Source organism: Luteitalea sp. (assembly GCA_009377605.1).
Classification (GTDB): Bacteria; Acidobacteriota; Vicinamibacteria; order Vicinamibacterales; family Vicinamibacteraceae; genus WHTT01.
On the sequence record WHTT01000025.1, the window covers coordinates 1 to 57,671 of the forward strand.

Genomic DNA, 57,671 nt, shown 5'->3' on the forward strand with positions numbered 1-57,671 from the left:
ACGCCGCCGGCGCCCGTGCGCGCGAGGATGGCGCCCACGCCCGCATTACGCTCCGCAATGAGCTGGACCTTGGCCGCATGGAGCGAGAGTGGTTCGATGATCCGCCCGACCACGCCTTGGGGAGCAATGACCGCCATGTCCGTCTGCAGACCGTCCTCTCGCCCGCGGTCGATGATAACCGTCTGCGGCCATTGGATAGGATCGCCGGCGATGACCTGGGCGGCAAGCGTCCGCTGGACGACCCGCCGGCGCAGCCCGAGCAGCGATTCGAGGTGCGCTGCACGGCGGACACGCGCCCGCTCCTGGTGCACCTGTAGCTGCAGGACCTCGACCTGACGCCGCAAGCGTGTCGCTTCCTTTTCGGCGCCACGCAAGCCGACATAGCGCTCCCACACCCGGCTGACGCCGCCGTAGAGACGCGCGGCGCCGCGCTGCAGCTCTGCGAACGTGCCAAAGGTCACCGTGTCGAGGACGGGAATGCCGGAACGCGTGCTGACCTGGACCGAGATCAGGATGACGTGGCCAACCAGCAGCAGAACGAGCAACCACGTGTGTCGGTTGACGTCGACGCCCTGCGCGTGGTCACTGGTGATGGGCATTGTCGATTCTGAGTAGTGGTCAGTGGCCAGTGATCAGTGGTCAGCCGATCCGCCACCTTCCGGTGGTTTCATCCTTTGGCGGGGTAGTTCGCCACTAGTCAATCGAGATCTTCCGCAGCAGATTGAAATCCGACAGCATCTTGCCCGCTCCTAGCACGACAGACGACAGCGGATCTTCGGCCATCGCCAGCGGAAGCCCTGTCTCCTCACGCAAGCGCTTGTCCAGGTTCCTGAGGAGCGAGCCACCGCCAGTCAACACAATGCCGCGATCGACGATGTCGGCCGACAGCTCGGGCGGCGTACGCTCGAGCGCGACACGCACGGCATCGACGATCACGTTGACGGTCTCGGCGAGCGCCTCCCGGATCTCCTCATCCGTGATGGTAATGGTCTTGGGCACCCCTTCGATGAGATGCCGCCCCTTGATCTCCGTCGCCAGGCGCTCGTCCAGCGGATAGGCAGACCCGATCTCCATCTTGATCTGCTCGGCGGTACGCTCCCCAATCAAGAGGTTGTACGTCTTCTTGATGTAATCGATGATGGCCTCGTCCATCTCGTTGCCCGCCACGCGCACGGCCTTGCTGTACACGATGCCGGCGAGCGAGATCACGGCAATATCCGTCGTGCCGCCGCCGATGTCGACGATCATGTTGCCCGATGGCTCGGTGATCGGCATGCCGGCGCCGATGGCGGCCGCCATGGCCTCCTCGACCAGGTACACCTCGCTGGCCTTCGCGCGGTACGCGCTGTCCTTCACGGCACGTTTCTCGACCTGCGTGATCTCCGACGGCACGCCAATGACAATCCGCGGACGCACCCACACGTTGCGGTTGTGGGCCTTCTTGATGAAATAGGCCAGCATGCGTTCGGTCACTTCGAAGTCGGCGATGACGCCGTCCTTCATCGGCTTGATCGCCACGATGTTGCCGGGCGTTCGTCCGAGCATGTCCTTCGCTTCCCGGCCGACGGCTTCGATCCGGCCGTTGACCTTGTTGATGGCGACCATCGACGGCTCGCTGACGATGATGCCCTTGCCACGGACATAGACGCAGGTGTTGGCCGTTCCGAGGTCGATGGCCAGATCACTCGAGAAGAGCGAGAACAGCGAACGAGCACTCAACGACGCTTCTCCACGCGCGACGCGCGCGCGATCCTGGGCGAGGCCACATGGAGGTCGTTGCGGCCGTGCGCCTTGACCCAATACATCGCCTGGTCGGCGGCTCTGAGGAGCGCCCCCGCCGAAGCCGGGGGGTTCGACGCGGCCGCCACGCCGATCGAGATCGTCAACCGAAGCGGCTCGGCCTCCGACGCCAGGAACGTGTGGCCCGCCAGACGCTCGATGAGACGCGTGCCCAGCGCCACCGCGCTCGCTTCGGCCGTGTCCGGCAGCACGGCCGCAAACTCGTCACCGCCGTAGCGGGCGAACACGTCGCCGTCGCGGACCGCGCTGCGGAGCAGATCGGCCGTTTCGGCGAGCGCTTGGTCACCCAAGAGGTGCCCGTAGGTGTCGTTCACGCGCTTGAAGTGATCCAGATCCCCGAACAAGACCGCCACCGGACGTCCCGTCCGTTGCGATCGCGCCACCTCTTGCGCCAGCGCGCGACGCAGGTAGCGCGCATTGTACAGTCCCGTCAGCTCGTCGGTCACCGACAGGGCCTGGGCGCGTTCCAGGTGCATCGACACGTCGAGCGCATACACCATCGGTGAGAAGAGGAGCCCGAGCTCTCGGCTCAACGTGCGGCTGCAGCGGGGAGTCTCGACCGCCGGCGCGCTGTCCAGACCGACGAGCGTGGCCACCGCTCGCCGCCGGTCGACGAGGACGAATGCGACACCTGCGATCGCCGATCCAATCCCCATCGCGCGTCGCACGTCGCGCGCCGCCCAGAACGGATCGCCCGCCTGGAGCGTGCGACGTGCGATCGCCAACACCACCGGCCGCCGGGCCGGGGTCAAGCCGCGCGCGCCAAGCACTCGGATCGTCCCTGTGGGCTCTTGGACCGCCACCACCCAACAGGGGAGCGGCAGCCACCGAGTGAGCCACTCGACGATCGTATCGGCGACAGCGTTGGGCGCCGTAGGTGTCTGTACCTTGCGCACGAGACGTGCGTAGGATTCAACATGGTCGAGCCAGACCGCAAGTGCCGCCCTGGCTGTACGGAGACGGATACTGAGATCCACAAGATGGGCGACCGCCGTTTTAGATTCTTCGAGAACCTCAGGATACCCCGGAATCGAGTCGAAGGCCGTTGCGGGGTCCCGCTCGCGGTACGAGGTGGACGAAGAGGCCGGTATGGGGCACGCTCACGAGACGCGGCCCGACGGCCCGGACTCCGATTGAGGCAATTTATCACATCCCCGGAGGCACCGGGATGAGGGGGTCACCTTGGAAACTGGACAGGTCCCTCTTTGGTCCGCTGGTCCGAAAACGAGGCTGTCGCCGTCTTCTTCCCCTAGATCCCTAGATCCCTAGATCCCTAGCCCCCTAGATCCCTAGACCCCTAGATCCCTCGCTCCCTTTGCTCCCTCGCTCCCCGCCCCTTTTGCATTACGATTGTCCTTATGACGATGTTGGACCGGATGCGGCGGCACAAGGGGTGGCTCAAATGGAGCCTCGCGCTGGTTTGTCTGGCGTTCGTGGCGCTCTATTTCCCCGACTTTCTGTCGCAACAGCAGGATGCCGGCGCGGCGCCGAGCGCGGCGGTCGCCGAGGTCGATGGTCGCAAGATCACCGTGGCGGAGTTCACGCGCGCCTATTACCAGCGCCTCGATGCGTATCGCGCGTCGGCCGGCGAGTCGTTCGATCCAGCGCTGCTCAAGCAGCTCGGCGTCGACCGGCAGATCCTGAGCGTGCTCATCGACGAACAGGCCACGTTGGCCGAGGCCGAGCGGCTCGGCCTGACCGTCAGCGATGCCGAGGTGCGCGAGCGCATTCTTCGGTTGCCAGGGCTGCAGCAGAACGGACAATTCATCGGCGAGGAACGTTACCGACAGCTCCTGAGTGTGCAGCGACCACCGCTGACGCCCAGTGAGTTCGAGGCAGACGTTCACAAGCAGCTTCTTGCCGAGAGGCTGCGGAGCGCGCTGACCTCCTGGATGACCATGCCAGACGAGGAAGTGGACCGCGAGTACCAGCGCCGGAACGAGAAAGCCAAGCTCGAGGTCGTGTCGTTTGCTGCGGACACGTTCACGTCCGAGGCCGCGCCAAGCGCCAACGAGGTGGCCGCGTACTTCGAGAAGAACCGCGAGAAGTACCGGTTCGGCGTGAAGATGAAGATTCGCTTCCTTGCCATCGACATGCCAACGCTTGGCAAAGCCGTCACCGTGTCACCGCAAGATGCCCAGCAACACTATGACGACAACATCGAGCAGTACTCCACGCCCGAGCAGGTGCGCGCGAGCCACGTCCTGCTCGAGACCAACGAGAAAGACGAAGCCGAGGTTCAGAAGCAGGCCGAGGGTCTCCTCGCCCGGATCAAGGAAGGCGCAGACATCGCCGCGATCGCGAAGGAATACTCGGACGATCCCAGTAGTAAGGACAAGGGCGGCGACCTCGGATACTTCGGCCGGGGCGCAATGGTGAAGGAGTTCGAGGACGTGGCGTTCTCCCTGCAGCCGGGCCAGCTGAGCGACCTCGTCAAATCGCAGTACGGCTTCCACATCATCAAGGTGATGGACAAGAAGCCGGCGGAGACGCGGCCCTTCGCCGAGGTCCAAAATCAGATCGTCGAGCAGTTGAAGGGGCAACGTGCACAGGCACGCGCGAAAGAGCTGTCAACACAGATCGCGCCTGAGATCACGCAACCGTCCGATCTCGACACGGTCGCGCGCAAGCATGGCCTCCAGGTACGCGAGTCAAACTTCTTCGAGCGCGAGGAGCCGATCGAGGGGCTCGGGCCTGCGCCCGAGGTGAGCAAGGCCGCCTTCTCACTGCCGCAAGGTCAGGTCAGCGAGGCGTTGCAGGCGCCGCAGGGATATGTCTTCATCACGGTCCTCGACAACCAGCCAGCGCGCACACCAAAGTTGAGCGAGGTGGAAGCACGCGTCAAGGAGGACCTCACGCAGCAGCGGGCGCTCGACCTCGCACGAACCGAGGCAAAGAGCCTGATGGCGTCGTTCAAGGACGACTTCGCCCGGGCTGCGAAGAGCGCGGGGTTGAGTGTGGAGACGACCGACTTCACCCGCGGCGCGAGCGTCCCGACCGTTGGTGTCAATGCAGAGATCGACGAGCTCGCCTTCAGTCTCCCAGCAGGCGGCGTCAGCGATCCGATCGTCACCGATACCGGGGCGTCGATTGTTCACGTTGTCGAGCGCACGGAGATCAAGAAGGAGGATCTTGCGGCCGAGCGCGAGACGCTGCGCCAAGAGCTCCTCGAGCAGCAGCGCGGTCGCTTCATGACCAGTTACCTCACCAAGGTGAAGGAGCGGCTCGACATTCGGCAGAACGACGCCGTGCTACAGCAGGCGATAGCCTCGTAGCGGCGGTGCGGGGCGCGACGGGGTGACAAGGTGTCACCCCATCACCCACTCAGGGCCGCACGAACACGTAAGGCATCAGCGCGAGCGGATCGCCAAGGCGCAGCAGGCTGAGCGGTGTTTGGACGGCAGCGAGCGCGCGTCGCTCGTTCGGCGTGGCCATCGCTTCCAGCAAGAGGCTGCGTCCTTCCTCTGCGGCCGACAAGGGATCAGCAAGCCACTCGAAGAAGCCTTTTCTCGGCGGATACGTCACGAGCTCGACCGGTGCATCGTCACTGATGTTGGCCCGCTTGCGGGCAATGGCAATCGCGCGTGGCAGGCCTCCCAGCTCGTCGACGAGTCCCAGATCCTTGGCCTGCCGGCCTGTCCACACACGACCCTGCGCCAACGCATCGATCTGGTCCGGCGTGCGACGGCGCGCCTGTGCGACCTTCTCGACGAACTGGTCGTAGAAGGCTTGCATGTGCTCTTCGAGCTTGGCGCGCTCGTCCGGCGTGAAGCGCCGCGCCGGAGAGCCCATCTCGGCAAACCGTCCCTCGGCGACCGAGTCCACGCGCGCCCCTAGCTTCGACATGAGACCGGCCGTCACGAACTTTCCGCCGAAGATCCCAATGGAGCCGGTCAACGTGCCCGGCTGCGCGACGATGACGTGGGCGGGCATGGCGATGTAGTAGCCGCCGGAGGCAGCCAAGTCCGACATCGAGACGATGATCGGCTTCACGTCGCGCGTCAACATCAGCTCGCGCCAGATGGCATCGGACGCGATCGAGGATCCGCCCGGGCTGTCGATGCGCAGCACGACCGCCTCGATACTGCGGTCCTTACGGACTTCACGGATGTACTCGTTCAGCGTGTCGGCGCCCACGTACCCGCCTTGCCACGAATCGCCGCTTCTGCCCGGCGTGATCGTGCCAACCGCATAGATGAGTGCCACCCTGGACCCGCGTGTGTGGCCGAGCCGGTGATCGTCTACGGCGATGTAGTCCCCGACGTCGAGCAGCTGAGACGACTCACCGATCCCGCTCTTCGCCCCGACCTGATCCAGGTAAGCGAGGCCATCGACCAGGCCGTGCTCGAGGGCATCCTCCGGCAACATCGGACCGCCGTTCACGAGCGCTCGCACTTCGGCTTCGGACTTCTTGCGGCTCGCGGCAATGCCGCGCACGAGCTCGCGAAACGCGTCCGCGTTGAGCGAGGTGGCCATCTCGCGATGCGCCGGCGTGAAGCCCTCTTCGGTGAATGTGTTCACCGCCGTCTTGTAGTCGCCAATGTGCACGAGGTCGGGATAGATGCCGAGCTTGTCCAGCGTGCCTCGCAGGAACAGCTCGTAGCTGGCCAGGCCGGCGAGATCCAGCGTCCCTGACGGCATCAGATACACTCTGTCGCACGCCGAGGCGAGGTAGTACTCCTGATTACCGGCGTACTCGAGATGCGCGACGAGTGGCTTGCCCGAGCGCCGGAAATCGAGCAGCGCGTCGCGGAGCTCCTGCGTCTTGCCCCACAGGGCTGCTGCGCCTGCGGACGAGACCACGACACCCTTGATGCGCCGGTCGCTCTTCGCGCGGCGCAGTGCACCGATGAGGCCATTCAGTGTGGGCTGTTCGCGCCAGAACGCCGGCAATCCCGACGGCTGGTGCTCCGGCAGATCTGCGCTGAGTCGCAGAACCAGTGTGGCGTTCGACGGGATCGGACGGGGCCCGCCGACGAACGTGTAGACGAACGCCAAGCCTGCAGCCGACGTCAGAACGGCGACAACGATGAGGATGAGAACCAGCCAAAGGCCGCGACGTGCCGCCACGGAGTCCGCCTTTCGATCAGAAACCCTCGAGATGCGGGATTAAGCTGAGAGCTCACTTGCAGTGACACTCGTCGCGTCGGGCCCGCAGTTCCAGGCTCAAGGGGTTGTGCTACGGGAGCCAACGAGTGGCAACACAAGTGAGCTCTGCGCTTAGAATTGGTAACCCTCGCCAACATTCGAGTATAGCATTGAGCTGTTTGGGGTTCTCGATCGCTCGCGGTGCTTGAGGTATACTTTGTGGTTCGCGCTCGCGAGAGCCCTGGTGCCATGCGGAAGTGGCGGAACTGGCAGACGCGCAGGTCTCAGGAACCTGTCGAGGAAACTCGGTGGGGGTTCAAATCCCCCCTTCCGCACCATATCTAATCTCCTCAAAATAAGAAACTTAGTGATACGCCATTTGTTGCGTACTCACTTTGTCCCAAACTTGCGATATACAGGTCCATCACGCTCGGCAATTGACTGGTTCGTGGACGATGCTGTGCGCGAAGGTTGGTCGACCTGTTCGATTACCGAACTTGCGGCGATCAGCGTCTGCGCGCAGCCCCCAATATCGCAGTCCCCCGCGACGACGGCGGAAGCGTTGCTCCTGCTGCTTATTCCTGTCCATTCCACCTCATTCCGGACAGGCTCTTTGGAGGTAGGAGGACGCAGGAGGGCTCCGCTAGCCGGTTAGGGAGCCTACCCACCAGCGGAGCGCCGCACGCACGCACGTGCGCGACAGCGCGCCACGGAACTCACGTAATTCTGGTTGGGGGTTCACGGGGGCGGTTGGCTGGGGATGGCCACTTCGGTGTACGACCCCTGGTGTGGCGGCATTCACGGCCGCGACAACCCGTTCGACGTGCCACCGTAGGATTGGCCAGCGGGGATTGCCGAGCACCACCATTGCAATCGTTCGCCCGCTGAGATTCTGCTGATGGCGGATGTTCTTGTCAGGAGTTACGAGAACCTCGAAGCCCGCCGCCTCGGCGGCATCGAGCAATTCCCCGTTGCCGAGCGTGTCCCAGCCCTGTGCCTTCGTTTCCTTGACCGTGTGTGCGGTCAGGGACTGTGCGAGCCCTCGGGGTGTGCCGTGATCAAAGAGCACCAGCATTTACGCGCCGCCGGCAGGCACCTCTTCCAGGCTGCGCGTCACAAAATCGATGACCGCGTTGACCTGCTCACGGGTCACGTCAAACTGCTCCATCACTTCATCCACCGTCATGCCTGCTTCGAGATTCTCGAAGATGATGGACACCGGCATGCGCGTGCCGCGCAGCACCCAGGCGCCACTCACCTTCCCTGGGATGCTCTCCACTTCAGGGCATTGCGACCAATCGAGCGCCGCCATCGTCAAACCTCCTGACTTCAGCGTAAAGGATTCTCGACCGTCTGTCACGCCTCCGCCGGTGTCGGCCTGCAGGGAAGCGCCGAGCCATCATTCTGTTGGACCCCGTGGATCGGGTGGGACGATGAATTCGAGGCATTCGTCGCGAGCATCGTCTCCACGTTCCTGCAACGTTACGACCCGAAGCGCGAACGGTGCTGGATCGCTGAACGGGACGGCGTGCGGGTTGGCTCGGTCTTCCTCGTGCGGCACTCGAAGACTGTGGCAAAATTGCACCTCTTGCTGGTCGATCCCAGCGCACGCGGATTGGGCATTGGCACGCGGCTCGTAAGCGAATGCGTGCGCTTCACACGCCACGCCGGCTATCGGAAGATCACGCTCTGGACGCAAGCGTCACTGCACGCCGCCCCGGCACATCTACAAACAAGCCGGTTTCCGCCTGACAGGAAAACAACCGCACCACAGCTTCGGTCACGACCTGATCGGCGAGACGTGGGAGCTGACTCTCTAATGTCTCTACCTCAACGCGCTCACTGAAGCGGCCGCACCTCTGCCGGAACACCGATTGGGCATTCTAGTGCCGCACGGTCCCAGCCTCCGGTCTCGGCTGCGGCTGCATACGTCGTGGAGAGGAAGTCGAGCAACAAGGCGTCGGGGTCCGCGGCAGCAGCGACCGCATCGTAAGGCAGGATGAACTCTCCCATCGTCGTGTCGAAATAGGCACCCGCAGGGACCGGCTTGTCGCGAAAGCCGCCGGGTTCGGGATAGGCATAGGAGTAGAAGGCCGCACGTGGGAAGGTCTCATTGCCCGGCCAGAATCCGGCACTGCTCACTTCGTGCGAATACGCTTCCCGCGTCACTTCATCCGGTAGCCCCGGCACGCCACCTGGATGCAGCGGGGCGGGCCGTCCGGAGAAACGGGTGAGCGCGAGATCGAAGCTGCCCCAGAAGAAATGGACCGCGCTGACCTTGCCCAGGAAACCGGTGCGGAAGAGCTTGAAGATCCGATCAACTTGGACCAGCGCGCGCCAGAAGCGATGGACTGCGGCGGCGTCATAGGCAGCGTGAGTCCGGTCCTGTGAAAACGGGATCGGGTTGGCGATCTCGTTCGGCATCTCGTTGATCGCCACGGCTATGCCTATGCTGTTCAAGAGATCGAGAACCGCACGATGGAAGGCCGCAACCGTTTGTGGCGCGAGCGGGAGCGATCCTTCCTGGCCAGTGCTCGTGCGGACCGCGAGCCGGTGGCTGATGAAATCGAGCTCGATTTCGAAGATCTCGTTGCCCATCGGAATCGGCGACGTGCCGAGCCCACGGGCGGTCACATACAGTGGAATGTGCCAGCCATGGTTGACCCAGGGGGTCAGCCTCAGGCGGACTTTGCCCACGATCTGAGTCCAGAGCTGCAAGGTGGCGGCTGTTTCTCGCCACGCAGGATACGGGAGATCGGGCCACACGGCGACGTCGTCCATAGAACCTCTCTCGCCAGCGGCTGACTGACGAATGCCAACGCGTGTAGTTGGTCGCGTTGCGCCAGATAGTTGCGTCTGGAAGCCGACACCTCGGATTATATCCTTCGTTCCAGTCTCGACTGACTGGGACACGACTACGCAAGCATGAGGAAATTCCGGGCAGAATAGACGCGCCAGACGGACGGCAAGCTCGTGCTGTCGAACAGTCACGAGATATGCGAGCACGCCGTAAATGCCAATCATGGCGACGGCCAGCGCCACACTGGCCAGCAGCACAAGCACCCATGTTCTGATCTGCGCGGGAGCCCAGTTGTGCCTGTAGCATATACGTCTATGACCGGTCCCAAGGCAAGTTCGGCACCGTCCTTGCGCACGCGTGGGAAAGCGTGAGACGTGCGCAAGCGTGTCGCGTTTTCGAACGGTTCTAACGGCACCGTGCCGATGCCATTCACTGAGTGCTATGATTCGCCAGCGGGTCACCGTGAATGGCGCGAGAGAAGACACCTCCCCCGGCTCTGGAAGCCAAGCCACTGGACCTGGACTCCCACGTTCGCCCTTTCCTGAAGTGGGCAGGCGGTAAGCGACAGCTGCTGCCGCAAATTCGCCGGTTCTACCCAGAGTCCTTCGGCGCGTACTACGAACCGTTCGTCGGCAGTGGGGCCGTCTTCTTCGATCTCTACACTCGCGGACTGCTCGCCGGCCGGCAGGCTGTCTTGATGGACAACAACGCGGACCTCGTCGGCTGTTACCTGATGGTCCGTGATCAGGTTGACGCGGTCATCCAGCATCTGAGAGAGCTGGCCCTCGCCTATCGGGCAGATCCGCGAGCCCACTACTACAGCGTCCGCGATGAGCAGTTCAATCCCGAGCGGCACCAAATCTTCAATGGAGACGCCCCGAAGAGCTCCCGCTACACGCCGGCGTTGGCAGCCAAGCTGATTTATCTCAATCGAACGGGGTTCAATGGTCTGTTCCGCGTGAACTCGCAAGGACAGTTCAATGTGCCGCTCGGCCGCTATACGAACCCGCGGATCTGCGATCGAACGAATCTCCAACAGGTGGCACGTGCCCTGGCTGAGACGCGAGCCGATATCTGCCAAGCGCCCTTCCAGACAGTGCTCGACCGCGCGCAGCCTGGGGACTTTGCGTACTTCGATCCACCGTACGCACCCTTGAGCCGAACGGCATTGTTCACATCCTACACGGCAGACCGATTTTCCCTGCCCGATCAACAACGCCTCCAACAGGTCACGATCGAGCTGGCGCGTCGAGGCTGCTGGGTGCTGCTCAGCAACTCGACGGCGTCGGAGATCGCCGATCTGTACGACGGCAATCGCGAGGCCAAGGCGGCCGGCCTGTCTGCTTACCAAATCCCGGCGAGGCGCGCGATCAACTCAGACGCGACCGGTCGTGGTCAGATTCTCGAATACCTGATCACGAACCTCCCGCGACACGACGAAACCGAAGGTCATCCCCAGTCAGCGGCCAACTTCTCGTCCAATGGGCTATCATGAAGCAAATGATAGGTCGTCACTCCGCGTCTCACGACGCGGCGCTTGGCCCGCGCACACGACGCGCTCGCTGAAGCGCAAAGGCTACTCCCCCATGATGAAAGCGCTGTTGATCCTATTGGTGGTGGCCGGTCCGCTGATGCCCATGGCTGCTGATCGGACGAGCCTCGAAACCATCTCCTCACCGTCCGACCCCGGCGCCCCCGCGGCTCGCGTAACCACGGGAAACGGCCTCGTCGAGGGAATCACCGAAGCGAGCGGCATTCGTGTGTTCAAAGGAATTCCATATGCCGCACCGCCCGTCGGCGAGCTCCGGTGGAAGCCACCGCAACCGGTCAGCGACTGGGAGGGCGTGCGCGCCGCGGACCGCTTCGCGGCTCAGTGCATGCAGCAGCGTGTGTACGACGACATGGTCTTCCGGAACGATGGGGTGAGCGAGGACTGCCTGTATCTGAACGTATGGACGCCGGAGACTTCGACCGACACGCAGTTGCCGGTCCTCGTGTACTTCTATGGAGGCGGCTTCGTGGCCGGCGACGGTTCGGAGCCGCGCTACGACGGCGAGAGCATGGCGCAAAAGGACATCGTCGTCGTGACCATGAGTTACCGCCTGGGCATCTTCGGCTTTTTCGCGCACCCCGAGCTGACGAAGGCATCCCCGCACCAGGCGTCCGGCAACTACGCCCTGATGGACCAGGCCCAGGCCCTCCGCTGGGTGCAGCAGAACATCGCCGCGTTCGGAGGCGACCCCAAGAGGGTGACGATTGCCGGCGAGTCGGCCGGGTCGTTCGCGGTCAGCGCCCAGATGGCGTCGCCCACGTCGAAGGACCTAATCGCGGGCGCCATCGGCGAGAGCGGCTCGCTGCTCGGAGAGCGGCAACCCGCCTCACTCGCCGAAGGAGAGCAGAAAGGCGTGACGTTCGCCCAGGCCGTGGGCGCCACGTCGCTGGAGGCGCTCCGTGCTCTGTCGTCGATGGAGCTGCTCGCAGCCGCCGGCCGCTCCGGGATGCCACGCTTCGGCCCAATTGTCGACAGCTACTTCTTTCCGAAGGCGCCGGCCGAGATCTATGCCGCTGGTGAACAGGCGCACGTTCCGCTGTTGGTCGGCTGGAACTCCGAGGAGAGGAACTACGAGGCGCTGCTGGGAGACAACGGCCCCACAGCAGAGAGCTTTGCCGTGGCAGTGCGCGATCTCTACGACGATGGCGCCGACGAGGTCCTAGAGCAGTACCCAGCGTCGACGAACGAGGAGGCCGTGCAGTCGGCAACGGATCTCGCCGGCGATCGGTTCATTGGCTATAGCACCTGGAAGTGGTTCGACCTGCACCGACAGACGGGTGACGCGGATGTGTATCGGTACTTCTATGCTCACCCACGGCCACCGATGAAGCCGGAGATGGGCAAAGCCATTCCGGGAGGCGCAGACGGCGTGAAAGAAGGCGAGGATGCGGAGGCCAACCGCCCGCCGCCCCGTGGAGCCGTGCACTCCGCCGAGATCGAATACGCGATGGGCAACCTCGCGACCAACGCCGCTTACGCATGGACGCCAGACGATTACAAGGTCTCGGAGATCATGCAGGGATACTTTGCGAACTTCGTGAAGACCGGCAACCCGAACGGCCCCGGTCTGCCGAACTGGCCCGCGGCCGGAAATACGCGCGACGGCCAGATCATGCTCATGCGACTGACTGTGAGCTCCGCGGCCGAGCCTGCCTCGCACCAGGGACGCTATCTGCTCCTGGAGCGACTCTCCACAAAATAGTCCTTCGCGCCAGACGCCACCCGTACGCTGGCCCGCTCGCCGGACAAGAAACGCTCGAACGCCGCTCGCTGCGGATCAGCAAACTCCTTCATGTGACCGAGCAACAGAGCGCGATATCGTGCAATGGTCTCCGCATAGCGGGCGTCGTCGACAAGATTGTGCAACGCATCCGGATCGCGCTGGTAGTCGTAGAGCTCCTCCGGCGTGCGGTGGACGAAATGCTCGATGCGAGCCGCGATGGCGGCATCAGTGGCGGCCGCCTCTCGCATCGCTGCAAAGGTGAGGCCGCTCATCGCCTCGTTGCGAAACTCGCTGCGCCCGTCTGCCCACACGTTGAACATGTAGCCGAGCCGGCCATCGGTCACTGCCCGCATCGGGTACGCGGTACCCGATGCGATCTCATCAACCTGCGTGAACACGTGCTCGCGGCCAGCTTGTGACTCGCCGGCGAACAGCGGCAGGAACGAGCGGCCATCGGTTCCCCTGAGATTCTGGACTCCTACTGCATCGAGAATCGTCGGCGCGAGGTCGATGCCGCTGACGAAGTGGTGGGTGTCAGTGCTCCCACCTGACACGACGCCCGGCCACCGGACAATCCAGGGTGTGCGCGTCGAGTGCCGCCAAACGTTGGTCTTGGCGAAGGGGAATGGCATCCCATGGTCCGAGAGCCACATCACCAGCGTGGTGTCGGCCATCCCTGACGCGTCGAGGGCACGGAGCAGGGCGCCGGTCGTCTCGTCCGCCCTGTGGACGGAGGTGTAGTACTCCGCGAGCTCGTGGCGGATCGGTGGAAGGTCGGGAAGGAAGCCGGGCACTGGCACCGCGCTCGGCGCGTACGCGACAGCGGCGGCCGGAAAGCCACCGCCATACTGCGAGCCCGTGTTGGTCGCGTCGCGCGCCTTGAATGCCACCTCCTGCTCACTCGCGGCGAAGGGCCGGTGTGGATCCTGCGTATTGGCCATCAGGAAGAACGGCTGCCCGGCCGCCCTGGCGTGTTCGAAGAAGCTCTCGGCGCGCCTGTAATAGAGCTGCGGGCTGCGGCCGTTCTTCAATTCTCGAGCCGGGATCAACTCGTCCCAAGCAGCGGCGCGGGAGGGAACCACGTGTCCCGTCTTTGCCATGAGTCCCGTGTAGTAGCCGGCGTCAGCCAACGTCTCCACGAGCGTCGGCACCTCCGCATCGATGGCCTCGAAGCCCAACGCGCCGCTGTTCTGCGGATAGCGCCCGGTCATCCAAACGGCGCGGGTCGGATGGCAGATGGCGACCGTGACGTGCGCCCGTTCGAAGAGCATGCCCTCGCTCGCCAAGCGGTCGATGTTGGGAGAGATCCCCGGAATCGGGTTGCCCGTCACACCGAGCGAGTCCCAGTTCATATCGTCCACCGTGATCAACAGAACATTGGGGCGTCGCTGCTTGGCCTCGACGTTGCCAGAGCGGCTCGGAACCGCTCGTGCGCAGGAGAGAGCCCCGATGAGGACGGTGATTGCTAGAGTTGAACAGACACTCTTCGAAAAATGCATCGTCGTTCGATTGCTTCTCGTTGTTGCCAGACCTACGTTGTCTCAGCGAGCCGCTGCACTCACCTCGGCTACCGCGAGACCCTCCGGGAGTCTGCATCCGCAGGAACGGCGAATCATCAGCTCCGTTTCGAAGAGCGTCTCGCGCCCGGGCTCGTCCTCGCCCGTCGCCCGCCACGCAAGCCGCTCGAGAAGCTGCCGGGCGGCACGCTGGCCCATCTGATAGGCGGGCTGCACGGCGGCGGTGAAGAACGGCAGCACCACTTCGAGTTGGGGAACGCCGTCGAACGTCACCAGCGCCAGATCATCAGGGACACGCAGCCCGCGCTTCTGGGCCGCCGCCATCACGCCGATCGCCAGCAGCGGATTCCCGGCAAAGATCGCGGTCGACCGCGGACGGACCGCCAAGAGGTCTCGGCCCATCGCCTCACCGGCGGAAAACGAGAAGAGACCGTGCCGCTCGAGTGCCGGGTCGACTGCAACACCAGCGGCGGCGAGAGCGCGACGATATCCTTCCCTGCGGTCTCGCGCGGTCGAGATCACGAGGGCGCCATTCACCAGACCGATCCTGCGGTGCCCGTGCTCGAGAAGATGGTCGACCACCGAGCGCGCTCCCTCGACGCTGTCGGCACGCACGATGTCCATGCCGGCTTTGCGCCACGCGAGCCCGCGCAGCGTGCGATCGATCAAGCAGACTGGTCGCTCGCGATGCCATTGCAGGATGCCCTCTCGACGGCCGATTGGTGTCAGGACGAGCCCGTCAACCTGTTTCGAGTGCAGCACTTCGAGGTAAAGCGCCTCACGCGCAGGCGCTCGATCCGAGTTGCACAGGATGACCGAGTAGCCCGCCTCGTGCGCGGCATCCTCGACACCGCGCGCCACGAGCGTAAAGAACGGGTTGGTCACATCGGTGACGACGAGGCCGAGCGTGCGCGTCGAACGACCTTTGAGGCCGCGGGCCAGGACATTCGGCACGTACTTGAGGTCTCGGATCGCGGCGTCGATTCGCGCCCGGGTCGCAGCGCTGACCGGCGCATGACCGGTCAGGGTGCGAGAGACGGTGATGCTGGCGACGCCGGCGCGGCGCGCGACGTCATGGATAGTGGCCATCGACAGGCTTCCCGGAGGTCCGCAAGGGTAGACACCGATGTCATGATATCGATGTCATCTCATGGCGCGACGTGACCATACGCCACCCGCGATTCGGTGTCAAGCAAGGCAAGTCTCACATCTATCTATTGCGCTGCTGCCACTCCGCTTCGAACCGCTCACGCGTCACGAACGACTTCTGTGTGCCGGCGCTCATCGTCGACAGCGCGGCGTAAAGGTTGGCGCGCGCGATGGCGTCGCGTTCAGACAAGCCTTCGCCCAGGAAGGTGGCGAAGCTGCCGACGAACGCATCGCCTGCGCCGGTCGTGTCTCTCGCGACGACGTTGTATGCGGGTAAGAGCTCTGACTGCCCATCGCGCGCCAGTAGCGCGCCTTGAGCGCCCAGCGTAATGATAACCGTCCCGAGTCCCTCCGACACCAGATGCGCCGCACACGCCCTGGCCTCCTCTACCGAACCAACGCTCAGCCCCGTGAGCGTTTCAGCCTCGGTTTCGTTCGGAATGACATAGTCAACTCCGGCGAGCTCGGACAGATCGATGCGCTGGCCCGGTGCCGGGTTGACGATGCAGGGGATGCCGTGACGGCGTGCGAAGCGGATGGTGTGGTAGACAACGTCGAGCGGGATTTCGAACTGCAACACGATACAAGCCGCCTGGGACAGCATCGGCGCCGCCGCGTCGACGTCAGCCGCCGTGAGGTGATCGTTGGCGCCTTTGACGACGAGAATGCGATTCTGACCGTTCGGCTCGACGAAGATCGGTGCGACGCCGCTGGAAACGCCGGGAACGCGGCGCACATGTGACGTGTCGATCCCGTACGACACCAGATTCTCGACGGTGCCCGGCCCGAAGAGATCGTCCCCTACCCGTGCGACCATCGAGACGTCGGCGCCACAGAGGCGGGCCGCGACCGCCTGGTTGGCGCCCTTGCCGCCCCACCCCAGGTCGAAGCGATCGCCGAAGAGCGTTTCGCCCGGCTTGGGAAAGCGGTCCCCGAATGTCGTCAGATCGACGTTCGCACTCCCGACCACTGCAATCCGTGTCCGCCTTCGCATACCTTGCTTTCAGGCCCACACTCTGACGAAGCAGGTCGAGCACGAATAGAGAAACGAGAAGAACAAGGGGCCCCGGACATTCTCAGCGGTACGGAAGCGGGCTTTCTCATCTCTTGTTGCCTGGCCGTTGGCGATCAGGACAAAGACCTTCGAGCTTCATAAGCCTCGACACCTTGGATAACGCCCTTGATGTAGCCATAGCCGTAAGCGAAGGCTTGTCGGCCACCAGGGTCATCCGCATGGCTGGGCATGTGGTCCGGCATCAGCATGTAGGGGTAACCCACTTCGTTCAAGGTGAGGGCGACCTGGAACATGTCCATATCGCCTTCATCTGGATAGACCTCCTGGAAATCGTTCCGTCTGCCACGGATGTTTCGGAAGTGAATGTTGAACAGCTTCTTTCTCTCGCCGAAGTACCGGATCACGTCGTGAATCTCCCGTGCGGGCTCCTGCAGCATTTCAGCAGTCGTGCCGAGACAAAGGTTTAGCCCGTGATACGGACTCTCCTGGATGGAAACGAGCTTCTTCAGCCCGTCAACCGTACCGAGGACCCGGTCGACTCCTTGAAAACCTTCCTCGGGCACACCCGGGTCGTGCGGGTGACAGGCAGCGCGAATCTTGAGCTCGTTACAGACTGGGATGACCCGTTCCAAGAAGTAGGTGATCCGCTCCCAGAAGATATCGGCGGTGACCCGTTCCGCTCGCGTCAATGGAGGATCCGCCACAGCGTCCGCCAGGCGCCACGTGCTGTAGGTGGAGCCGCCTCGTCCCGGCGTCGGTTGCGTTCTCAGGACGCCTAGGATGCTCATGTTGTACTTCCAGGCTGGCACACCGACCTTCGCGCACGCTTCGGTCATACGGTTGACGTGCTCGATGTCCCGGTCACGCTCGGGCGACTTCCCGAGCATGATGGCTCCACGCCTTTCCTTGTCGATGTGGCTCGAGGGTAGGAAAGGCAGGGCAACCATCGACAAGGTGATGCCATGCTTCTCACACAGCTCGCGGGTCTGCTCGACGTCTTCCACGGTCCAGTAGCCCCGTTCGCCTGGGTCTGGAGGATAGCCGCAGATGTGATCCACGCCGTGACGTTTGAAGTACTGCAACATCTCCGCAGTGGTTCCCGACCGCTGTGTTCCCACGTGCATCTGGACGCGGCTCGACGACTGCGCCGTGGCCACGCGCGGCACCTGAGAGCTGTCAGAGCAGCGCAGGCTCAGGCCGGCCGCTCCGACACTCACCCCTCCTCCCAGCGAGATGAACCGTCGGCGGTTCAAACGACACCTCCGATCAACCAGGGCTCGGTGCACCGAGCGTGCCTCCCGAAGGCCCCGCGTTCGCCAAGTTCCCCACCAATACGGCGCCGGCAACAAGAGAGCCCGCGACACGCATACTCATCTCCTCAGTACGCCACGAGTCTACCAACAACGAGCCCGATTAGATCACCGGCGTCACCATCACGTCATCTCCTTCTGTGGCGAGTGCCGACCCGATGTCGGTGATGATGTTCCCAGACGAAGCCACGGTCAACCCGTCTCCTCCGCCTTGTGAGTAGTACAGACCAAAGCCGCGCGGTGTGCCTGCTCCGCGGACTGCGTTTCCCGTGACGCTCACGACACCGTGGTTGTAGTTCACTCCAGAGATTCCAATGTAGCGGTAGATTGAGCCGCCGTTGTCTTCGTCGCCGGTAAACACCTTGTTGTTGGCGATGGTGGACGCTTTGTCTCCCTGGATCGTCGCCTCGATCCCATACCAGATTCCACCCTGCGCCGTTTCGCCGAAGCCCTCGATGTAGTTGTCGGAGATCGATGTGCCATACAGCCGGTGCGCGTGGATCGCGTGCTCGGGCACACCGTACAGGTGGTTCCGCTCGATCACCCAGCGCGAGGGGCCTTCAGGCCCCTCGTTCAGAAGTACAGCTTGACGCCGAGCTGCAGGCGTCGCTGGTTCCACTTGCTGGACCAGGTTGACCCGGCACCGCGACAGATCGGACGACATCGCGTCTCCACAGCGCCGAGGGTTCATCCCGCGGGACGAGTCCTCAGGCACCGGACCCTCACTCGATGGCGAGGGGCCTATCAGTTATGCGATCGAAGGAAGCCTATCTAAAGAACAGCTGAAGGGGGGCTTTTTGTGACAGCTCTAGTCTCTCGCCGCGAACTCCGGCGGAATAGCCGTGATCGGCTGGATCTGGATGTCGCGATAGAAGATCTCCGCGCCCTCTGATTGGAGAATGATCGGGCCGGAGGTGACGGGCGTCGGCAGGTCGCCATCAATCTGCACCGGGCCATGCAGACGCATGACTACCTTGCCGTTCACGATGTGAATGGCCGTGTCACCGAACGCCACCAACTCGACGGTGTTCCATTCACCGGTCGGCTTCTCGTTGTCCGGCTGCTTGATGCATCGGCCGGGCGCACCTTGGCTCTGAGAGAAGAAGGTCCACTCGCCAGTCGGATCGTAGTCGTACAGCGCGGGCGTCGTGTCTGGACGCCGCTTGGCGCGAACAGCAATCGCTGATCCGACGGCGTAGAGATCCCCGACGTCGTGCTCTTGGATCTGGAGCTCGACCGAGCGTGCCCACGTGCGGCCATCGGCACCGGGGGCGGCATGCACGTGGTAGAGCAAACCGCTGTCGCGCCGAGTTTCGGCCTGCTCGCGCGGGGGCCACTTCTTCTCACCCCATTTGAACTGCAGCTTCAAGTGGTAGTTCTCGAACGAGCGCGTGGTGCGGAGCTCGCCGAACACCTCGCCGGAGATCCGGATTGCTGGCTGGCCGTCGACGTCGCTGACCACGGTAAACACGTTCAGCGGATCTCGTCCCGATCCAATCGGCTCCGTATATTTCCCGTCTTGGTCGCGCGTCAACCCCGGGACCTCCGAGCTTGGCTCTGGCTCTCGCATCCACGTGGTCCAGCCGTCGAGATCACGGCCGTTCCAGAGCGACGTCCAGCCGCTCTGGGCGCGCATCGGCATGACGCCCAGCACAACGGCGACGAGGACCAGTCGTGGAAAGAGCATGCGCCATTATCGTTGAAGCGTCGGGGAAAAGGAACCGGGTACCTTTTCGGGAGCGAAAAGGTACCCGGTTCCTTTTCTACTCGTACCGGAGGGCAACGGTTGGGTCGACACTCGTGGCGCGACGCGCGGGAATGCCGGCAGCCGCCAGTGCGACGAGCCAGAGCGCCGCGACGGCGAGAGCATAGGTGAGCACGTCCCACGGCTGTAGGCCGTACAAGAACGACTGTACCAGCTGGCTCGCGGCGGCTGCTGACGCCAGACCAATCACCGTGCCGACTACGAGCATGACGGCGACCTCACGGACAACGAGCGCCCGTACATCGCCCGCGTCCGCACCGAGCGCCATCCGAATCCCGATCTCCCGGGTGCGCCGCGCCACGTTGTACGCCAACACGCCATAGACGCCAATCGCCGCCAACAGCACAGCCAATCCCGCGACCGTACCGGTGAGAAACGATAGAATTCGTTCCGCAAACAGACTCTCCTCGATCTGCGCCTGCATCGTCTTTGCCTCGCCAATCGCCAAGCTTGAATCGAGTGCCGCTAAATGATGCCGGATCAGTGGCAAGGTACTTTCCGGAGGAATTGTCGTTCGCAAATAGAACGACAGAGAGTCCCACTCGTCGCTTTGCCGCAGCGGCCTGTAAAACGTTGGGGTCGTATCCTCTCGCATCCGCGAGAACTTGGCGTTCTCTACGACGCCGACAATCGTCGTGGGCAGTGCCTCATCGCTGCCGCTGCCCAGATGGCGCCCAAGTGGATCCTGATTCGGCAGAAACTGCTGAACGAATGCCTCGTTGACAATGGCAACCGGCGGTGCGGCCGTGTTGTCGGCGCGCGTGAACTCGCGTCCGGCAATGAGTGGTGTGCCCATGGTGCGAAAGTAATCGGCGCCGACGCGGTTGTAGTTCGACTTGGCGCTGCCCCCGCTTGGCGGAGTATAGCCTTCCACGCTGATGCGCATGCGGCTCGTGCTACCCGTGATCACCGCTGCCCACGCCGAAGAGACGAGCACCACTCCCGGAATGCGCGATAATCTGCTCGTGAGCTGCTCGTGCAGTTGCGCGATGCGTTCGTCGGTATAACCGTGCAGCTTCGGCCCTAACGAGAACGTCATCAGGTGGTCAGCTCGAATGCCAGGGTCGATGCGCGCGACGTTGACCAGCGTACCGGCAAAGAGTCCCGCCGAGATCAAAAGCAGCAACGACACGGCTACTTGTGCCACGATGAGCGTCTTCTGAAAGACGTTTCCACGGCCTGTCGACGAAATCTGGCCCGCCTGGTCCTTCAGACACGAGGTCAGGTCGGTCTTGGAGGCCTGCAGCGCTGGAAAGAGTCCAAACAGGATACCGGTCAAGACCGACAGCCCAAGGCAGAAAAACAAGACGCGGTGGTCGAGGCTGGTGAGCTCCAAGTCCTGGATGCCCGTCCATGGAGGAAGACTCACCAGAATCGCGCGCTGTGTCCAATAGGCGACGCTGATCCCGAGCGCACCTCCGGCAACGGCGAGCAGGCAGGATTCCGTGAGGAACTGGCGAACGAGCTGCGTGCGCGACGCGCCCATGGCGGTGCGCACTGCGACTTCCCGCACTCGGGCCGTGGCACGGGCGAGCTGGAGGTTTGCCACGTTGGCGCACGCAATCAGCAGCACCAGAACGGTCATACCCATCAGCAGCAGCAATGGCGTTCCCCATTCGTCGTCCAGCGTGCCGCGGCCGTACTGGCCCGGCTCCAGCGTGATCCTCCTTGCTCGAAACCGTTCGAGAAAGTCGCCGCCCGGATTGCTCAGAAGCTGGATGTCCTGCTCCACCTGCGCGCGGTACGGGACGTTGATCTCCAGCTCGGCACGCTCGCGCGCGTCGCGGCGCGCGCCAGCAGCAGGTTCGCGATGGTTCGCGCAGGCGATCAGCAGCACGGCGCCCGTAGCCGCGAGCAGCAGGGTCAGCGGTGTTCGCACCTCGCCACGCAGGCTGCTTAGACCACGGCGTCCCGGGTCCACACCCAGCGTTTTCGCCTTGAACTTCGCCAGCTCCTTCTCGCTCATGTCCGCTTGGAGGGCAGCTTCGACGTGGTTGATGATCCCGCGATATACGGTGTTCATCGCTGTCCGCGCCTGCTCCATGCTGACCGCCGAGTGGAGGCGGGCAAACAGGTAGAACGAGTAGTTGAGGCGATTGTCGAACTCGTCCCAGCCGGGGTTCACGTACCCGAGCATGGTGATCGGCACGTACACGTCAGGCTGGTACTCGAGCGTCGTCCCCTCGAAGCCGGGTGGGGCGATCCCGACGATGGTCATCCGTCGGCCGTTGACGACGATCGTGTCGTTGACCGCGTTGGGATTGGCCCCGAACCGCTGCCGCCAGTACGCGTGGCTCAAGACGAGGACGTCGGACTCGCCCACCGCGCGATCGTCTCCTGGTCCGATCAGGCGTCCGAGCGCGGGCTGGACGCCCAACACCGGGAAGTAGTTGCCAGAGACCACCAAACCGCCGCCGCTCAGCGTCTCGCCCCGATATGACAGGTTGGCATCAAACCACCTGTACGCGCCGATCCCTGACAAGACCTTTTCCACCCCAGCGCGGCCACTACCGCGTCCCTCGGCAAGCTCGGGACGCCCTGAGCCTGTCGAAGGGCGCTGGGGACCCGGGCTTTGGAGTCGCTCGAGATCCTGGAACATCGGATAGCTGAAGACGGAGTCGCAGTCGCCGAATGGGCCGGTGGTGCATCCACCCGACCGCGGCCCAGGATTGGTCAGGTTGACCAGTCGGTTTGGGTCGGGCACCGGCAGCGCGCGCAGCAGCATGTGGTTGAACAGGGAGAAGATGGCGGCATTGGCGCCAATGCCAAGGGCAAGCGACACGATGGCGACGGACGTGAGGCCAAGGTTCTTCCGCAATAGGCGCGCGGCGTACCGCACGTCTTGCGCGATCTCGTCGAGCGGCCGGAATCCACGGCGATCGCGATACCGCTCCTTCGTCTGCTCGATGCCGCCGAGCATCAGGACGGCCTGACGCCGCGCCTCGTCTGGTGTCATGCCGGCGCGGATCTTGTCGTCGACGTGCAGTTGGAGATGACTCTCGAGCTCAGCGGCCAAGTCCGCATCGAGACGCCGCCTCGCGAGCAGACTCCGCACGCGTAACATCAGCGCGCGCAGCCGCCTCAGGATCGTTCCGTGCCCGGAGCCAGGAACCTCGCGAGGATCGTAGTCGTCTGGTCCCACGCCCGCGCCTCCTTCTCGACCTGTTTTCGCCCCGCACGCGTCAAGCGGTAGTACTTCGCCTTGCGATTGTTCTCCGACACCCCCCACTCGGACGTGATGTAGCCCTCCTGCTCCAGCTTGAGGAGAGCGGGATACAGCGTGCCGTAGTTGATCGAAAGCAGATCTCCGCTGGTCTGTTCGATGCGGCGGGCAATGCCGTATCCGTGAATTGGTCCGAGTGTCTCGAGCGTCTTCAGCACCATCAACGCGAGTGTGCCCTGCCAGACATCAGTCTTCTCGGCCATATTTTCTCCTATGGTCTAGCAATATGACTGTAGCGCACTTGCTATTGGATAGCAATAGGGATCCCTCAGACCGAGGCAGTGGAAGGATTCTGCGGGCGTCAACGCTCGAGGCTCACCTGTCGGACTCGCGCGCGCTCGACCGTCTGACGACGACGCTCGTTGGATTGTGCGGGCTGATCGCACTCGCCATGGCGACCATCGGCGTGTACGGCATCATGACCGATGCGGTGCAGCGACGAACCCGCGAGATCGGCCTGCGCGTCGCGCTCGGCGCGGGCCGTGCACATGTCGCGCGGCTGGTGTTCACCGAAGCAATATATCTGGCAGTGGCTGGACTGCTGGTCGGCGCCGCGGCGGCAGTCACCATTACCCATGTGGCCCGTTCAGTGATCGGCGCCACGGCCTCACTCGACATCGCCATGTTGGCTGCCGCATCGGGCGCGTTAGCAGCGGTCATCGCCGTCGCCGCCATCCTGCCGCTGCGCCGCGCACTTCGCGTGAGCCCGAACATTGCGCTCCGCGCCGAATAGATCAGGAGCAGGTGACGATAGCCCGCGAGAGAGGTCGGTTACTTCTCCGGTCCGCGCATGAACTGGCGCTCTCGACCCGCCTGGCGCAGCACGAATCCGGTCGCGTTCCCCGCGACATCTATGGAAAAGACGAGCTCCGCTGCCACTTCTTTAGGGAAGAACGTTGTCTTCGACTCAGGGTAAATCTGGAGCTTGGGCTGGTTGCCAAGCCTGGACATGAGACCGGCGTCCTCCAACGTGATCGTCATCGTTGGCCCTCCGTCAGACTGATAGACGCCGGCGTATTTCGCGAGTGTCTCGCTGTCGAGCGGGATCTCCTTGCGCTCGGAGTGCAGCGTCACTTGCTCGCCGAATGCTAGCTTTGCGAGCTCGTCGGCCATCGCGCCTGTCGCGCTGGTGTTGACGTTGGAGAGCACTGTTACGCACATCTGTTCGTCGGGGAAGTATCGCAGGTCCGTGTTGAATCCCTCGATGCCGCCGCCGTGCGCGACGAACGTGTGCCCCGACGACTTCCCTGTGACGAGCCCGTATCCGTAGCTCTCGAGGTTGGCCGTGATCATCTTCTTCAGTGAGGCGTCTGACAGAACTTCGCCGCCGAACAAGCCCCGCACCCAGCGGCAGAGATCAGTTGTCGTGGAATACAGACCGCCCGCGGCGTGCGGCACCGACATGTTGATGTAGTCGGCGTTCTGAGGGTTCCCGTCTGGACCACGGGTGTAGCCCGCCGCCCGGTGCGTCACAATGGCGCGATTGTGATCGTAGCCGCTATTCTTCATCTCGAGCGGTCCGAAGATGCGGCTGCGCAAGAGCTCCTCGTAGCTCTGCCCAGATATCTTCTCCACGAGGAAACCCAATAAGAGATATCCCGAGTTGCTGTACTGAAACCTCGTGCCCGGTTCGAACTCCAGCGGCTTGTCTCGAAACACCTTCACGATATCCGCTGCGCTCATTTCGGTCAGCTTCAGCTCGCGGTACTCGGGAAAGGACGTGAAGCTGGGAATGCCGGACGTGTGGCTCAGCAGGTGATGGATCCTGATTCCCTTCCACGCCTCCGGAGCGTCCGCCACGTGTACGCTGACCGGATCCTGCACGCGCAGCTTCCCATCTTCCTCCAGCAACAGCACCGCTGCCGCCGTGAATTGCTTCGTGATCGAACCGATTCGGAACTTGGTCTCGGCGCGATTGGGAACGTCGTGCTCTGCGTTGGCCCAACCGACGCTCTTTGCGAAGATCGTCTCCTGCCCGCGTTGGACCAAGACGCTTCCTGAGAACTGGTCCGCCTCCACGCGGCTGGCGACCACTGCGTCCATCCTCGCTGCGTCAGGCTCCGCGCCGACGGCACAGGCCGCCATCAACATGAGAATGGGCAGTAATCTCACGTGAGCTCCCGCGTGTTACTCGGATAACGACGCTTCCGTTCCAGAATGCGTACGAGCTGACGCCGTGTCCTTCGGCGCCGCGTGCGGCGGCGCGGTGAGCCATGCACCTCGCTCGCTCAGGAACTGGTCGTAGTCCGCAATGACGGCGTGCGGCGGTGGATCCGTCTGCGCCAGGATCTCTCGCGGATAGCTCGTGCTGACGCCGATTGTCGTCATACCGGCCGCGCGGGCGGCGACGATGCCGGCTGGTGCATCCTCGAATGCGAGACAATGCTCGGGGAGAGCCTCAATCAGGCGCGCCGCTTCCAGGAATACGTCAGGAAACGGCTTTCCCCGGGGCAATTCGTCGCTCCGGGCGACCAGTCCGAGCCTGTGGTCGAGACCGAGCTCCGCCAAGGTGTGCTCGACGTTGGCTTTGGGTGCCGACGTGGCAAAGGCGATCCGCACCCCGCGTGCTTCGAGAAGGTCCAGCAGTCGGTCGAGCCCGGCCAACGATGACAGGCGGCCCTTCGACAACTCGCGATAGAGCGACTCCTTCTGCTCCGAGAGCGCTTCCGATTCTTCCAGCGTCATATCGTCGCGAGAGAAGAGGCGTGGAAAGATGTCGCGATTGCGTTTCCCGTCCATCCACTTGCGTGTCTCCGGCGTCAACTGGGGCAGCCCATGAACAGCGGCAAACGTGTTGAAGGCCTCCTCGTGGAAGGGCATGTTGTTGAGTAGTGTGCCGTCAATGTCGAAGACGGCTCCTTGGATGTCGTGCGTCATCGGTCCATTGTACCTGCTTGGCGGCAACTGCCCGCCGGGGCCGATGGAGACGCAAGCTCCGAGAACAGTCTCCACCAGGCGCTGTCGGCCTTCGCGCCTTCAGTCGATAATAGGCGGATGACTGGTCCGTTCATCGCAATGGCGCTCTTGTGCCAGCGTCTCGATCGCCAACCCGACGGCACAGTCGACGTTCGCGGTATCGTCGACGGTGTCGAGGTCGAGCTCCCCACCGATGTAACCACCGCTGAGCCTGTCGTGATATCACTCCTCGCGGTCGTGTCGCTGCGCGCGGGAACGACCCGAGGGTCCAAGGAGGTCACGGTCCAAGGTCAGTACCCGTCTGGCGCCACCGGCCCTGCCGTCTCGCGCCGCATGCAGTTTTCGAACAGCTTCCCGAACGCAACGCTCACGGTACCGCTCGAGCTCGAGATCGACCAAGCAGGAATCTATTGGTTCGATGTATCGGCAGATGGCCAGCTGCTGACCCGCATCAGTCTGCTCGTGCAGCGCAAAGCGTAGGCAAGGAAACGAGTCGCCATGTCCAGGTATGCACGTGTGTTGCTCATGCTCGTTCTGCTGGGTGCGACCTTTGTGGTCGAGGCACAGGAGCCCCGCCCGCGGGCGCGCGACCTTGGCATCCGGCCGGGAGTGTTCGAGACAGGTCGACTCAATACCATCACGGATGTCGAGGGCGTACGCGTTGGACATGCGACGCTCATTCGAGGGGAGCGCGTTCGCACAGGTGTGACCGCCATCCTGCCGCACGGCGGCAATCTCTTCCAGGACAAGGTCGCCGGCGCCGTGTTCGTTGGGAACGCGTTCGGCAAGCTCGCGGGTGCGCTGCAGGTGGCCGAGCTGGGCACGATCGAGACGCCGATCGTCCTCACGAGCACGCTGAGCGTCGGCACCGCATCGGAAGCCGTCGTGGAGTGGACGCTGCAGCAATCTGGCAATCACGATGTGCGCTCCGTCAACCCGCTGGTCGGCGAGACGAACGACGGCAGGTTGAACGATATCCGGGGACGCCATGTCGGCGGTGCCGATGTCCTGCACGCTATCGAGGAGGCGTCCGCGGGCGCGGTGGCGGAGGGCGCGGTCGGCGCTGGAACAGGCACGTCCGCGTTTGGCTGGAAGGGCGGCATCGGCACGGCATCGCGTGTGCTGCCACGCGATTACGGCGGCTTTACCGTCGGCGTCCTGGTGCAGACAAACTACGGTGGGTTTCTCACCATCGATGGCGTGCCGGTCTGGCGCACGCTCGGGCAGCCGCCTTTCCCGGTGGCGGGCGCTCCGGATGGCGACCGGCGCTCCGACGATGGATCGTGCATGATCGTCGCCAGCACCGATGCGCCTCTGGACGCGGCGGCACTGGAACGCCTCGCGGCGCGCGCGATCTACGCACTCGCACGAACCGGCTCCTCGTACACGAACGGCAGCGGCGATTTCGCGATAGCCTTCTCGACCGCTCGCGACGCCCGCTGGCGTCACGGCGACCGGGGGGCACGACCGCGCGCGCTACTCCCGTCCGATGCGCTCTCGCCGTTGTTCCAAGCGGTCATCGAAGCCACGGAGGAGGCGGTCTACAACTCGCTGTTCGCCGCAACGACCACGACCGGCAACGGCCACACGGTAGAAGCCCTGCCGATTGACGAGCTCCGCCGGCTACTCCAATCGAAGTAACCTCATTCGTCGGTCGGCTCTCCGGGAAGCAGGAACTCCGTCTCCAACGTCTGCGCTCCTTGCTCGGTACATACCGCAAACCTCGAGCGATACAGAGAGACGCCGGCGAACTCACCCTTCTTGCTCACCACGTAGAAATTGAGCTGGAAGCTGGGCTGGCCGCGCGAGTTGAGGAGCCGCTTCTCGACCGTGTTGGCCTGGACGCGCTTCAACGCCTCGAGCGCCGCATCCTTCGGGTGGCGCCCTGCGCGCATTTGCTCCACCACGAGGAACGAGCACAGGTTGTACAGGTTCGCTTCACCCCGGCCGGTGGATCCAGCGGCCCCAACATCGTTGTCGACGTACAATCCCGCGCCAAGAATCGGTGAGTCGCCCACTCGTCCCGGTATCTTCCACGCCAAACCGCTCGTTGTCGTGACACCGCAGACCTCACCGCTCGCGCTGACGCCGTCGCAGTTGATCGTGCCCCAGATGTGTTCCGGGTCCAACAGGCCCTCGCGTGCCATTTGCAAGGTGGCGCGGTACCCCGCCTGAGCGCGCTGCTCGGGATCGAGATAGTGCTCCGGGTCTGTGCGCCGCTTCCACTCCCGCCACAGCGCGCGCGAATGCGGCGTGTTGAGATCCTCCTCGACCTCGAATCCAAACCGGCGTGCGAGCTCCTGTGCGCCTCTTCCGACAATGAGATGGTGGTCGGTGTGGTTCATGACGAGGCGCGCGACCTGTGCCGGCGTGCGCACGCCCTCGAGCGCCGCAACGCCGCCGGCACGCCGCAGCGGTCCGTGCATGCAGCACGAGTCGAGCTGGATCACGCCGTCGGCGTTCGGAAGACCACCAAAGCCCACGCTCGAATCTTCAGGATCGAGCTCGACAATGCTGACCCCTTCGATCAAGGCGTCGAGGACGTCCTTGCCCGCCGTGAGCTGGGTGAACGCCGTTTGGACGGCGGTCATGGGCCCGCCGTTCTTGTAGCGGTTCCCATTCGCCGATCCGACGACGACAGGCTTGGCTGGTGCTGGAATCAGCACGGCCGGCGCCGCCTGCGTCGTTGAGGTCACCGCAGCCACGCCTGTCGCCGCTACGCTCGTCTGAACGAACTCTCGCCGGGTGATGCGCTTACCCATTCACACGCTCCTCGCCGTTCCCGTTTCCCAATTCCCGAATCCGATTCCTGCATTGACGGGGGCAAGAACCGCTGACTAGCATAGTGCGATTTGGCTGCACCGAGCATCGAACGTGAGATCCCCATCGAAGCCGTGCGAGAGGCGGCCGCGGCCATTTATGCAGTGGCGGTGCGGACACCGCTCATTCCGTTGGATCTGCCCGGTGCTGGCACCGAAGCCGATCGGCCTCGCGTCTACGTAAAGCTCGAGACCCTCCAGCCGATTGGCGCGTTCAAGATCCGGGGCGCCTACAACGCTGTCCGTCGCTTGCCGCCTGGGACGCTCGCTCGCGGCGTGTGGACGGTCAGTGCGGGGAACGCGGCCCAAGGCGTTGCGCTCGCGGCGCGGCGCATGGGCGCACCATGCGCGGTCATGATGATTGACACGGCGCCGGAGGCCAAGCGGTGGGCGATCGAGCAGCTGGGCGCGACGATCGTGCCGGTGTCGTACGATGAAGCGTGGCGCGCCGTCGAGCAGCACGGCTCGGACCGCATGTCTGGAGCGATGGTCCACCCGTTCGACGACGATCATGTTATTGCCGGCAACGGCACGATTGCCTTGGAGATCGTGGAGGATCTTCCCGAAGTGACATCGGTCATTGCCGCGGTTGGCGGCGGTGGTCTCGTGGCGGGCATTGCGGCCGGGCTGCGCGCGTTGCGGCCGGATGTCCAGGTCTATGGTGCAGAGCCGGAGACCGCAGCGCCGCTGGCGGTCTCGATCGCGTCGAACCGGCCGAGCGTTTTTCCCAATTGGAAAGCCTCGTTCGTCGATGGCGCGGGCGGCAAGTCCGTGCTGCGATCGATGTGGCCGCTCGTCTCGCCGCCGCGGATCAAGGGCTCGATTGTCGTTACACTCGAGCAAGTGCGCGCGGCCATGCGTCTCGTGGCCGAGCGCACGCATGTGATTACGGAGGGCGCCGCGGCCTGCGCGGTCGCCGCGGCCATGAGCGGGAAGGCCGGTCCCGGCCCGGTGGTTGCGGTCCTCTCCGGCGGCAACATCGATCTAGCGCGGTTTACCTCGCTGGTGTCCGAGTAGGCCCGACCTTCAGGTCGGGCGTCGATAGTTGACAATTGCTATGGAACAGCACGACCCCGAGCTTCCTGAACTCCCTTCTCGCGTGGCAGGATTGCGCGAGCTCGCCAACGACCTTTGGTGGGTATGGCACGACCATGCGCGCGAAGTGTTTCGCGCGCTCGATTACCCCCTGTGGCGGGCGACCGCACACAACCCCGTCGAATTGCTGCGCCTGGTCTCGCCGGAGCGCTTGACGGAGGTGGCCAGCAATCGCGCCTTTCTGCGTCTCTACGACACGGCGTTGGAGCAGCTCCAAAACACCCAATGCGCCACTGACACCTGGTGGTCGCGCCGCACCCCAATCGGCCGCCAACGACCGATCGCCTATTTCTCGGCCGAGTTCGCGCTCCACCAATCGCTGCCCATCTATGCGGGCGGTCTCGGCGTGCTCGCGGGCGATCACTGCAAGGAGGCGTCCGACCTCGGGCTGCCGCTCATCGGCATCGGCTTCATGTACCCGCAGGGCTATTTCCACCAGCGCCTCTCCGCCGATGGCTGGCAGGAGGAGCACTATGTCCGCCTCGACTGGCAGGATGCGCCGATCGAGCGTGCCACGTTGGCGCAGGGCCAAGACTGCGTGGTTGCCGTGCCGCTCGGCAACCGCACCGTGCTGGCGCAGGTGTGGCACGTGCGACTCGGCTGCGTCGACCTGTATCTCCTCGACACGGACCTCGAGGAGAACGCCCCGTGGGACCGAGAGCTGTCCGCGCGACTCTACGGCGGCGATCGCGAAACGCGGATTCAGCAAGAGATCGTGCTTGGCATCGGGGGTGTGCGTGCCGTGCGGACGCTCGGCTACGACCCCATTCTGTGGCACCTCAACGAGGGCCACGCCGCGTTCGTCGCGCTGCAACGTATCCGTGACCTGGTCGAGCATGGCGCACGCTTCGATCAAGCGCTTCAACACGTACGGGAGACGACGACGTTCACAACGCACACGCCGGTCGCCGCCGGACACGATGCCTTTCCGTTCTCTCTGGTCGAAACGCACCTGGCGGGTTGTTGGGGCAGTCTCGGCGAGCTTCGCGAAGAGTTCCTCGCGCTCGGTGGCTACGACAATGGACAGGGTACGCAGTTCAACATGACGACGCTCGCCATGCGCACCTCCGGCGCGGTCAACGCCGTGAGCCGGCTGCACGGCGACGTGACACGCACCATGTGGAAACCGCTGCTCGACGAGCTGGGTCGCCAGGACACAATGACGTCGATCACCAACGGCATCCACGTGCCCTCGTGGCTGGCCGTGGACGTCGCGCGCCTCTTCGACACGTACCTCGACGCGCGCTGGCGCGACGCGCAAGACGACCCGCAGGTCTGGGATGAGGTGCTGGCGATTCCAGACGAAGAGCTCTGGCGTGTGCGTCAGCGGCTACGCCGATATCTCTTCGCCTTCGTGCGTGAGCGTATGCGAGACCGCTGGATACACCAGCACGTGAACAGCGCGCGCGTTCTGGCCGGTGGCACCCTGCTCGACTCCGAAGCGCTCACCATTGGCTTCGCTCGCCGCTTTGCCACGTACAAGCGAGCAGAGCTCATTTTTCACGACCCTGCGCGCCTGGCGCACATTCTCAACGAGCTCAAGCGCCCGGTGCAAATCATCTTTGCTGGTAAGGCGCATCCTGCCGATGAACCGGGCAAGCGGGCACTTCAAGCGGTGTATCACCGTGCCGTGGATCCGGCGTTCGGCGGCCGGGTTGCGTTTGTCGACGACTACGACCTGCACGTCGCGCACTTTCTCGTCCAGGGTTGCGACGTCTGGCTGAACAACCCGCGCAAGCCGCTGGAGGCGAGCGGCACGAGCGGCATGAAGGCCTCGGTCAACGGCGTGCTCAATGCCAGCATCGGTGACGGCTGGTGGCCCGAAGGCTATACGGGCGCCAACGGCTGGCTCATCGATCCGGGTACGACCAGCGAGGATCTGGCGGCACAGGACGCCGCCGACGCAGAGGCGCTCTATCGCCTGCTCGAAGAGGAGATCGTCCCCACCTTCTACGAGCGCGACGAGCAGGGCGTTCCGAGACGCTGGGTTCAAATGGTCAAAGAGGCCATCCGTACAATTGCGCCCCGCTTCTCGACGCGACGGATGCTCAAGGAATACGTGGAACGGATGTACCTTCCTGCGATAGAGACTGTGACGAGCAAGAGCGAGTAACCGGATCGTCGGCGCACTCAGTCTGTGACTCTGAAATGCGGGTTCTGAATTAGGCCGACTATGTTGCCGAACGGGTCGGCAACCGTTGCCACCTTGATGTCCCCGCCCACGTCCTTCACGGCCTGGCGCGGCTCGGCACCCTGGTCGAGCAGATGCCGATAGGCCTGTTCGATATCGGAAACTCCCCAAAACGCCACGGCGTTGTTACCGACGTTCATCTCAATCCGAGAAACATTGCAGCTCCTTGGGGGAGACGTGACTGGCGGCATCGGCGTCGCAGCACACATCTCCCGCGTGCTCGCGTTCGCCTACGTCCGCTGGCGCAAGAGTTGCGCCGGACTCGTGCCGGCACGAGTTGATGCTTACACGATATGGTACACGACGCATCTCTGCAGTGCGTAGATTATCTGGTTCCCGGGCCTCACGCCTCACCGAGGTCGCGGCGAATGGCCGCGAGCTGCTTGCGCTCCGCAGCCGACAGCTTTGGAAACTGCGGATCGAGGCTTTCGAGCGCTTCGAGTAGGATCCGCGCAACCACGAATCGCATGAACCACTTCTTGTCACCCGGCACGATGTACCAAGGCGCCACATCAGTGCTCGTGGCCGAGAGCATCTCCTCGTACGCACGCTCGTAATCGTGCCAGTGCTGGCGCTTCGCGACATCACCGGCCGAGAACTTCCATTGCTTGGCTGGATCGTCGAGACGCTTCAAGAAGCGTTTGAGCTGCTCTCCTTTCGACACGTGCAGAAAGCATTTGCGGATGAGCGTTCCGTTTCGCCAGAGATGGCGTTCCAGCGCGTTGATGTCCTCGAATCGCTCGTCCCAGATCTGCGAGGTGACACGCTCGGGCGGAAGCTTCTGGCCGGTCAGGAGATCCGGGTAGACCCGCACCACGATCACATCCTCATAATGGGAGCGGTTGAAGACGCCGATATGCCCGCGCCGCGGCATGGCGCGGTGGACGCGCCAGAGATAGTCGTGATCGAGCTCTTCAGCCGATGGTTCCTTGAACGACGTGACGGTGACACCTTGCGGGTTGAGACCACGCATGACGTGCTCGATCGTCCCGTCCTTTCCCGCCGCGTCCGATCCTTGCAGCAAGAGCAACACGGACCACCGGTCGGCTGCCCAGAGCCGCTCCTGGAGCTCGAACAGCTTCTTGAGAAGCCGGTCGAGCTCCTTTCCTGCCGCCTTGGGGCTCGTGAACGGCGTGGTGTCGTCCGTGTCCCACTGTGCGAGCGTGACGCGCGTTCCCGGTTTGACGCGAAAGCGATCGAGGCTCAATTTTTGCATTGAGGATTACCCTTCTCGTAGAATGACGTCGTATGCCTCGGAAGTCCGTATCGAGCGCGCGGTGTCCCCTGTGCGGCGCCAAAGAGGTGTCGGAGCCACGCGGAGAAGAGAAATACTGCCGTGACTGCTGGGACAAGAAGATCGCGGTTGAAGAGATCGTGGCGCGTGAGTTCGCGCTCAAGCGCTACATTCGCGCGCACAGCGCCGAGAAATACCTCATCTATCACTCGACCCTCAAGCGCCCCTGTGGACAGTTGGTTGTCGTCGACGACGGGTACGATCTGTTCCTCACGATGATCCTGTATCCGAGCTTCTCCTGGGAGGAGCCAGCGTATCACCTTGAAGGCGACCCTGAGGGACGGAGCTTCGGTGAGATCCTCGTCGATGTCGTCGCAGCAGAGGTCATCGAACCCTGGGGCGGCGGCAAATGGCACCTCGAGATCTTCCGTTCGCAGGCACCCGAGGCCGAGGAGTGGAATGGCGAACTGTGACGGTTATTGAGTAATCACTCGCTCCACCCACGTCCCAACCAGCGGCAACTTCCACCAATAGCCCCTCGAAGCCTTGTAGATGCACACCAGCCACACGAGGATGCTCAGGATCGCCACCGCTTGCGCCACGTAGACGCAGGCGCGCATCGCCGTATACGAAACGGTCAGCATCAGCAGCGACACGGCCGCGAGCACGACGGTGAGCAGGGCCAGGCCCCCCAAGCCGACGAGCGCCTGGAGGGCATGGAATCGAACATAGCGGTTATCGCGTTCCAGCACGAGCAAGACGAGCCCGGTGATCCACCATGCCGAGTAGGCGAGCACGGCCGCCAGTCGCGGATCGAGTCCCGTCGTCGTCGTGCGTGGCGCGATGCGCTCCGTCATTGGGAGGCCTTGTTTGCCTCCACTTGTTCGAAGCGCACGGCCCCGTCGGTCTTCACGACACGCGCCACGGCGAACGGGGTCGTCAACTGCTGGGTGCGTATGGCGTCCGACGCTGGAGCGACTTCTCGGTACGCGACGATGATCCCGTCGCCTTCACGACGAACGCTGTCCACGCGCACCGAGTATCCTCCCGTGGAGCGCCGGCCAAGGAACACAGCCACTAGCATCTCCTGCTCGAAGTCGACCTTGGGGAGCGGCTTGCCGGTCGGGAGTGACTCCCACAGCTTCTCCCACTCGGCCTGCGATCGAATGACGATCTGTTCCGGCTTGGTGCGGTTGCTCAACGGGCCGAATGCAAAGTTTGCGAACGCCACGGCATCGCTGTCCTCCTGCGCCTCCTGTCCGCCTCCAGCCGTGCTGGGCGGCGGCTCTGGCGGCGCCACGACGTCGAACGAGAGCTCGCGCAAGGCGGTTTCCTTGCCGATCGTCGGCACGGCGTCAATCTGCAATACATACTTCCCTGGCTCGACGTCGACCAGCGGAATCTCGACCTTGTGACCGTAGCCGCCGCCCTTCCCCTCGAGCTCTGTCGAGGCGCGCTGCTCCGTCGCCCGAAAGACCTCACGTCCATCCACGCTCTTCACCCGCGTGGTGATGGCAACGTTGTGCGCCCGCTCCAGCGGGTCGTACAGCTCCGCGTAGGCCGTTAGCGTGTCCCCCGCCACAAAGGTGCGCACCGGCGTAGGCGGTGTCTCGAGCATCTCCTTGATGTCGTCGTCCAACGCCGGCGTCAACGTGAGGGCCGCAGCGCGTGACGTGAGCAGGATGCCGCTCATCGCCAGCTTTTTCTTCCTGTAGTCGGGCACCTCGAGGTCGTAGAAGACCGAGCCGAGCGTCCCCTTCTGCGCCTCGCGCGCGGCGACGCGGAGCTGATACCGGCCCGGCTTCAGCTCCAGCTTGCGTACGAGACGGAACCCGGTGAGCTGCACGAGCTGGTGAGTTTCCGGTCGCAGCTTGGGATCGATCAGGACCCGGTCGCCGCCTTGCACCTTGGCCTCGTGGTCGATCGCGATGAGCGACACCTCGATCTGGTTCACCGCACGACCGTTCTCTTCCTTGAACGACAGCCCTTGCCCCGGAACTTGAATGGTCACCGCCACGTCGGCCTTCTCGTCAGTGCCCTTGAAGGGGGCAGCCGTGACGCCCAGCGTGAGGCCGGGCTGGGGCAGCGGGCTCCTGAGCAGCTCCTTCACCCCGGCAGAGGTGTCGGTTGGCGCCGGCGTCTCTGGCGGCTTCTCCTCACGACCCCGCGGCCTCAGGTATCCCTTGCGCGCCACCACCTTGACGCCCGGGCGCTTGACCCGCACCTCGATGCGGCGAAACCGGCCATCGCGGCGCTCGTACTTCGGGTAGTAGCCGAGCAGGTAGTAGTGGCTGTTGGCATGGACGATGCGGTCGTATGCCGTGGCGAAGTCGTTGGTGTTCACGACCGCGAGGCCGCCCGTCTCCTCGGCCAGGGTGCGCAGACTGTCCTGCGATCGCCGCGCCTCGGACGCAAGGGACTGCGTACCGATGCCATAGGCAGGATCCTCCGGGGGCGCCGTCATTTCAATGCTCTCACCGCCGAACATCGCGCCGAGCCCACGTGGATCGATGGTGTAGAAGGCGACGTTGTTCTGCGTCGCGGCGGCGATGGCGTCCTTCATGGCGTACAAGACGTCGGAGGCATTCCGCTGGATATCGCCCATGACGTCCAGCGTGTCGTAGTCGATCCCCTCGCTGAAGAAGAGAATGGCCTTGCGGCGCCCTTGCACATTGTTGAGGTATTGCGCGATGTTCTCCAGGCTGCCCATGGAAGTACGCGCGTTGTACGCCCGCTCGAAGTCCAACGGGTCCTGAATGCCCTTGCCGGCCCGATTAGAGCTGCTATCGGGTAGCTGCGTGCCTCGCTGCCGGTTGTAGGCATCCAACCGCTCGAGCGTCGCGGATCGGATCTTGCGTCCCATGAAGCGATTGACGGACTGCTCGAGCAGCAACTTGTTGCTGGTGAACTCCTGCGCTGCGTCGGTGCGCCCACCGGTGTAGACGACGGCGGCAATGTCGTTGGCACCGAGATGCTTCTCGATGAACTCGTTGGCGGCCTTCTTGACGAGCGACGACTGCAGCGCATGCGTGTGCACGTCGTCGAGCACCATCACGTAGATGCGCCCATCGAGGGGCTGCTGGTTCGAGGCGGTATCGCTCGGCAACGGCTTGCCGTCGAAGAGCGTCGTCTCCGTGCGGTCGACGGGAATGGCAACCTCGGTGAAGGTCGCTATCTTTTGCGGAATCTTCTCCTCGAAGATCTGAAAGTCACCCTGCGTGAGGCTCCTCACGAAGTTGCCCTTCTCGTCGGTCACGGACACGTCGACCTCGACGTAGTTGATCTCGGTCCTGAAGACCGCCGCGGAGGGCTGTTGCGCCGATGACTCCGAGGCAGTCGACGGCGCAGGGTTGGATTGGTCGTTCGCCGGCGTTTGGCGAGGCGGCGCAGACGGCTGTGCCTGGACCGCGCCCATGACAGCGGCCAAAATAGGGCCAAGCAAGGATCGTCGCATGGTTCGAGACCACGAACCGGGAAGATAACCCGGAAGGAAACAGGCAGCGCGCTGGCGCTGGGACATTATCAAGGTTCGAGGGTCGAGGTTCAAGGTTCGCGGGGACCCTCAAACCTCGAACCTTCGTTTATACTGCCGAAATGCCCTTGGATGTGGCCGCCGTGCAAGCCGCGCTTCGCGAGGAGGGGCTGGACGGCTGGCTGCTCTACGACTTTCGCGGGTCGAATCCCATTGCCCGCAAGCTCGCGGGCGTGAACGGCTCGGCCAAGCTGGCGACCCGCCGCTGGTACTATGTCGTGCCGGCTGTGGGCGACCCGCGCGGCCTCGTGCATCGCATCGAAGCACACGCGCTCGACGCGCTGCCCGGGCGCAAGCTGCAGTACGCAGATCGCGGCTCGCTCGACGCCGGGCTGTCCCAGGTGCTCGAGGGCTGCCGGCGGGTCGCGATGGAGTACTCAGCCGAATGTGCCATCCCGTACATTGCCCGCGTCGACGCTGGTACGGTTGAAGCCGTCCGGCGGCGCGGTATCGAGGTCATCTCATCCGGCGATCTCGTGCAACAGTTCGAGGTGCGATGGAGCGAACGGGGGCTCGAGACGCATCGGGCAGCGTCCGAGCGCCTCTACCGGATCAAGGATCGGGCTTTCGACGCGCTCCGCCGCGTTGCTGGCGGCCGCGACACGACGGAATACGCATTGCAGCAGGAAATGGCCGGGTGGTTTGCAGAGGAGGGGCTCGTCAGCGATTCGCCGCCGGTGGTGGCGGCAATGGCGAATGCAGGCGATCCACACTATCTCCCGACGGCCAACCAGCACCGGCCGATCCGTCGGAACGAGCTGGTGTTGCTCGACCTCTGGGGTACGCTGGACGAGCCTGGCGCTATCTTCGCCGATATCAGCTGGGTCGGGTTCACGGGACGGGACGTGCCGGAGGAGTACCGACACGCGTTCGCCAGCATCGTGCAGGCGCGCGATGCCGCCGTGGCAGCCGTGACCGACGCTGTCGCGGGTGGGCGCACCATCCGCGGTTTCGAGGCGGACCGCGCGGCACGCACCGTGCTCGAAGCCGCAGGTTACGCCGACCACATCCTGCACCGCACGGGTCACAGCCTTGGCGAGACGGTGCACGGCAACGGTGCCAATCTGGACGACTACGAGACACACGACGATCGTCGGCTGTTGGCGGGCACCGGCTTCACCGTCGAACCGGGTCTCTACTTCGACAGCTTCGGCGTCAGGACGGAGATCAACATGTACGTGAGCGACCGCGCCGCAACCGTCACGGGGCCTCGCCAAGCGGCCATCGTGGCGCTCGGGTAGGCAGGGGTGAGCAAAGTCGCTGTTCAAGTAGCACGTAGCGCAGGCCTTTAGGCCTGCCAATCGGGACGCGAATTCTCGGCAGGCAGGCCTAAAGGCCTGCGCTACGGATGTCAATGCAAGTGAGTTCTGGGCCTAGGGAGCGTAGTCATCATGCCGGCTCGCAGAACGACGTGGTTCTATTTGCTGCTCGTCGCGGTCGCCTCCACAGCGATCGGCATGGTGCTCGCCTCGCGTCTCGATCTGGCGTCCCATTCGGTGGCGAGCGGTCCGACCGCGCCGCCCCCCATGAACAGTGCGCCGCTCACCGGACCGGTGGACGCGCAAACGTTTCGCAATGTGGCGAGCGCGGTCAGCCCCATCGTCGTGAATATTCGCACGGAATCGACCCAGCGTCGCGGCTCCACCGAGCTCTTCGACGGAGACGACATGTTCCGCCGCTTCTTTGGCGGCGAACCGCGCGACCGCCCGCGCCGCAACGCGCCGCGCGAGCGTGTCGAGGGAGCGGGCTCCGGCTTCATCATCGACAAGGCGGGCTTCATCCTGACCAACAACCACGTCGTCGAGGGTGCACTGGGTATCGAGATTGGCTTCTTCGGCGGCGCACCGGATGATTACTATCCGGCGAAGGTCGTGGGACGCGATCCGCTGACCGACAGCGCGCTCATTCAGCTCACGCGGCTCCCCACCCGCGAGCTGCCGGTCGCGCGCTTCGGCGATTCGGATCTGATGCAGCCGGGTGACTGGGTGATGGCCATCGGGAACCCGTTCAACTTCGAACACTCCATCAGTGTCGGCGTCATCAGCGGCCTCGGCAGGCCCCTCGATGTGGCCGACGGCCGACGCGTCAACACGCTCCAGACCGACGCGGCCATCAACCCTGGCAATTCTGGCGGCCCGATGCTCAACATCCGCGGCGAGGTCGTTGGAGTGAACACCGCCATTCTGACGGCGCGCGCCAACAATTTGGGCATCGGCTTTGCCGTGCCCATCAATGTCATACGGGAGATCATCCCTCAGCTTCGGGAAGGCCGCGTCACGCGCGGCGTGATCGGCATTCGCATTCACCCGCTGCCGTCGGTGGGATTCGAGGACTTTGGCCTGACGCGCCATGTGGGCGCTCTTGTCGCCGCCGTCGATCCGGAAGGTCCGGCGAGCCGGGCCGGCCTCCAACCGGGCGACGTCATCGTCGAGTTCGGTGGCCGCGAAGTACGGGACGATGGGGAGCTCGTCGACCTCGTGACGCGTGCGCAGCCTGGGGCGCGGGTCGCGGTGAGGATACTTCGCCACCAGAAGCCGCAGACGATGCAGGTGGTGATTGGGGAGCTCAGGCACGACCAAGACGAGCGGCAACCTCGCCGCGAGACGACATCCTCTCGCGATCCGGAAAGCGGCGGTATCGGCGTGACACTGGACGAAGTGCCGCCCGAGCTCGTTCGCCGATTGCGCCTCCAGCGGGTCGCCCGTGGAGCGTTGATTGCCGATATCGAGCCGCAGAGCGCGGCCGAAGGCGCCCTCCTTCGCGGCGATGTGATCATCGAGATCAACGATCGGCGCGTCGCCAACGCCGCTGATGCCGCCAAGCAACTGGAAGCGGTCCCGCAGGATCGTCTGGCCAGACTGCTCGTGCTGCGCGATGGACAGCGCGTGTTCGTCCCGGTGCGAAAATGACACGTCCGGGCGTCGAGCGTGAGATCAAGCTGCGTTTTCCGTCGGTAGGCGAGGCTCGGCGTGCGGTGATCACCTCCGGGGCCACGCCCGTCGCTGCGAGGCGTCTTCAGGAGGATACATTGCTCGACACCTCCGAACGCCTGCTCGGTGAGCGCGGTTGCACGCTGAGAGTTCGTAGGGATGGGAAAGAGAGCCGCGTGACGTTCAAGGGCCCGGTTCAGCCTGCCGCGATGAAAGTGCGCGAGGAGATCGAAACCGCTGTGGGCGATGGCCCAACCATGCTCGAGCTGCTCGGTCGGCTCGGCTTCAGCCCCTCCGTCCGTTACCAGAAGTATCGCGAGGAATTCTCCGCGCCAGGCATCCTCGTGGCCATCGACGAGACGCCCGTGGGCGTGTTCGTCGAGCTGGAAGGGAGCGAGGAGGGCATTGCTGCGACGGCCTCGGCGCTCGGCCGCACCGAATCGGACTACATTCGCGAGTCCTACCTCACGCTGTTCCGGGCACACCGCGAAGCGCTCGGCCTCCGCGGTCCGGACATGTTGTTTCAACCGTGACAGTCTGGCCGCCACCCACGATGGTGCTGACGGCGGGCGTCGGTTCTCGCCTGCATCCACTCTCACACCTGAGGGCGAAGGCGGCGCTGCCGGTCGCGGGTGTGCCGCTCATCTGCCGCATCCTGGCACGGCTGCGGGCACACGGGATTCGAGACGTCGTTCTGAATCTGCATCATCGCCCCGAGACGGTCGCCGCGATCGTGGGCGATGGAAGCGACAGCGGCGTGCGTGTTCGCTACTCGTGGGAGCCGCGCCTGCTTGGGTCCGCCGGCGGCGTCAGTCGTGCCGTGCCGCTGCTCGATGCGGAGCATCTTCTGATCGTCAACGGCGACAGCCTCACGGACCTGGATGTCCGCGCGGTTTGGGACGCCCATGTGCGGTCTGGTGCCAAGGTGACGTTGGCGCTCGCGCCGTTTCCCGCACCAGGCAGATACGGTGGGGTCGTGCTCTCACCCGACGGTGCCGTCACCGGTTTTCGACGCCGCGGCGAGGCTCACGTCGGCCTGGATTCGCCACAGGTCTGGCATTTCATTGGCGTCCAGGTCGTCGCGCGCGCGCTTTTCGCGTCACTGCCAGCTGACGCGGCTGTCGAATCCGTCCGCGACCTCTATCCAACACTCTTGAGCGAGCAGCCGAGCGCTGTTCGAGGATTCGTCAGCGGTGCGACGTTCCTCGACACTGGCACCAGCACCGATTACCTCGACACGTCTCTAGAGCTGGCCGGAGCCGAAGGCGGCCGACTCGCGCTCATCGGACGCGGGAGTCGCGTGGCGCCGAGCGCGTCTGTCGTCGACACCATTGTGTGGGACGCCGTCTCTGTGGGGCCCGCCTGCGAGCTCACGCGCTGCATCGTGACCGATCGCGTCGACGTCCCGGCGGGATCACGATACGAGTCGAGTATCCTTATGCGCCGCGGCGACTGCCCCGAAGACGCGAAGGCACGCGTCGACGGCGAGCTGGCGATTGTGGAATTGAGGTAGGCCGCCTCGCCGAGGCGTCCCGACGGATTGATGATCACCGAAGGCGAGCAACGTGTGCAGGCCTATCTCGATCGCGCTGGACGCGGCGGTCGAGTCGTGAGGCTCACCAGCGATGCGTCCGATCGACGGTACTTCCGTCTCTTGATACCGTCGGAGACGCCGGTGGTCATCGCGCTCTATCCCTCCAGCTTCGACGCGGAGCGGCTCTCGTTCCTCAATGTGACGCAGCTCCTCGGCGAGATGCCGATCCCCATCCCGGAGGTGCTCGACTGTGCGCAGGATCTCGGCATTCTCGTCCTGGAGGACCTGGGCGACGTCACGTTGCAGGCGCATCTGGGTGCGGCGCCATCGTCGGATCACGCGGCGCTGTACCGCGAGGCGGTGCGGCTCATTGCCACGCTCCAGCGGTGTGGCGCCGAGCTCGCGTCGCCGCGTTACACGCCCTACACGGTGGCCTTCGACATCGACAAGCTGACATGGGAGCTCCAGTTCTTCATGAAGCACTTTCTCATCGCCTATCGCGGCGCCGCGCTCCACGAGACCACGCGCGCCGCGCTCAGCGAAGAATTCGCTCTCATCGTCGAGCAGGTGGCGTCAGAGCCCCATGTGCTCTGTCACCGGGACTACCACAGTCGCAACCTCATGCTCCACCGTGAACGTCTCTACGTGATTGATTTCCAGGACGCGCGGATGGGGCCCAACACCTATGACTTGGTGTCGCTGCTCCGCGACTCGTACGTGGACGTGCAGGATGCGACCGTGAACGACCTGATCGCGTATTTCCTCCCGCTCATCGGCCAGGCGAACCGCGTCGACGAGTTCCGTGCGCGCTTCGATATGATGGCGCTCCAGCGCAACCTGAAGGCGCTCGGCACGTTCGGCTATCAGACGACGGCCCGCGCGAATCCCGTCTACATCCAATACATCCCGCGCACGCTGCGCTACGTTCGGGACAATCTGTTCCGCAACCGGCGGCGCTTCGGCCGGCTGCACGACATACTCGCCGAACATCTGCCAGAGCTGCGCCGTTGATTCCCGGCGTCCCTCGATCCCTTGCCCCTTTATCCCTTATCCCTTTATCCCTTATCCCTTTATCCCTTTGCCCCTTTTCCCTTAAGCTTGGCGATACGCGTGGAATTCGGTCTGTCTACCCACATCGTGTATCCGGAGCGTCTGAGTCGTCGGCACCTCGATGCGCTGGCGGAGTCAGCCTTCACGCGCGTCGAGCTCTTTGCCTTGCGGAGCCACTTCGACTACCACGACCCGGGCGCGGTGCAAGCGCTTCGTGCGTGGCTCAGCGAGACCGGCTTGGCCCTGCACAGTGTCCACGCACCAATCACGAATGAGCTCCGCAACAGCGTGTGGGGCGAGCCGTTCTCGATTGGCGCGTCGGACGCCAGCCGGCGCACGACGGCCGTTCAGGAAGCGGCCCGCGCGCTCGCCATTGCGGATGAGATTCCGTACGGTTATCTCGTCGTTCACGTCGGGGTGCCAGATCAGTACGCGACGCCAGACGACAACCGGCATGACGCGGTGCGGCGGAGCCTCGAGGAGCTGCAGGCGCTTGCCGCTCCACGCGGCGTGCACCTGGCGCTCGAAGTGATCCCCAATGCGCTATCGACGCCCGATGCCCTGGTTCGCCTCGTCGACGAAGAGCTCGAGATTCCTGGCGCAGGCCTCTGCTTTGATTTCGGACACGCGTTCCTGATGGGCGATGTCGTCGACGGTATCGAGGCGTGTTCGGGGCACCTTCTGACGACGCACGTGCACGACAACGGCGGCACGCGCGACGATCATCTGTTGCCATTTCGAGGCGGCATCGACTGGGCCTCGGCCACGACGGCGCTGCAGAAGATCGGCTACGACGGCGCACTCGTCCTGGAGCTCGCAGCGAGCGCCGACCTGAACGTCACGCTCGATGCGGCGCGAGACGTGCGACATCGCCTCGAACCGTTGCTCGACCCAGCCCAGGCCGACTGGAACCCGTGGAGCGGCCTCTAGTGGGCGCGCTGCGCCAAGAATGAGCAGGAGCGGCGTAAAATACACCATTGCTTGGTGAAGGGTACGCCACTCCAACTATGCCAATCGCTTACATCCAAGATATCGCGCGGCACGAAGGCCAGGACGTCACGATCCGTGGCTGGCTCCACAATCGCCGCTCGAGCGGCAAGATCCACTTCCTCGTCGTCCGCGATGGTACCGGATTCGTCCAAGCAGTGATGTCCAAAGCGGCCGTGGGTGACGAGGCGTTTCGGGACGCGGGCCACCTCGGCCAGGAGAGCGCCGTCATCGTCGCGGGACATGTGCGCGCCGACGCGCGCGCCCCTGGCGGCTATGAGATTGACGTGCGCGATCTCCAGGTCGTGAGCGAGGCTAGGGATTTCCCGATCTCACCGAAGGAGCACGGCGTCGAGTACCTGCTCGACCGGCGCCATCTCTGGATACGGTCGCAGCGGCAGCACGCGATCTTGCGCGTGCGCCACGAGGTGGTCAACGCCGTTCGCGACTTCTTCAATCGCGAGGGGTTCATCCTGGCCGACGCGCCCATCTTCACGCCGGCGGCGTGCGAGGGCACGACGACGCTATTCCCGGTTCAGTACTTCGAGGACAACACGGCATACCTCACGCAGAGCGGACAGCTCTACAACGAGGCTACGGCGCTGGCGCTTGGCCGGACGTACTGTTTCGGTCCGACGTTCCGCGCAGAGAAGTCGAAGACGCGGAGGCACCTCACAGAGTTCTGGATGGTCGAGCCCGAGATGGCGTACGCGACCCTGGACGATGTCATGAGCCTGGCGGAGGGGCTTGTGGTCTCGGTCGTCGAGCGTGTGCTGGAGACGCGCCAGCCAGAGCTGCGGACACTCGAGCGCGACACGCGCCGCCTGGAGCAGGTCAAAGCCCCGTTTCCGCGGATTACCTATGACGAGGCAATCGAGCGGTTGCGAGCATCGGGCCAGCAGGTCAACTGGGGCGGCGACTTCGGCGGGACCGACGAAACCGTCCTCTCCGCGCAGTTCGACCGCCCAGTCATGGTGCACCGGTTCCCGGCGGCGGTGAAGGCGTTCTACATGAAGCCGGACCCCGAGCGTCCGGACATCGCGCTGGGTGTGGATGTGCTGGCACCTGAAGGATATGGAGAGATCGTCGGGGGTGGTGAGCGGCTGGCCGACTACGACCTCCTGCTGGAGCGCATCAAGGCGCATCAGCTCCCACCTGAGGCGTTCGAGTGGTACCTCGACCTCCGGCGCTGGGGCTCGGTGCCGCACGGCGGCTTCGGCATGGGCGTGGAGCGTGTCGTGGCCTGGATCTGCGGGCTGGAGCACGTGCGCGAGACGATACCGTTCCCGAGGATGCTGTATCGGTTGAGTCCGTGAGGCGCGCGGGCGAGGGTCCGAAGCACCGGATCCCGAATCGGCACGTGGTAGACCTCGCTCAATCGTCTTGTTATACTTACCTGTTGCATCGAGCCTCGCCTTCGTTCCTTGGTCACATGACAGTCGACCCGCGGGTCGAGCGTATCCGGGGAATGGCGGAACGCGTCGCCCGGTCGCACGACTTGGACATCTTCGACGTCGAGCTCAAGCGTGAGGCGGGCGGCTGGCTCCTGCGCGTGATTCTCGATCGCCCCGTGGCGCGTGACGACTCGGGTGCGGTTCTAGTCGAGCCCCTGGGAAGCGGCATCAGCCTCGACGAGTGCCAGCGGGTGAGCGAAGACCTTGGCACGCTGCTCCATGTCGAGGACGCGCTTCCCCTGCTGGATGCGGCATACACCCTTGAAGTGTCGTCGCCGGGGCTGGATCGGCCCCTCCGGGACCCTGACGATTACCGTCGCTTCACGGGACGCCAGGTGAAGCTCGTCGTGCCCGAGGGGATCGACGGACAGAAGCACCTCGAGGGCCGCTTGCATGGTGTCGAAGACGACGTGGCCCTGGTGGAGGTGCGGCGCGGACGCGTGGTACACATCCCGTTGCACATGGTGTCGCGCGCCAGGCTGGAAGTAGAGTTTTGACCGAGGCTCGATGCGGGGCAGCGTAGCGCAGGCCTTTATGCCTGCCGGACCCGCCCGAGCCTGCTGAAGTGCTATGAGCAACCCACTGTTGCAGACCATCGAGTCGCTCGCCAAGGAGAAGGGCATCGATCCGGAGCTCGTGATCAGTGCCATCGAGGAAGCGGTTGCCACCGCATCGCGCAAGGCGTACAAGACGGGCGAGAACCTGAAGGCGCGTCTCAATCCGGACACGGGTGACGTCGACCTCTTCGCCGTCAAGGAAGTGGTCGAGTCGGTGACGGGTGAGCTCACCGAGATTGCGTTGGATGAAGCGCAGCGGATGTATCGCGAGCTGTACGGAGAAGAGTATGCGAGCGCGATCGAGGTCGGGGACGAAATCGAGTTCCCGAAGTCGAAGGAGCCGCTTGGCCGAATCGCCGCGCAGACCGCCAAGCAGGTCATTTTTCAAAAGGTCCGCGAGGCCGAGCGAGAGAACATCTACGAGGAGTACAGCCAGCGCGTCGGTGAGGTCGTGACGGCGAGTGTCAAGCGCTTCGAGAGCGGCGACATCGTCGTGGAGATCGGCCGCGTCGAGGCCACCTTGCCGCGACGCGAGCAGTCGCGGGCCGAGAACTATAGCGTCGGCGATCGGGTTCGCGCGGTCATCAAGAGCGTCAACAAGAACGTCAAGGGCCCGCAAGTGGTGCTCTCGCGGACGGACCCAGCCCTCTTGGTGAAGCTGTTCGAGCAGGAAGTGCCCGAGATCTACGACGGCACGGTCATGATCCGCGGCGCCGTCCGCGAGGCGGGCGACCGCGCCAAGGTCGCGGTGTACTCGAGAGAGCGTGACGTCGATCCGGTCGGCGCGTGCGTCGGCATGAAAGGCACGCGCGTGCAGGCGATCATCCGCGAGCTGCGCGGCGAGAAGATCGACATCGTCGAGTGGTCGGAAGAGCCAATCGAGTTCGTGACCAACGCGATCAGTCCTGCGAGAGTGCAGCGCGTCACCATCGTCGATGAGGCCGAGAAGGTCATGGAGGTCGTCGTCGAGGACAAGCAGCTGTCGCTCGCGATCGGCAAGAAGGGCCAGAACGTGCGGCTCGCCGCCAAGCTCACCGGCTGGAAGATCGACATCAAGAGCGAGGAAGAGAAGCGCAAGGAGGTCGAAGCGCAGTTCGAGGGCCTCGCGCTCGAGTCCACGGAGGCTGCAGCTGACGTCGTCGCGGAGGAAGCGGCGACTGCGGCTGAGTCGTCCGTTGAACCGGCGGCCGAACCAGCGGCCGAGGGAGCCGGCGAGGAAGGTGTCGAGCCGGTTGAGGTGGGCTCGATTGAACCGGCCGAGGCGCCCAATCGGGACCAACTGGCCGAGGCAACAACGGAAGGGATGCCGGAAGCCGAAGAAGGTGGCGAGACGCCGGCGCCTTCCGAGGAGGAAGCCGTCGCGTCGGCGGCCAAAGGCAACGAAGAAGACCAATCGAATCGCGGTTGAGGCAACCTTGTCAACTGTTCGGATCTACAAAGTCGCGGAGTTGCTCGGCACGACGAGCCAGGAAGTCATGGATCTGCTGCGGCGGAACCACGGCATCGAGGTGAAGAGCGCTTCGAGCACGATCGAAGAGGTGGTCGCGCGCCAGTTCGTGGAGCGGCTCGCCCGCCAGCGGAGCATTGCGCTGCCGAGCCCCACCCAGATGTTCGTCGAGACGGGCGCACCCAAGGGCAAGAAAGCGGGCCGGACGGCCGAGCCGCCGCCTTCCGCCCCGAAGCTCGGACCGCCGCGCTTGGTGAAGACCGCCAAACCGGCGGCTGCCCTCGAGACGGAAGAGGGTGGCCTTGTGGAGGCAGAGCTGGAAGAGACGCCGACACAGTTCGTCGACCAGGCAGACATCGAGCCGCCTTCAGCGGCGGCCGTGCCGCGCGTCACGAAGCCGCGTGAGCCGACGCTGCGGTTCGAGGAGCCCGGGACGCCCGTACCGCCGACTGAGCTGCTGGCTGAAGCCACAACAGCGCCAACCCCGCACGCTCGCGCCAAGCGGGCTGGGCAGCCTGTCGGGGCAGGTGAGGCCGAAGCGCCTGCGCCGACGCTACGGCAGGCGCCGAAGCCAGAAGAGGTCGGACCAGAGGCGCGTGCGTCAGCAGCAGCGCCCGAGCGCGACCAGCCGGCCGAGGCGGGAGCAGCCGTGCCGTCAGCCCCGCCCGCCGCCGCAAAGCCGACGGCGCCGACACCACCGCCAGCGCCACCTTCTGGTGCCGGACCGAGACCTGCAGCAGCTCCGCCGCCTCAGCCGCGGCACGCCGTCGTGCCGCCACGCACCGGCCGTGTTGTACCGCCAAGCATTCGGCTCCGGGTCGAGGATCCGGCCGCGCAGCCGCGACCGATCCCGCCAGCGGCCCCGGCACGCGCGACGCCCGGCCAGCCGGCAGCCGCCCGAGGACCGGCGCCGCCTCCCGCGACACGGCCGCTCCCGGGTGGTCCACGACCACTCCCATCACAGCCCATCCGCTCTCCGCTGTCCGCGGCGCGCCCGAGCTATCAGCCCACGGCGCGACCGGCGCCGCCGCCGGTGCGTCACACGCCGAACTATGGGCGGCCGCGACCGAGTGGCGGACGGATGCGGAGTCGACACACCTCGCGTCCGGCGGCCCCAGCAGCGCCTGCTGCCCCACCGCCCATTACGCGGACGGTCACGCTTGCGGAAGGCATGACGGTCAAGGACCTCGCGGACAAGCTCGAGGTCAAGGTGAAGGACGTCCTCAAGCGTCTGCTCGAGCGCCGTATCGTCGTGACGATCAACACGACGCTCGACACGCAAACGGCGACCACGATTGCACGGGAGTTCGGCGCCGACGTGATGATGCAAACCTTCGAGGAAGAGATGCTGCAAGCGGAATCGGAGCACGTCCGTCCGGAGGATCTCTCGACGCGTGCCCCGGTCGTCACTGTGATGGGTCATGTCGACCACGGCAAGACCACACTGCTCGACGCGATCCGTGAGACGCGCGTCGCGCAGCGCGAAGCCGGTGGCATCACGCAGCACATCGGCGCGTACCAGATTGGCATCAACAATCGCAAGGTCGTCTTTCTCGACACGCCAGGTCACGAGGCGTTCACGATGATGCGCGCGCGCGGCGCAAAGGTGACCGACGTGGTCGTCCTGGTGGTGGCCGCCGACGACGGCGTGATGCCGCAAACACGCGAAGCCATCGATCATGCGCGCGCGGCGGGCGTGCCGATCCTCGTCGCCGTCAACAAGGTGGACAAGCCGGATGCGAACCCAGACCGGGTCAAGCGAGAGCTCGCCGACCTCGGCTTGATGCCGGAGGACTGGGGTGGCCAAACGGTCATGGTGCCAGTCTCGGCCCTGAAGCAGCAAAATCTGGAGCTGCTGCTCGAGATGATCCTGCTCGTGTCCGACCTGCTCGAGCTGAAAGCCACTCCAAGCCGCTCCGCCACCGGCACCGTGCTAGAAGCCAAGCTCGATCGCGGGCGCGGGCCCGTGGCCACCGTCCTGGTGCAGGAAGGCACGTTGCGCGTGGGTGACACGGTCATCGCCGGCACTGCCGTAGGCAAGGTCCGTGCGCTCATCGACGACCGGGGCCGGCACGTGAAGGACGCAGGTCCAGCGACGCCGGTCGAGGTGCTCGGCCTTGGCGATGTGCCGCAACCTGGTGATACGTTCCAGCAGGTCGCCGACGCCGCCAAGGCGCGACAGATCACCGTCTACCGCCAACAGATTGCGCGGCAGAAGTCGCTCGAGGCGCGCTCTCGCCGCGTGACGCTCGAGACACTGCAGCAGCAGATCGAACAGGGCGAGGTCAAGGAGCTCGCGCTGATCATCAAGGCGGATGTGCAGGGCTCCGCCGAAGTGCTCGCCGACACGCTTACGAAGCTCGGTGACGAGCGCGTCAACGTGCGCGTCATGCATGCCGGTGTCGGCGCCATCAATCGGTCCGATATCCAGCTTGCTTCCGCGTCGAACGCCATCGTGATTGGCTTCAACGTGCGTCCCGATCGTGCCGCAGTCGAGGAGGCAGAGCGCACCGGCGTGGACGTTCGCCTGCACTCGGTCATCTACAACATCACCGACGAGATCAAGAAGGCGATGGCGGGGCTGCTGGAGCCCACCTACCGCGAGGTCAAGCTCGGCTCGGCGGAGGTGCGGCAGCTCTTCCGCGTGCCGAAGGTTGGGACGGTCGCCGGTTGCATGGTCGTCGACGGACGCATCCTCCGCTCTGGTGAGGCGCGGCTCCTCCGCGACAACGTGGTCGTCTATGAAGGCAAGCTCGGCTCTCTGAAGCGCTTCAAGGATGATGTGGGCGAAGTGAAGGCGGGGCTCGAGTGTGGCATCTCGTTCGAGCGCTTCCATGACTTGAAGGAGGGCGACGTGATCGAGGTGTTCACGGTCGAGCAGATCGCAGCGACGGTCTGACCAGCCAGTGCTAGCGTTGGCACCCTCCAAACGGCGGAATGCCATCGATCGTCGCTCTCCTGACCATCGAGCTGCTATCTTGCCCCTTGATCCCTTGACCCCTCGATCCCTTCGTGAGCGAGCGAACGTAAGATGCGCGCTGAACGTGTTGCCGATCAGATTCGTGAGGAGCTTCGGTCGCTGCTCGAGTACGAAGCGAAGGATCCTCGGCTGGGCTTCCTGACGGTGACACGCGTGCGTGTGACGCCGGATCTGCAGGCCGCGCACGTGCACTATACGACGCCTGAGACGGTACAGCGCCGCGACACGTCTCGCGGGTTGGAGCGCGCGGCACCCTTTCTGCGCCGCGCGCTGGCGATGCGTCTGCAGCTTCGCCACACGCCAGAGTTGCTTTTTCACTACGACGAGGCGCTCGAACAGCAGGAGCGCGTCGAGCAGCTTCTACAAGAGATTGCCGCCGAGCGGGCCGCGCGACCGACCGACAGTGACGATGACGACAAGGCCGAATAGCGCGTCCCCTCTTCAGGTCATTCGTGATGCCGTGCTCGCGCGGCAGCGGTTCCTGCTCACGTCACACGCACGTCCGGACGGTGATGCCATCGGGTCGCAGCTCGCGCTGGCCTTTGCTTTGCGTGCCGCGGGCAAGCAGGTGCACATCGTCAACAAAGACGACCCACCACCTTATCTGTTGGAGTTCCCGGGCGTGCGCGACATCGAGGTCGCGTCCAAGGCTGAGGGTGACTTCGATGCCCTGGTTGTCCTCGAGTGCAGTAGCTTGGATAGGACTGGCCTGACGGGTCTCGACCGTTACTTCGCGATCAATATCGATCACCATGTGGGAAACGCTGGATATGGCGCCATCAACTGGCTCGATGAGAGCGCCTCGGCGTGCGGGGAGCTCGTTGCCGCCCTCATTGATGCGCTCGGCGTGAGCTGGACGCCCGAGATTGCGACGCACCTGTATATCGCAATTCTCACTGACACGGGCGGCTTCCGGCACTCGCACATTACGGAGCGAACCTTCGACTATTGCCGTCGTGCCGCGGCGGCCGGCATCGATGCCGCGCAGATTGCGCGCACGGTGTACGATAGCAGCAACGTCGGACGCCTCAAGCTACTCGGTGCGCTGCTCGATCAGATGGAACTGGTCGCGGACAACCGCGTGGCGCTACTCTCGCTCGATCGCGCACTGCTCGACAGCGCCAAGGCCAGCTCGCATGACACCGAAGGTCTCATCAACGTCCCGTTGTCGGCAAAGGATGTGCAGGTCGTCGTGCTGTTGCGGACAGACGACGCCGACGGCACGCGCGTGAGCCTTCGCTCGAAGTACGACGTCGACGTACAGAGTGTGGCGCGCCGGTTCGGTGGTGGCGGCCACCGCAACGCAGCCGGCTTTACCGTTCAGGAGCCGAGCGACGTCGTGCGCGCACGGCTGCGACCGCTTCTGGCCGATCTCGTTAAGTAAGTCGGGGTCCTTGGTCCATGCTCGACGGTGTGCTGGTCGTCGACAAGCCTGCCGGGCCGACGTCACACGATGTGGTGGCGGCCGTTCGGCGTGCTGTCGGCCAGAGGCGCGTGGGCCACACCGGCACGCTCGACCCGTTCGCCACGGGCGTGCTCGCGCTCGTCCTCGGTCGGGCGACCCGTCTCTCACGCTTCCTGACGGCGTCGACCAAGCGCTACGTGGCAGGAGTACGCCTGGGCGTTGCCACCGACACGTATGACGTGACCGGCGTGCCCGCGGGCGAGCGTGCGCCCAAGGCGGTCGTAGAAGCGATCGCCCCGAATGCCATCGAGCCGGTGCTGGCGCGGTTCCGCGGCCGCTTGGAGCAGGCGCCGCCGCCGTTCTCGGCGAAGAAGATTGGCGGCGTGCGCGCTTACACACTGGCACGCCGGCAGGCCGCGGTCGCCCCAGCGCCGGTGATGGTTACAGTCTACGCGTGCCAGCTGGTCTCGGTGGAGGGTGGGCTGGTCACGCTGGACATTAGCTGCTCTGCGGGATGCTACGTGCGGTCGCTGGCCCAGGACCTCGGCGCAGCACTCGGTGTTGGCGCGCACCTGGAGAGCCTTCGGCGGACGGCCAACGGGGAGTTCAGGGTCGCGCAGGCGATCTCGCTGGCGGAGCTGCTCGAGGGGGGGATGACCAGGGCTGCGGCGCGGCTGGTGCCGCTGGACGGACTGCTCGGCGACTACCCGGGCGCACAGCTCACCGAGACAGGGGTCGAGCGGATCCGGCATGGCCAAGCGATTACCAGCGGCGAGGTTCGGTGGCTCAGCCCGCCATTTGGCAAGGATGAGCCAATTCGCCTCGTGGCGCCCGACGGCCGGCTCCTGGCACTGGCGACCCAAGCGGCACTCGGAGCTGACGACGTAAGCCTTTTGCGCCCGACCGTCGTGCTGGTCTAGAATAAGTGGTTTCCATATGCCGGCCACATTCGGCTCGGCACCCCGGCCTTTCACAGGGCTAGGTTCCACACTGACGGCGGCTTGGTTCGGGCGCTCGAGCGTGACAACTGGGCCGTTCGCGGAGGACAAGGTGGCGCTAACGAAAGAACGCAAGACAGATCTCATCACAGATTTCCGCACGCATACCACGGACACCGGCTCGCCTGAGGTTCAGGTCGCCATTCTGAGTGATCGCATCAACTACCTCACGGAGCACTTCAAGACGCACCCGAAGGATCACCACTCGCGCCGCGGGCTCTTGATGTTGGTTGGCCAGCGGCGCCGGCTTCTCGACTACCTGAAGAAGAGAAATCCGGAGCGCTACGCGGAGATCATCCGGCGGTTGAATCTCCGCAAGTAAGGACGTATGCACACACGAGAAATTGCTATCGGGCGTACCCGCCTCTCGCTCGAGACCGGCAAGCTCGCCAAGCAAGCCGACGGCTCTGTCGTCGTGCGCTTTGGCGACACGATGGTCCTGGTGACCGCGTGCCATGGCTCGACGATGAGGGAGGGGATCGATTTTTTGCCGCTCACGGTCGACTACCGCGAGTATACGTATGCATCCGGGCGCATCCCTGGCGGCTTCTTCAAGCGAGAAGGCAAGCCGACCGAGAAGGAGATCCTTTCGAGCCGGTTGATCGATCGTCCGATTCGGCCGCTCTTCCCATCCGGTTGGAGGTACGAAACTCAGGTCATCGCGCTCGTGCTGTCGGCCGATACGGAAAACGACTCGGATGTGCTCGCGATCACCGGCGCCGGTGCGGCGCTCGCGCTGTCGGACATTCCGTTCCTGAAGACCGTTGTTGCGGTTCGGGTGGGGCTGGTCGACGCGGAGTACGTGATCAACCCGACCTACGAGCAGCGGCGCCGCAGCAAGCTGGACTTGGTCATCGCGGGGAGCGCGGACGCCATTTCGATGGTCGAGGCAGGCGCACGCGAGTCGACGGAAGCAGAGATGATGGCCGCCATCGACGCGGGCCACACGGCGATCAAGGAGATCGTGGCGGCGATCGACGACCTGGCCCGCGAGGCCGGCCGCCCCAAGCTGGCGTCGCCGGCCAAGGAGCACGCGCACGACTTCTACCGCGAGGTGGAAGAAAAAATCCGCGTGCCCTTGAGCGAGGCCATGCGCGTGCATGGCAAGCTCGAAAGCTACGAGCGGGTCGATCAGGTGCTCGAGGACCTCATCGCCTCGCTACCGGACGGTGAAGTGGAGCGGCGTGTCGAAGCGAAGCACATCTTCAAGGAGCTGCAGGAGAAAGTGCTGCGCGAGGAGATCCTCGAGCGCGGACGGCGCCTGGACGGCCGCGCCTTCAATGAGATTCGCTCGATATGGTCGGAGGTGAGCGTGCTGCCGCGCGCTCACGGCTCGGCGGTGTTCACGCGCGGCGAGACCCAGGCGCTCGTCACGGTGACGCTCGGCACGGGCGAAGACCAGCAGAAGGTGGAGCTCGTCGACGGTGAAACCTACAAGCGCTTCATGCTCCACTACAACTTCCCACCGTTCTCGGTCGGCGAGGTGGCGTTTTTGCGAGGCCCTGGCCGGCGCGAGATCGGCCACGGCGCGCTGGCAGAGCGCGCCCTGCAGCCGATTATTCCGGAAGAGGACGCCTTCCCGTACACCATCCGTGTGGTCTCCGACATCCTCGAGAGCAATGGCTCCTCGTCGATGGCGAGTGTCTGTGGCGGCTCATTGGCGCTCATGGACGCCGGGGTGCCCCTGAAGGAGCCGGTCGCGGGCGTGGCGATGGGCCTCATCCTGGAGGAACAGAGCGGCAAGTTCGCCGTGCTCAGCGACATTGCGGGCGCCGAGGACCACTACGGCGACATGGACTTCAAGGTGGCGGGGACCGAGGCGGGCATCACGGCTCTCCAGATGGACATCAAGGTCTCCGGCATCACGGTCGACATCATGCGGCAGGCCCTCGAGCAGGCCCGTGAAGGCCGGTTGTTCATCTTGGAGAAGATGGGCGAAGCCATGCGCGAGCCTCGCGCAAGCATCTCCGGCTTCGCTCCCCGCATTGTCTCGATCAAGATCCCCGTCGATCGCATTCGCGACGTCATTGGTCCCGGCGGGAAGACGATCCGCGGCATCATCGAGAAGACGGGCGTCAAAATCGACGTCGAGGACGACGGCCGCGTCAACGTGGCGTCGCTCGACGGCGAGTCCGCCGCCAAGGCCATCGCGATGATCGAGGGGCTCACGGCGGTCCCGGAGCTGCACAAGACGTATCTCGGCAAGGTCGTGCGCATCGCGGACTTTGGTGCGTTCATCGAGATTCTGCCAGGCACGGACGGACTGCTCCACGTCTCCGAAATCGCACTGCATCGCGTCAAAGACGTCCGGGACGAGCTCAACGAAGGCGACCAGGTGCTCGTCAAGGTGATCAACGTCGATCAGTCTGGAAAGATACGCCTGAGCCGCAAGGCCTTGCTACAAGAACAGCAGCCCGCGGAACCGGAGGCTGCTGCCGCGCAGCCGGCACACCAGCGCGATCGTCCAGATGAAAAACCGCACGGCCCGGGCACCAAACAGCCGGTGAGGAAGTAAAAGGGACCTAGGGGTCAAGGGATCAAGGCTTGATCCCTAGATCCCTAGATCCCTAGATCCCTAGATCCCTAGATCCCTTAACCCCTTACACCCGATGAAGCCAACTACCGTCTTCCTAGGCGAGATGACCAACCTCGAGATCGAGGCGTTCCTGAAAGAGCACCACACGGTCATCATTCCAACCGGTGCGACCGAGCAGCATGGCCCCCATGGTCCCTTGCTGACCGACGTGCTGATTCCGCAGGAAGTCGCGCGGCGCGTGGCGCCACAGGTAGGGGCAGTAGTGGCGCCGCCGATCAACTATGCGCTGTCGTATCCGCACCGCGGCTTCGTCGGCGTCGTCGATATCCGCATTTCAACGTTCATGGCCCTCGTCGAGGACCTCTGTGTGGCGTTCGCACGCATGGGCTTCAAGCGCCTCGTGTTCCTCAATGGCCACTATGACAACACATACCCAATCGCGTATGCGTGCGCGAGCGCGGCCGAGAAGCTGCCGGAGGACGTCAGAGCGTTTCCGGCCAACTACTGGGATGGGTTCACGCCCGAGGAATCAGCGGAGTTCTTAGGCCTGAAGAATGGGATGCACGCCAACGCCGCAGAGACCGGCGCTGTGCTTCGGATCAACGCCGATCTGGTCGACATGGAGCGTGCAAACGCCGAGTTCCCGCCATTTCCGGAGTACACGGTCGCCAACACGGGTGCTGTGCATACGGCGTTCTTCTTCACATCGCCCGGCTCGGTCTATAGGGCAACGAAATCCGGTACATGGGGCGATGCACGGCAGGCAACCTCCGAGCTGGGGGAGCGCTATCTCGAAGCCGGCGTGCGCTCCACAGCGCGACTGCTCGAGAACATCGAAAAGACGTTCGCGGCAATGCCTCGACGGTAACCTCGAACCTCTTCAGCCTTTCCACCGGCGCACGGCAGCGATTCGTTCCCCCAGTGGTGGATGCGTGAGGAAGGCCACCTCGACAAGGCGAGACGCTTGCTCTTCCGCGAGGTTCTGTTGGCCGAGGCGGCGCAATGCAGAAATGAGCGCCTCTGGTCGACGCGTCAACGCGAGCGCATAGTGATCGGCGCGACGTTCCGCCGCGCGCGACTGAGCATACGCGAGCGGCTGGAGCACAAGCGAGGTCGCGCCGCCGACGAGTAGCATGAACGGCAGCGCCGCCACATCCGCCGTGCCACGCAGTCCGAGCAACGGCCCGAGCCCCCAAACGGCCACCTGCACGGTTCCCCACATGACAGCGGCAAGCGCGGCGTCGAACGCGAGACCTCGCCACACATCGGCGTGTACATGATGGGACAGCTCGTGCGCGAGCACCACCTCGATCTCATCCTCTGAGTAGCGCTCGAGCAGCGTGTCCGACAAAAGAATCCGGCGCGTTCGACCGAGGCCCGCTAATGCCGCATTGGCTTTGCGCGTGCGCTCGCCGACCTTCCACTCGTAGACATCCAGTGCCGGTCGGCCTGCGCGCACCGCCAGCGCGAGCAGGCGCTCTCGCAGAGAGCGCCGGTCGAGCGGCCGGACCCGATAGAAGAGCGGTAACAGCAGGACCGGTGCCAGCGCCACGATCAGGACCGAGAGAACGAAAGTGCCGAGGGTTGCCCACGCCCACCACCACCGCGGAGATTCACGGGCAATCCAGAACAGCACCTCGACCGCGGCAAGGCCGACGACCAGAGCAACCCCGGACGCCTTCAGGTGATCCCGCAGCCACGTGTCGAGAGATTCCGACGTGAGGCCGTAGCTGCGCTCGAGCACGAAGCTACGCAGGAAATACCAGGGCAGCGCGACGAGCTCCAACAGCAGCGCCAGCCCAATGGCAAACAACAGCAGGACGAAGGGCTCGCGCCATCGGTCCGGCAAGTCGAGCGCAACACCGAGGCCGAACAGCGCATCACGGGCGGGCGACGAGACGCCAGACAGGACGACGAGCAGCAGCGCCGCGCCCACCAATACCACTTCGAGCACAGTCAACCGCCGGCGTGCTCGGTGATACCGCGTGCCCTTGTCCTCGTTCACAACAAAACAGTCGCACTGGCTAGTTCAATCTCAGTGAGATGAGCTTGGAGACGCCAGGCTCCTCCATCGTGACCCCGTACAGCCGATCGGCGATCTCCATGGTCTTGCGGTTGTGGGTGACGAGGATGAACTGTGTGCGCTCCTGCATGCCGCGCAACATCTCGATGAAACGCCCGATATTCGCATCGTCGAGCGGGGCATCGATCTCGTCCAGCAAGCAGAAGGGACTCGGCCGGTAGGTGAAGATGGCGAACATCAGGGCCATGGCGGTGAGTGCCTTTTCCCCGCCCGAGAGGAGCTGCACGTTCTGGAGCCGCTTGCCTGGCGGCTGCGCGACGATATCGATACCGCTCTCGAGGACGTTCTCTTCGTCGTTGAGGATGAGGCCCGACTGCCCGCCCCCAAACAACGTTCGAAACGTCTCCTCGAAATTACGGTTGATCGCGACGAAGGCGTCGTGAAACCGCTCCCGTGTGGTCTTGTCGATGCGTCGGATGGCCTCGCCGGTCTGCGCAATGGCATCGACGAGATCCTGACGCTGATTGGTGAGGAAGGTGTGGCGCGTCTCGAGCTCCTCGAACTGTTCGATCGCGATCATGTTCACCGGACCAAGCGCTGCGATCTTCCGCTTGAGACGAGCGATCTGCTCCTCGGCGCTTACCGGCCCGGACGCCGCCTCGTCGTTCGACGCGGCACGCGCCGCTTCCGCGTCAACGGCGTCCGAGCTCGACGAGGAAGCGCCATCGGTGGCACCTTCGGCGCCGGACGCTCCCAACCCGTCTTCGCTCTCCTCCTCCTCCTCCTCCTCCTGCTCCTCTTCGGGCGCTGGTTCCGCCACCGCCTCCTGTGGTGCACCCTGCGCCGCCAGCAGGTCGGCCTCGGCCGCGACGGCGTCGAGCGTCATCTGCAGCGCCTCGTCGCATGCCGCCGCCAAGTGCGCCAGATCCGCCTCCGCGGTGGCGCGCTCGACGTCGATCCGGCTCACTTCCGCACGCACGTTGTCGAGCTCATGGCGCGCTCCGCGCACTGATGCTTCGTGCGACTGGAAATTGGACTGGA

The 57,671-nt window shown here is 64.3% G+C and carries 48 protein-coding genes, 1 tRNA gene and 2 pseudogenes (1 of these 51 running past the window's edge); 27 read left to right on the forward strand and 24 right to left on the reverse strand.

The window, feature by feature from the left end:
• The 3 genes from GEV06_10455 to GEV06_10465 form a co-directional block, all read right to left on the reverse strand.
• Nucleotides 1–599, reverse strand: a 599-nt coding sequence (locus tag GEV06_10455) for a hypothetical protein (protein MPZ18319.1), incomplete at its 3' end; no start/stop codon positions are given.
• Nucleotides 600–693: 94 nt separating this feature from the next.
• Entirely contained in the window at nt 694–1,719 is a 1,026-nt protein-coding gene (locus GEV06_10460; GenBank protein MPZ18320.1) for an MreB/Mrl family cell shape determining protein, read from the reverse strand.
• Nucleotides 1,716–2,696 carry a diguanylate cyclase gene (locus tag GEV06_10465; protein MPZ18321.1) on the reverse strand — a complete coding sequence of 327 codons (981 nt, stop codon included), beginning with the start codon at nt 2,694–2,696 and terminating at the stop codon, nt 1,716–1,718. Before GEV06_10465 ends, GEV06_10460 begins: the two co-directional genes overlap by 4 nt.
• A 462-nt stretch (nt 2,697–3,158) precedes the next feature.
• On the opposite strand from GEV06_10465, the gene GEV06_10470 reads away from it, so the two are divergent.
• Complete coding sequence (locus GEV06_10470) at nt 3,159–5,075, forward strand: hypothetical protein (protein ID MPZ18322.1); 1,917 nt, start codon at nt 3,159–3,161, stop codon at nt 5,073–5,075.
• 49 nt (nt 5,076–5,124) lie between these two features.
• Here the strand turns inward: GEV06_10470 and sppA are convergent, their stop codons facing one another.
• Nucleotides 5,125–6,903: a signal peptide peptidase SppA gene (gene sppA / locus GEV06_10475; protein MPZ18323.1), complete on the reverse strand. Its 1,779-nt coding sequence runs from the start codon at nt 6,901–6,903 to the stop codon at nt 5,125–5,127.
• 236 nt (nt 6,904–7,139) lie between these two features.
• Between sppA and GEV06_10480 the strand changes: the two genes are divergently transcribed.
• A tRNA-Leu gene (locus GEV06_10480) sits at nt 7,140–7,226 on the forward strand.
• Nucleotides 7,227–7,744: 518 nt separating this feature from the next.
• On the opposite strand, the pseudogene GEV06_10485 reads toward GEV06_10480, so the two are convergent.
• Nucleotides 7,745–7,963, reverse strand: a pseudogene (locus tag GEV06_10485) (hypothetical protein).
• On the reverse strand, nt 7,964–8,200 hold the full coding sequence (locus GEV06_10490; GenBank protein MPZ18324.1) for a DUF433 domain-containing protein: 237 nt from the start codon (nt 8,198–8,200) through the stop codon (nt 7,964–7,966).
• Between the two features lie 66 nt (nt 8,201–8,266).
• Between GEV06_10490 and GEV06_10495 the strand changes: the two are divergent.
• Nucleotides 8,267–8,708, forward strand: a pseudogene (locus GEV06_10495) (GNAT family N-acetyltransferase).
• A 19-nt stretch (nt 8,709–8,727) separates the two neighbouring features.
• On the opposite strand, the gene GEV06_10500 reads toward GEV06_10495, so the two are convergent.
• On the reverse strand, nt 8,728–9,669 hold the full coding sequence (locus tag GEV06_10500; protein MPZ18325.1) for a hypothetical protein: 942 nt from the start codon (nt 9,667–9,669) through the stop codon (nt 8,728–8,730).
• 485 nt (nt 9,670–10,154) lie between these two features.
• Here GEV06_10500 and GEV06_10505 point away from each other — a divergent pair, with 485 nt between their 5' ends.
• Together GEV06_10505 and GEV06_10510 are read left to right on the forward strand one after the other, a co-directional pair.
• Nucleotides 10,155–11,183: a Dam family site-specific DNA-(adenine-N6)-methyltransferase gene (locus GEV06_10505; GenBank protein ID MPZ18326.1), complete on the forward strand. Its 1,029-nt coding sequence runs from the start codon at nt 10,155–10,157 to the stop codon at nt 11,181–11,183.
• A gap of 94 nt (nt 11,184–11,277) precedes the next feature.
• A complete protein-coding gene (locus GEV06_10510; protein ID MPZ18327.1) occupies nt 11,278–12,942 on the forward strand; it encodes a carboxylesterase family protein in 1,665 nt (554 codons plus the stop codon).
• Here the strand turns inward: GEV06_10510 and GEV06_10515 are convergent.
• The 8 genes from GEV06_10515 to GEV06_10550 form a co-directional block, all read right to left on the reverse strand.
• Complete coding sequence (locus GEV06_10515) at nt 12,909–14,462, reverse strand: sulfatase-like hydrolase/transferase (protein MPZ18328.1); 1,554 nt, start codon at nt 14,460–14,462, stop codon at nt 12,909–12,911. The genes GEV06_10510 and GEV06_10515 overlap by 34 nt on opposite strands.
• 42 nt (nt 14,463–14,504) lie before the next feature.
• Complete coding sequence (locus tag GEV06_10520) at nt 14,505–15,569, reverse strand: LacI family DNA-binding transcriptional regulator (protein MPZ18329.1); 1,065 nt, start codon at nt 15,567–15,569, stop codon at nt 14,505–14,507.
• Between the two features lie 121 nt (nt 15,570–15,690).
• Nucleotides 15,691–16,623: a ribokinase gene (gene rbsK / locus GEV06_10525; GenBank protein ID MPZ18330.1), complete on the reverse strand. Its 933-nt coding sequence runs from the start codon at nt 16,621–16,623 to the stop codon at nt 15,691–15,693.
• 134 nt (nt 16,624–16,757) lie between these two features.
• On the reverse strand, nt 16,758–17,768 hold the full coding sequence (locus GEV06_10530) for a TIM barrel protein (protein MPZ18331.1): 1,011 nt from the start codon (nt 17,766–17,768) through the stop codon (nt 16,758–16,760).
• Nucleotides 17,769–18,057: 289 nt separating this feature from the next.
• A complete protein-coding gene (locus GEV06_10535; protein MPZ18332.1) occupies nt 18,058–18,669 on the reverse strand; it encodes a hypothetical protein in 612 nt (203 codons plus the stop codon).
• A 93-nt stretch (nt 18,670–18,762) separates the two neighbouring features.
• Nucleotides 18,763–19,641 carry a DUF1080 domain-containing protein gene (locus tag GEV06_10540; protein ID MPZ18333.1) on the reverse strand — a complete coding sequence of 293 codons (879 nt, stop codon included), beginning with the start codon at nt 19,639–19,641 and terminating at the stop codon, nt 18,763–18,765.
• Nucleotides 19,642–19,717: 76 nt separating this feature from the next.
• Nucleotides 19,718–22,783: an FtsX-like permease family protein gene (locus GEV06_10545; protein MPZ18334.1), complete on the reverse strand. Its 3,066-nt coding sequence runs from the start codon at nt 22,781–22,783 to the stop codon at nt 19,718–19,720.
• Nucleotides 22,784–22,800: 17 nt separating this feature from the next.
• Nucleotides 22,801–23,145, reverse strand: coding sequence for a PadR family transcriptional regulator (locus GEV06_10550; protein ID MPZ18335.1), 345 nt, complete (start codon nt 23,143–23,145; stop codon nt 22,801–22,803).
• Nucleotides 23,146–23,168: 23 nt separating this feature from the next.
• Here GEV06_10550 and GEV06_10555 point away from each other — a divergent pair, with 23 nt between their 5' ends.
• Complete coding sequence (locus tag GEV06_10555) at nt 23,169–23,675, forward strand: FtsX-like permease family protein (GenBank protein ID MPZ18336.1); 507 nt, start codon at nt 23,169–23,171, stop codon at nt 23,673–23,675.
• A gap of 38 nt (nt 23,676–23,713) precedes the next feature.
• Here the strand turns inward: GEV06_10555 and GEV06_10560 are convergent, their stop codons facing one another.
• Nucleotides 23,714–25,054, reverse strand: coding sequence for a serine hydrolase (locus tag GEV06_10560; GenBank protein MPZ18337.1), 1,341 nt, complete (start codon nt 25,052–25,054; stop codon nt 23,714–23,716).
• Between the two features lie 15 nt (nt 25,055–25,069).
• Nucleotides 25,070–25,819, reverse strand: a complete 750-nt coding sequence (locus GEV06_10565; protein MPZ18338.1) for an HAD-IA family hydrolase — start codon at nt 25,817–25,819, stop codon at nt 25,070–25,072.
• Between the two features lie 117 nt (nt 25,820–25,936).
• Here GEV06_10565 and GEV06_10570 point away from each other — a divergent pair, with 117 nt between their 5' ends.
• Both GEV06_10570 and GEV06_10575 read left to right on the forward strand, forming a co-directional pair.
• Nucleotides 25,937–26,338, forward strand: a complete 402-nt coding sequence (locus tag GEV06_10570) for a hypothetical protein (GenBank protein MPZ18339.1) — start codon at nt 25,937–25,939, stop codon at nt 26,336–26,338.
• 18 nt (nt 26,339–26,356) lie between these two features.
• The gene (locus GEV06_10575; protein MPZ18340.1) at nt 26,357–27,499 is read left to right on the forward strand and encodes a S58 family peptidase; all 1,143 of its coding nucleotides are present in this window, start codon (nt 26,357–26,359) and stop codon (nt 27,497–27,499) included.
• Nucleotides 27,500–27,501: 2 nt separating this feature from the next.
• On the opposite strand, the gene GEV06_10580 is transcribed toward GEV06_10575, so the two are convergent.
• Nucleotides 27,502–28,620: a twin-arginine translocation signal domain-containing protein gene (locus GEV06_10580; GenBank protein ID MPZ18341.1), complete on the reverse strand. Its 1,119-nt coding sequence runs from the start codon at nt 28,618–28,620 to the stop codon at nt 27,502–27,504.
• Nucleotides 28,621–28,710: 90 nt separating this feature from the next.
• On the opposite strand from GEV06_10580, the gene GEV06_10585 reads away from it, so the two are divergent.
• Both GEV06_10585 and glgP read left to right on the forward strand, forming a co-directional pair.
• The gene (locus GEV06_10585) at nt 28,711–29,694 is read left to right on the forward strand and encodes a pyridoxal-phosphate dependent enzyme (GenBank protein MPZ18342.1); all 984 of its coding nucleotides are present in this window, start codon (nt 28,711–28,713) and stop codon (nt 29,692–29,694) included.
• Nucleotides 29,695–29,734: 40 nt separating this feature from the next.
• Nucleotides 29,735–31,885, forward strand: a complete 2,151-nt coding sequence (gene glgP / locus GEV06_10590) for an alpha-glucan family phosphorylase (protein MPZ18343.1) — start codon at nt 29,735–29,737, stop codon at nt 31,883–31,885.
• A 17-nt stretch (nt 31,886–31,902) separates the two neighbouring features.
• Here the strand turns inward: glgP and GEV06_10595 are convergent, their stop codons facing one another.
• Both GEV06_10595 and GEV06_10600 read right to left on the reverse strand, forming a co-directional pair.
• Nucleotides 31,903–32,103 carry a hypothetical protein gene (locus GEV06_10595; protein ID MPZ18344.1) on the reverse strand — a complete coding sequence of 67 codons (201 nt, stop codon included), beginning with the start codon at nt 32,101–32,103 and terminating at the stop codon, nt 31,903–31,905.
• A 203-nt stretch (nt 32,104–32,306) separates the two neighbouring features.
• On the reverse strand, nt 32,307–33,179 hold the full coding sequence (locus GEV06_10600; protein MPZ18345.1) for a polyphosphate kinase 2 family protein: 873 nt from the start codon (nt 33,177–33,179) through the stop codon (nt 32,307–32,309).
• A gap of 32 nt (nt 33,180–33,211) precedes the next feature.
• Here GEV06_10600 and GEV06_10605 point away from each other — a divergent pair, with 32 nt between their 5' ends.
• A complete protein-coding gene (locus GEV06_10605) occupies nt 33,212–33,670 on the forward strand; it encodes a hypothetical protein (GenBank protein MPZ18346.1) in 459 nt (152 codons plus the stop codon).
• 3 nt (nt 33,671–33,673) lie between these two features.
• Here the strand turns inward: GEV06_10605 and GEV06_10610 are convergent, their stop codons facing one another.
• Complete coding sequence (locus GEV06_10610) at nt 33,674–34,054, reverse strand: hypothetical protein (GenBank protein ID MPZ18347.1); 381 nt, start codon at nt 34,052–34,054, stop codon at nt 33,674–33,676.
• Nucleotides 34,051–36,717: a VWA domain-containing protein gene (locus tag GEV06_10615; protein ID MPZ18348.1), complete on the reverse strand. Its 2,667-nt coding sequence runs from the start codon at nt 36,715–36,717 to the stop codon at nt 34,051–34,053. The genes GEV06_10610 and GEV06_10615 overlap by 4 nt, the downstream gene beginning before the upstream one ends.
• Nucleotides 36,718–36,791: 74 nt before the next feature.
• On the opposite strand from GEV06_10615, the gene GEV06_10620 reads away from it, so the two are divergent.
• From GEV06_10620 to GEV06_10695, 16 genes are all read left to right on the forward strand, one after another.
• Nucleotides 36,792–37,970, forward strand: a complete 1,179-nt coding sequence (locus tag GEV06_10620; protein ID MPZ18349.1) for a M24 family metallopeptidase — start codon at nt 36,792–36,794, stop codon at nt 37,968–37,970.
• A gap of 150 nt (nt 37,971–38,120) precedes the next feature.
• A complete protein-coding gene (locus GEV06_10625) occupies nt 38,121–39,638 on the forward strand; it encodes a PDZ domain-containing protein (GenBank protein MPZ18350.1) in 1,518 nt (505 codons plus the stop codon).
• Nucleotides 39,635–40,192, forward strand: coding sequence for a CYTH domain-containing protein (locus GEV06_10630; protein ID MPZ18351.1), 558 nt, complete (start codon nt 39,635–39,637; stop codon nt 40,190–40,192). Before GEV06_10625 ends, GEV06_10630 begins: the two co-directional genes overlap by 4 nt.
• Nucleotides 40,189–41,172 (forward strand): NTP transferase domain-containing protein, encoded by a 984-nt coding sequence (locus GEV06_10635; GenBank protein ID MPZ18352.1) that lies wholly within the window; start codon nt 40,189–40,191, stop codon nt 41,170–41,172. Before GEV06_10630 ends, GEV06_10635 begins: the two co-directional genes overlap by 4 nt.
• Before the next feature lie 30 nt (nt 41,173–41,202).
• Nucleotides 41,203–42,204 carry a phosphotransferase gene (locus tag GEV06_10640; GenBank protein ID MPZ18353.1) on the forward strand — a complete coding sequence of 334 codons (1,002 nt, stop codon included), beginning with the start codon at nt 41,203–41,205 and terminating at the stop codon, nt 42,202–42,204.
• Between the two features lie 21 nt (nt 42,205–42,225).
• Nucleotides 42,226–43,173, forward strand: a complete 948-nt coding sequence (locus GEV06_10645; protein ID MPZ18354.1) for a TIM barrel protein — start codon at nt 42,226–42,228, stop codon at nt 43,171–43,173.
• 77 nt (nt 43,174–43,250) lie between these two features.
• Nucleotides 43,251–44,546 carry an asparagine--tRNA ligase gene (asnS, locus tag GEV06_10650; GenBank protein ID MPZ18355.1) on the forward strand — a complete coding sequence of 432 codons (1,296 nt, stop codon included), beginning with the start codon at nt 43,251–43,253 and terminating at the stop codon, nt 44,544–44,546.
• 116 nt (nt 44,547–44,662) lie between these two features.
• Nucleotides 44,663–45,181, forward strand: coding sequence for a ribosome maturation factor RimP (locus tag GEV06_10655; GenBank protein ID MPZ18356.1), 519 nt, complete (start codon nt 44,663–44,665; stop codon nt 45,179–45,181).
• A gap of 73 nt (nt 45,182–45,254) precedes the next feature.
• Nucleotides 45,255–46,649, forward strand: coding sequence for a transcription termination/antitermination protein NusA (gene nusA / locus GEV06_10660; GenBank protein MPZ18357.1), 1,395 nt, complete (start codon nt 45,255–45,257; stop codon nt 46,647–46,649).
• Nucleotides 46,650–46,656: 7 nt separating this feature from the next.
• On the forward strand, nt 46,657–49,587 hold the full coding sequence (gene infB, locus GEV06_10665; GenBank protein ID MPZ18358.1) for a translation initiation factor IF-2: 2,931 nt from the start codon (nt 46,657–46,659) through the stop codon (nt 49,585–49,587).
• Nucleotides 49,588–49,719: 132 nt separating this feature from the next.
• The gene (rbfA, locus tag GEV06_10670; protein ID MPZ18359.1) at nt 49,720–50,097 is read left to right on the forward strand and encodes a 30S ribosome-binding factor RbfA; all 378 of its coding nucleotides are present in this window, start codon (nt 49,720–49,722) and stop codon (nt 50,095–50,097) included.
• A complete protein-coding gene (locus GEV06_10675; protein ID MPZ18360.1) occupies nt 50,078–51,052 on the forward strand; it encodes a bifunctional oligoribonuclease/PAP phosphatase NrnA in 975 nt (324 codons plus the stop codon). Before rbfA ends, GEV06_10675 begins: the two co-directional genes overlap by 20 nt.
• Nucleotides 51,053–51,069: 17 nt before the next feature.
• Complete coding sequence (gene truB, locus GEV06_10680; protein ID MPZ18361.1) at nt 51,070–51,993, forward strand: tRNA pseudouridine(55) synthase TruB; 924 nt, start codon at nt 51,070–51,072, stop codon at nt 51,991–51,993.
• A gap of 130 nt (nt 51,994–52,123) precedes the next feature.
• Nucleotides 52,124–52,393: a 30S ribosomal protein S15 gene (gene rpsO, locus GEV06_10685; protein ID MPZ18362.1), complete on the forward strand. Its 270-nt coding sequence runs from the start codon at nt 52,124–52,126 to the stop codon at nt 52,391–52,393.
• 6 nt (nt 52,394–52,399) lie between these two features.
• The gene (gene pnp, locus GEV06_10690) at nt 52,400–54,586 is read left to right on the forward strand and encodes a polyribonucleotide nucleotidyltransferase (GenBank protein MPZ18363.1); all 2,187 of its coding nucleotides are present in this window, start codon (nt 52,400–52,402) and stop codon (nt 54,584–54,586) included.
• A 94-nt stretch (nt 54,587–54,680) separates the two neighbouring features.
• Entirely contained in the window at nt 54,681–55,475 is a 795-nt protein-coding gene (locus GEV06_10695) for a hypothetical protein (GenBank protein MPZ18364.1), read from the forward strand.
• A gap of 12 nt (nt 55,476–55,487) precedes the next feature.
• Here GEV06_10695 and GEV06_10700 read toward each other — a convergent pair whose 3' ends face one another.
• Nucleotides 55,488–56,612: a M48 family metalloprotease gene (locus GEV06_10700; protein ID MPZ18365.1), complete on the reverse strand. Its 1,125-nt coding sequence runs from the start codon at nt 56,610–56,612 to the stop codon at nt 55,488–55,490.
• 19 nt (nt 56,613–56,631) lie between these two features.
• Nucleotides 56,632–57,671, reverse strand: the final stretch of a protein-coding gene (gene smc / locus GEV06_10705) for a chromosome segregation protein SMC (GenBank protein ID MPZ18366.1). The gene runs 2,800 nt beyond the window's last position; the window shows 1,040 of its 3,840 coding nt (coding positions 2,801–3,840); its start codon lies beyond the right edge, outside the window; its stop codon occupies nt 56,632–56,634.

Coding starts and splice junctions, on each gene's coding strand:
- GEV06_10470 (MPZ18322.1), top strand. CDS start 3,159: ATGACGATGTTGGACCGGATGCGGCGGCACAAGGGGTGGCTCAAATGG.
- GEV06_10490 (MPZ18324.1), bottom strand. CDS start 8,200: ATGGCGGCGCTCGATTGGTCGCAATGCCCTGAAGTGGAGAGCATCCCA.
- GEV06_10500 (MPZ18325.1), bottom strand. CDS start 9,669: ATGGACGACGTCGCCGTGTGGCCCGATCTCCCGTATCCTGCGTGGCGA.
- GEV06_10505 (MPZ18326.1), top strand. CDS start 10,155: ATGGCGCGAGAGAAGACACCTCCCCCGGCTCTGGAAGCCAAGCCACTG.
- GEV06_10510 (MPZ18327.1), top strand. CDS start 11,278: ATGAAAGCGCTGTTGATCCTATTGGTGGTGGCCGGTCCGCTGATGCCC.
- GEV06_10515 (MPZ18328.1), bottom strand. CDS start 14,462: ATGCATTTTTCGAAGAGTGTCTGTTCAACTCTAGCAATCACCGTCCTC.
- GEV06_10520 (MPZ18329.1), bottom strand. CDS start 15,569: ATGGCCACTATCCATGACGTCGCGCGCCGCGCCGGCGTCGCCAGCATC.
- rbsK (MPZ18330.1), bottom strand. CDS start 16,623: ATGCGAAGGCGGACACGGATTGCAGTGGTCGGGAGTGCGAACGTCGAT.
- GEV06_10530 (MPZ18331.1), bottom strand. CDS start 17,768: ATGCACGTGGGAACACAGCGGTCGGGAACCACTGCGGAGATGTTGCAG.
- GEV06_10540 (MPZ18333.1), bottom strand. CDS start 19,641: ATGCTCTTTCCACGACTGGTCCTCGTCGCCGTTGTGCTGGGCGTCATG.
- GEV06_10545 (MPZ18334.1), bottom strand. CDS start 22,783: ATGTTACGCGTGCGGAGTCTGCTCGCGAGGCGGCGTCTCGATGCGGAC.
- GEV06_10550 (MPZ18335.1), bottom strand. CDS start 23,145: ATGGCCGAGAAGACTGATGTCTGGCAGGGCACACTCGCGTTGATGGTG.
- GEV06_10555 (MPZ18336.1), top strand. CDS start 23,169: ATGACTGTAGCGCACTTGCTATTGGATAGCAATAGGGATCCCTCAGAC.
- GEV06_10565 (MPZ18338.1), bottom strand. CDS start 25,819: ATGACGCACGACATCCAAGGAGCCGTCTTCGACATTGACGGCACACTA.
- GEV06_10570 (MPZ18339.1), top strand. CDS start 25,937: ATGACTGGTCCGTTCATCGCAATGGCGCTCTTGTGCCAGCGTCTCGAT.
- GEV06_10575 (MPZ18340.1), top strand. CDS start 26,357: ATGTCCAGGTATGCACGTGTGTTGCTCATGCTCGTTCTGCTGGGTGCG.
- GEV06_10580 (MPZ18341.1), bottom strand. CDS start 28,620: ATGGGTAAGCGCATCACCCGGCGAGAGTTCGTTCAGACGAGCGTAGCG.
- glgP (MPZ18343.1), top strand. CDS start 29,735: ATGGAACAGCACGACCCCGAGCTTCCTGAACTCCCTTCTCGCGTGGCA.
- GEV06_10595 (MPZ18344.1), bottom strand. CDS start 32,103: ATGAACGTCGGTAACAACGCCGTGGCGTTTTGGGGAGTTTCCGATATC.
- GEV06_10600 (MPZ18345.1), bottom strand. CDS start 33,179: ATGCAAAAATTGAGCCTCGATCGCTTTCGCGTCAAACCGGGAACGCGC.
- GEV06_10605 (MPZ18346.1), top strand. CDS start 33,212: ATGCCTCGGAAGTCCGTATCGAGCGCGCGGTGTCCCCTGTGCGGCGCC.
- GEV06_10610 (MPZ18347.1), bottom strand. CDS start 34,054: ATGACGGAGCGCATCGCGCCACGCACGACGACGACGGGACTCGATCCG.
- GEV06_10615 (MPZ18348.1), bottom strand. CDS start 36,717: ATGTCCCAGCGCCAGCGCGCTGCCTGTTTCCTTCCGGGTTATCTTCCC.
- GEV06_10620 (MPZ18349.1), top strand. CDS start 36,792: ATGCCCTTGGATGTGGCCGCCGTGCAAGCCGCGCTTCGCGAGGAGGGG.
- GEV06_10625 (MPZ18350.1), top strand. CDS start 38,121: ATGCCGGCTCGCAGAACGACGTGGTTCTATTTGCTGCTCGTCGCGGTC.
- GEV06_10630 (MPZ18351.1), top strand. CDS start 39,635: ATGACACGTCCGGGCGTCGAGCGTGAGATCAAGCTGCGTTTTCCGTCG.
- GEV06_10640 (MPZ18353.1), top strand. CDS start 41,203: ATGATCACCGAAGGCGAGCAACGTGTGCAGGCCTATCTCGATCGCGCT.
- asnS (MPZ18355.1), top strand. CDS start 43,251: ATGCCAATCGCTTACATCCAAGATATCGCGCGGCACGAAGGCCAGGAC.
- GEV06_10655 (MPZ18356.1), top strand. CDS start 44,663: ATGACAGTCGACCCGCGGGTCGAGCGTATCCGGGGAATGGCGGAACGC.
- nusA (MPZ18357.1), top strand. CDS start 45,255: ATGAGCAACCCACTGTTGCAGACCATCGAGTCGCTCGCCAAGGAGAAG.
- rbfA (MPZ18359.1), top strand. CDS start 49,720: ATGCGCGCTGAACGTGTTGCCGATCAGATTCGTGAGGAGCTTCGGTCG.
- GEV06_10675 (MPZ18360.1), top strand. CDS start 50,078: ATGACGACAAGGCCGAATAGCGCGTCCCCTCTTCAGGTCATTCGTGAT.
- truB (MPZ18361.1), top strand. CDS start 51,070: ATGCTCGACGGTGTGCTGGTCGTCGACAAGCCTGCCGGGCCGACGTCA.
- pnp (MPZ18363.1), top strand. CDS start 52,400: ATGCACACACGAGAAATTGCTATCGGGCGTACCCGCCTCTCGCTCGAG.
- GEV06_10695 (MPZ18364.1), top strand. CDS start 54,681: ATGAAGCCAACTACCGTCTTCCTAGGCGAGATGACCAACCTCGAGATC.